Consider the following 55725-nt stretch of genomic DNA (forward strand, 5'->3'; position numbering starts at 1 on the left):
CCGCTCGCGATCCCCGCCGGCTGGACCTTCTGCCCGTCGTGCGTGGACCAGCAGGTCGGCTCCGACCTGCTCAAGAAGCTCAACGAGGGCGACGAGACCCCGGCCGGCCCGGACTACACGGTCGTCACCACCCGCTACGACGAGGTGGTCATCCCCTACACCAGCGCCCTGCTGAGCGGCCCGGCCGAGCACCTCACCAACGTCGTGCTGCAGGACAAGTGCCCGCTCGACCTCTACATGCACGACCAGGCCACCAAGGACCCGGTCGTCGCCCAGTGGGTGCTCAACGCGCTGGGCCGCAAGGGCCCGGCCGACCCGGGCTTCCAGCCCCGCTGCCTCGGCGGGGCGTAGCACCCGGGGGCCGTCAGGCGGCCTTGGCCTCGCGGGCCTTGGTGGCGTACATGTCGACGTACTCCTGGCCCGACAGCTCCATCACCTGGCTCATCACCTCGTCGGTGACGGCGCGCAGAACGTAACGGTCGCGGTCCATGCCCTCGTAGCGGGAGAAGTCCAGCGGCTCGCCGAAGCGCACCGTCACCGGCGCGATGCGGGGCAGGCCCTTGCCGCTCGGCTGGACCTTCTCGGTGCCGATCATGGCGAACGGCACCACCGGCGCGCCCGTCATCAGCGTCAGGCGGGCGATGCCGGTGCGGCCGCGGTAGAGCCGGCCGTCGGGGGAGCGGGTGCCCTCCGGGTAGATGCCGAAGATCTTGCCCTCCTCCAGCACCCGGCGGCCCGTCATCAGCGCGGCCACGCCGCCGTTGCCGCCGTCGCGGTCGACAGGGATCATGCCCGAGGAGCTGAAGAACCACGCCATCAGCCGGCCCTTGACGCCCTTGCCCGTGACGTACTCGTCCTTGCCGATGAAGAACACCTGACGCTTGACGATCAGGGCCAGGAAGAGCGAGTCGATGAACGTGGTGTGGTTCCCGGCGAGGATCACCGGCCCGCTGTCCGCGATGTGCTCGGCCCCCTCCACCTTCGGGCGGTACAGGACGCGCATGAGCAACCCGAGAAACGCCTTGAGCAAGATGCGGGACAACGGACCCTCCGGTCGTGGTGTTCGGACTGGCGCACAGGGCGCGGTCGCTGACGATACTCGTGGGTACCACCCCTGTGCACGCGGGGTTGACCGACTCGAAACAGAGTGTTGACGTGACTTTTCACTCCGTTCCGTTTCCGTTCTTCATCAGGGAAGTCGTACGTGCATACGATCGCCCCGCAGCGCACCACCACGGAACGAGGAGAGTTCATGCAGCATGAGCAGCGGCCCGGCAGGCGTACGGTGCTGGGAGCGGCGGCGGCCCTCGGCGCGGGGGCGGTCGCCCTCGGCGGCGCGGTGACCCCGGCGTCGGCGGCGGAGTCCGCGGCGCGCCGCGGCGGCCACGGCGGTTCCTACAAGGACCTGCCGGTGCCGACCGTCGTCGGACACCGCGGCTGCAGCGGCTCCCGGCCCGAGCACACCCTCGGTTCCTACCAGTTCGCCCTCGACAACGGCGCGGACGTCATCGAGCAGGACCTCGTCCCCACCAAGGACGGCCACCTGGTCTGCCGCCACGAGAACGACATCACCGGCACCACCGACGTCGCCTCGCGCCCGGAGTTCGCCTCCCGCAAGACCACCAAGACCGTCGACGGCGAGGCCCACACCGGCTGGTTCACCGAGGACTTCACCCTCGCCGAGCTGAAGACGCTGCGCGCCAAGGAGCGCATCCCCGCCACCCGCCAGCACAACACCCTCTACGACGGCCGCTGGCAGGTGCCCACCTTCGAAGAGGTCCTCAAGTGGGCCGAGGAGCAGGGCCGCAAGCGCGGGCGCCGGATATGGCTGCACGTCGAGACCAAGCACCCCACGTACTTCCGCAAGGCCGGCCTGGGCCTGGAGGAGCGCCTGGCCAAGCTGCTGCGCCGCTACGGCCGCGCCGGCCGCGACGGCTACACCTTCCTGCAGTCCTTCGAGCCCAGCAGCCTCCAGCGGCTGAACAGGCTGGGCATCGACTGCCCCAAGGTCCTGCTGCTGGACGACCTGCCGACCCGGCCCTGGGACTTCACCGAAGCCAAGGACCCGCGGACGGTCGCCGACCTCATCACGCCCAAGGGCCTGAAGTGGGTCTCGGGCTTCGCCCAGGGCATCGGCCCGTGGCTGAACCTCGTCATCCCGCGCGACAAGGACGACAGGCTCACCAAGCCCACCACGCTGGTGCGCGACGCCCACGCCGCCGGGCTGATCCTGCACCCGTACACGATGCGCAACGAGAACAGCTTCCTGCCGGCCGACTTCCGCCGGGGCACGGACCCGAACGCCTACGGTGACGCGTTCGGGGCGTTCAAGACGTACTTCGCGACGGGCATCGACGGCATCTTCACCGACAACCCCGACACCGGGGCGCTCGCCCGCGCGGACTTCGTCAAGGGCTGACCCGCCGGCATCCCCCGGACGGGTGGTGCCCGGTCGCCGCGGAAACCGCCGGCGGCCGGGCACGCGTCCCGGTTCCCGTGACGCAGAGTGATCTTCTGACCGGACTGGGCCCGCTGCTGAAGGCGGAGTGCGCCGCCGAGGCGGCCGCGGCCGGGGGAGTGGACCCCGCCGACCTCGAACAGGGCGTGTGGGTACGGCTGCTCAGCGACGGCCGCACGGCCGTGTCGGCGGTGCGGTTACGGGCGACCGTACGGGCCGAGGCCCGTGCTGCACGGCGCCGGGCGCGCCGCGAGGTGCCCTACGACCCGACCGCGCAGCCGCCGCCCACCACCTCGCCCGGCGTCGAACAGACGGTGCTGGACGCCGAGGCGGGCCGCGAGCTGCGCGCCGCCGTCCGCAGGCTGCCCGGCCGCTGCCCGCACCTGCTCGGCGCCCTGCTCTCCTCGAGTGACCCGACCTACCGGGAAATCGCAGGGAAGTTGGGAATGTCACAAGGATCTCTGGGACCCGTACGTTCCCGTTGCCTGGGATGCCTGCGCAGAATGCTCATGGCAGAGATTGCGGCTCCTTGACCCGGGGGAAAGGAGCGTTAAGCGACCCACCAGGGGAGGCATGCGCACATGGGCATGAGCGTGACCATCTCGGCCGCGGCCGGGGACGATGCCGAACAGATCCTCAAGCTCCAGTACCTCTGCTACCAGAGCGAGGCCGCACTCTACGGCGACTACTCCATCGAGCCCCTCACCCAGACCCTCGACGACCTGCGCGCCGAACTGGGCCAAGGCTGCGTGCTCGTGGCCCGGCTCGGCGAGGAGGTCGTCGGCTCGGTGCGCGGCACGGTCGACGCCGAGGGCACGGCCGTGATCACCGGCCTCATCGTGCACCCCCGGATGCAGCGGCACGGCCTGGGCGGGCGGCTGCTCGCCGCCCTCGAGGAGCGGCTGGCGGGGGAGTGGGCCGCCAAGCGCTACCGGCTGGCCACCGGCCAGCGCAGCGAGGGCAATCTGCGGCTGTACCGCAAGTGGGGCTACGAGCGCACCGGATCCCAGGTGGTGACCCGCGCCTTCACGCTGGTCACCCTGGAGAAGGAGGCCCGGCCGGCGCTGGCGGCCAGCGCCTAGGAGCGCGGCGCCCGGCGCAGCCAGACCATGGCGGTCACCGGCAGGATGACCGGGATGAAGAGGTAGCCCATGCCGTAGTCCGACCAGACCGTGGCGTCGGGGAAGGCGGACGGCTCGAGCAGCGTCCACGTCCCCACGACCAGGACGCCCGCCAGCTCGGCGGCGCAGCACACCAGCGCCGCCCGGCGGGCCGACTCCCCGCCGCGCACCAGTGAGTACGTGATGAAGGCGTACACCACGGCGGCGCCGGCCGAGAGCACGTACGCGAGCGGCGCCCTGCCGAAGTCCATGAGCATCTGGACGGCCGAGCGGGACGCCGCCGCGACCGTGAACACCCCGTAGAGCCAGACCAGCAGCCGGCCGGGGCCCTGCCCCAGGTCGAAGCCGGACCGCTGCCCCGCATCGGTCGATTCGGTCACGTCAGCCTCCCCAGATGTCGTAGAGCCGCACCTCGAGCACGGCGAGGATCACGGCGCCCGCCGTGACGGTGGCCGAGCCCCAGCGGGTGCGCTCGGCCAGGGACATGAAGCCCGCCGCGGGCACCGCGGCCGCCGCGCCGAGCAGATAGGCGACGAAGATCGCCGTGCCCTGCTCGGGCTTGTCGCCGCCGGCCAGCCGCACCACGCCGATGACGAGCTGCACCACGGCGAGCAGGGAGACCACGGCCATGCCGATGAAGTGCCAGTCCTTGGTGGACTGGTCCCGCGAGAAGGCGAAGCCGCACCAGGCGGCCAGCGCGAGCGCGGCCAGGCCGGCCGCGAGCGTCAGCGCGTGGATCACCGCGGCCCCCGGACGGCGCGGGTGTGCGGATGGGGCGTGACAGGCATGTACCGACTCTAATGGCCCGCGCCCGTACGGCCGTGAGCGACCCCGGAGCGTCCACGGACTGAACCACCCTGTCCGCTATTCGGACAGGCTTGGCTTATTCGCACAGGCTTCTGTTTTACTTGCCCGCATGACCACGACGAGCACCCGCATCCTTGCGACCGAGGCGATGACGACGCCCGGTGCTGCTCGTCGCATGTGTCGAATGTGTGACTGCTGAGGGCCCCCGTCCGTGCCTCGCGCCCCGAAGCGAGACCCCGTAGAGCCCGTACCGGCCACCCCGGCCGGAACGAACAGCTCCCCGCCCCGCGTCACCAGGAACTCCCTCATCCGCGCCCTCCGCGCACCGTGAGGACCCCTATGCCGCGTTCCGCAATGAATTGCCCGTGCCGGCATTCACCGCCGCGCACTCGACAGTGACGGAATCCCCCTGTGATCACCACTACGGGCCTGACAAAGGTCTACCGCTCAGGCGGCCGCGAGGTCACCGCCCTCGACGGCGTCGATCTGCACGTCCGCGAGGGCGAGGTGTACGGCGTCGTCGGCCAGAGCGGCGCCGGCAAGTCGACCCTCATCCGCTGCGTCAACCTCCTGGAGCGCCCCAGCTCCGGCACGGTCACCGTGGCGGGACAGGACCTCACGGCGCTGGCCGGCCGAGGCCCCCGCGCGGGCGCCGAACTGCGCAGGGCGCGCAGCCGCATCGGCATGGTCTTCCAGCACTTCAACCTGCTCTCCTCGCGCACGGTGCAGAGCAACATCGAGCTGCCGCTGGAGATCCTCGGCGTCTCCGGCAAGGAGCGCGAGCGCAAGGCCCTCGAGCTGCTCGACCTCGTCGGCCTCGCCGACAAGGCCAAGGCCTACCCCGCCCAGCTCTCCGGCGGCCAGAAGCAGCGCGTCGGCATCGCCCGCGCCCTGGCCGGCGACCCCAAGGTGCTGCTCTCCGACGAGTCGACCTCCGCGCTCGACCCGGAGACCACCCGCTCCATCCTCCAGCTGCTGCGCGACCTCAACCAGCAGCTGGGCCTGACCGTCCTCCTCATCACCCACGAGATGGAGGTCGTCAAGACCATCTGCGACTCCGCCGCGCTGATGAAGGGCGGCCGGGTCGTGGAGTCCGGCACCGTCTCCGAGATCCTCGCCACCCCCGGCTCCGAGCTCGCCGCCGAGCTCTTCCCCGTCGGCGGCGAGGCCTCCGGCCCCGACCGCACCGTCGTGGACGTCACCTTCCACGGCGAGGCGGCCACCCAGCCGGTCATCTCGCAGCTCTCCCGCACGTACAACATCGACATCTCGATCCTGGGCGCCGCGATGGACACCGTCGCCGGCAAGCAGGTCGGCCGGATGCGCATCGAGCTGCCCGGCCGCTTCGAGGAGAACGTCGTGCCGATCGGCTTCCTGCGCGAGCAGGGCCTCCAGGTCGACGTCGCCGACACCAAGACCCCGGCACCCGCCGACGCGCTCCTGAAGGAAGGTGCCAAGTGACCTGGACCGAGATGCAGCCACTGCTGCGCGACGCCTGTCTCGACACCCTCTTCATGGTGTGGTGGTCCACCGTCTGGGCGGTCGTCGGCGGCATCCCGCTGGGCCTGCTGCTGGTCCTCACCGACCGCGGCGCGCTCCTGCAGAACGTCGTGGTGAACAAGGTCATCGGCGTGATCGTCAACCTCGGCCGCTCGCTGCCCTTCATCATCCTGCTCGTCTGGCTGATCCCCTTCAGCCGGCTGATCGTCGGCACCTCCATCGGCCCCAGCGCCGCCGTGGTGGCCCTGGTCATCGGCGCCGTGCCGTTCTTCGCCCGGCTGGTGGAGACCGCGATCCGCGAGGTCGACCACGGCCTGATCGAGGCGGCCCAGTCGATGGGCGGCGGCACCTTCACCGTGATCTTCAAGGTGCTCCTCCCGCAGGCCCTGCCCTCCCTCATCGCCGGCCTGACCACCACGGTCATCGCCCTCCTGGGCTACTCCGCCATGGCCGGCGCGGTCGGCGGCGGCGGCCTGGGCAACCTCGCCATCACCTACGGCTACATGCGCCACGAGACCGGCCTGATGAACGTCACCATCGTGCTGCTCATCGCCATCGTGACGATCGTCCAGCTCGCCGGCGACCTGGCCGCGCGCCGGCTGACCCGGCGCACCGGCCGCCAGGCCCAGGCCGTGGGCCTGCGCAGGCTCTGGGCCCCCGCCGTCCCCAGGCCCCGCACCGCCCCCGAGGCCGCGGAGCCCACCAAGGCCGCATAGGCCCACGGCCACCGGCCGTACCCCGAGAACCCACGAGCCCGGACCCTTTGCCGGGCAGCAACACCTCGTGAGAACAAGAAAGAGGCACTCTTCGTGCGTACCACCGTCAAGCTCACCGCCGTCGCCGCCGCAGCCGCCGCACTCACCCTCGGCCTGAGCGCCTGCAGCGCCCCCTCCGACACCTCCTCGAGCTCCGGCAAGAAGGGCAAGGACGCCGACCCGGCCGCCAAGCTCGTCGTCGCCGCCAGCCCCACCCCGCACGCGGACATCCTGAACTTCGTCAGGGACAAGCTCGCCAAGGACGCCGGCCTGAACCTGGAGGTCAAGGAGTTCAACGACTACGTCCTGCCGAACACCGCCACCCAGAACGGCGACGTCGACGCGAACTTCTTCCAGCACAAGCCGTACCTCGACGACTTCAACAAGAAGAACAAGACGGACATCGTTCCCGTTGTCAACGTCGAGATCGAGCCGCTGGGCCTGTACTCCAAGAAGGACAAGAAGGTCGGCGACCTCGGCTCCGGCTCCACCATCGCCGTCCCCAACGACGCCACCAACGAGGGCCGCGCCCTGAAGCTGCTCGCCGACAACGGCGTCATCAAGCTCAAGGCGGGCGTGGGCGCCGAGGCCAAGCTCTCCGACATCGAGGACAAGAAGGGCATCGAGTTCACCGAGCTCGAGGCCGCCCAGATCCCCTCCCGCCTGGCCGACGTCGACGCCGCCGTCATCAACGGCAACTTCGCCATCGGCGCCAAGCTCAACCCCGCCAAGGACTCCCTGGCCCTGGAGAAGGCGGACGGCAACCCCTACGCCAACTTCCTCGCCGTCAAGAAGGGCAACGAGGGCGACCCCCGCATCGCCAAGCTCGCCAAGCTCCTCAACTCCGACGAGGTCAAGAAGTTCATCGAGCAGAAGTTCAGCAACGGCGCCGTCATCCCCGCCTTCGGCGCTCCCAAGAGCTGACACCTTGTAATCTCGGCCATTCGTACGGTCGCAGGCCCCGCGCACACGAACCGCCCGTGCGCGGGGCCTGACACTTGGCGTATCCACCTGCCGATGCTGCATGCTGGTGCACCCGAGCCAGACCGGTACCACCCCCGAGCAATCTCGCACCGGCGTTGGAGCAGCACATGACATCCACCTTTCCGGACATCTCCATCAGTACGGACCGGCTGGTGCTGCGCCCGTTCGAGGCGGGAGACGTCTCCCCGCTCGCCGAGATGATGAACGACGAGCTCATCACCGCCTGGACCTCCGCCCCGCACCCCTACACCACCGCCGACGCCCGCGACTGGGCCCTGCGCCGGGCCCCCTCGGAACGCATCTCCGGGCGCGGAATCGTCTTTGCGGTCACCGAATTCCTCACCCAGCGCCTCGTCGGCACCCTCCACCTGCGCAACACCGACTGGCGGACCCTGACCACCGAGGTCTCCTACGTCACCGCGCCCTGGGCCCGCGGCGAGGGCTACGCCTGCGAATCGGTGCTCGCCGTCGCCCAGTGGCTCTTCCGCGACCAGAAGTTCGAACGACTCGAACTGCGCACCGCCGCCGACAACAGCGCCGCCCAGCAGGTCGCCCAGAAGATCGGCTGCGTCAGCGAGGGCGTCCTGCGCAACGCCTGGATAGCGCGCAGCCGCACCGAGGACGCCGGCTGGACCGAGCTCCGCACCGACCTCATCGTCTGGAGCCTGCTGCCCGAGGACCTCGACGAGTTCCGCGAGGCCCCCGGCGGCGGCTACGACTACCCCGACTACGCCGCCACCTTCCCCGAGTGGCGCTGAGCGGGCCACCGCCCGCCCCCGGCCCCGGCCCACCCGACCGGGGTACCCTCACCCTGCCCGCCTCCGCGCGGGCCCGACCCGCGACAAGCCCAGGAGACTGACGACGATGGCCGACCGGGTCACGGTGATCGGATGGGACGGCTCACCGCTGACGGACGCGGCCCGCTCCGCCCTCGGCGCGGCCACCCTGGTGGCCGGCGCCGCGCACCACCTGGCCCTGCCCGAGGTCCCGCCCGCCGCCGAACGCATCCGCCTGGGCAGCATCGACCTCGCCGCCCGGCGCATCGCCCAGCACCGCGGCTCGGCCGTGGTCCTCGCCGACGGCGACCCCGGCTTCTTCGGCGTCGTCCGCACCCTGCGCGGCCCGGAGCACGGCCTCGAGGTCGAGGTCGTCCCCGCCGTCTCCTCCGTCGCCGCCGCCTTCGCCCGGGCCGGCATGCCCTGGGACGACGCCCAGGTCGTCGTCGCCCACAGCCGCGACCTGCGACGCGCCGTCAACGTCTGCCGCGCCCACCCCAAGGTCGCCGTCCTCACCTCGCCCGGCGCCGGCCCCGCCGAACTCGCCCTCCTCCTCGGACCCGTCCACCGCACCTTCGTCATCTGCGAGGAACTGGGCACCGAGCGCGAAGAGGTCACCGTCCTCACCTCCGACCGGGCCGTCGACCACGTCTGGCGCGACCCCAACGTCGTCATCGTCATCGGCGGCTCGGGGGAACCGGTCCTGGGCGGCGGCTGGATCGCCGGCCGCGACGCCGGCTACCCCTCCGGCGTGCGCGGCTGGGCGCTGCCCGCCGACGCCTACGCCGGCCGGCCCGGCGAGGGCGAGTCCACCGAGCTGCGCGCCGCCCAACTGGCACGGCTCGGGCCGCGCGTGGGCGACCTGGTGTGGGACATCGGCTCCGGCAGCGGCGCCGCCGCCGTCGAGGCCGCCCGGTTCGGCGCGGCCGTCATCGCCGTCGACCAGTCCCCCGACGCCTGCCGCCGCACCGCCGCCGCGGCCCGCCACCACGGCGTGCAACTGCAGGTGGTCCAGGGCACCGCCCCCCAGGTCCTGGAGGACCTCCCCGAACCCGACGTCGTCCGCGTCGGCGGCGGGGGCGCACCCGTCGTCGCCGCCTGCGCCGACCGCCGCCCCGAGCGGATCGTCGCCCACGCCGCCACCCGCGACGACGCCGAGGCCATCGGCCGCGCCCTCGCCGAAGGCGGCTACGCGGTGGAGTGCACGTTGCTCCAGGCAGTGGAGTTGGACACAGCCGCCTGGACCGAGCGCGAGCGCGCCGTAGCCTTCCTCCTGAGTGGCCGTCGCACGCACCCCTGAGGCCCGGGGAAGGCGCGGAGGGTAGGCTGGCGGATCGTTGTGCAGCCGCCCGGTGTCCGACACCACAGTCGCCAATGCTCCGAACGCCCCCCTCGATTGGCGCGTACAGGGCAAGGTGACACGGACGGCACACAACGTGCCGCGAGGCATGCACGCTCGTTCTTGTCTATGGGCGTGAGCGGTTGGAAGGAGCACTACCGATGGGCGAGGGGTACGCATGACCGACACCGGCCGGTTCCCGGACGAGGGACAGCCGGAGAACGCAGGCGCACTGCCCGGCCACCCGCATCACGCGGACGCCGCGGCCCCTGCCGACACCGGAGCTCCCGCGACCCACTCGACGTACGCCTTCCTCGAGCAGGACACCGCGGACGAGGACGACCTGCTGCTGATGCCGGGCGCCCAGGGCGCCTGGATGGAGCAGCCGCCCGTCCAGGGCGGTACGCACGAGACGGGCGGCCGCGACACGGGCTCCCTCGACTACACCGGCGTACGCACCCCGCCCCCGGCGGCCGCGCCCGCCGCCACCCCGCCGCGCCGCCCGCTGCACATGGGCCCGCCCGTGCCGGACCCCACCAGCGGCGTCGTCCGCTCCCTCGCCGACCGCGGCCCCGCCACCCAGCAGCAGCCCGTCGGCTCCCCGGTCCACCCGCCGGCCCCGCCGGTGGGCGGCGTCGAGTACCTCGACGCCCCGGCCGAGCCCTTCGTCCCGCCGCAGGGCGAGGCGCAGGCCGTCGCCACCGCCCCGGCGCCCGAGATACTCGCCGAGCCCGCCCCGCAGGCTGACGCGACGTCAACGCCCCCCGCCGCTCCCGCCGCGCCGGCGGAGAGCCTCGACCTGGGCTCCGAGCCCGCCCCGGCGGCGCAGCCGGTGCCGCCCGTGCCGAGCGCGGACGCCGCGCAGGCGGTCATCGCCAGGGCGACCCAGGAGGTCGCCTCGGCGCTGACGCAGCCGGCGCCGGCCGACGTCCCGTCGGAGCAGCCCGCGGCGGAGGCCGTCGCCGAACCGACGCCGGCACCGGCCCCGGTCGCCGAGCCCGAGCCCGCACCGGTTGCCGAGGTGACCGAGGTACCGGTCGAGGCCGCGGCCCCCGAAGCCGCTGCCCCCGCGCCGGAGCAGCCGGTCGTGGAAGAGGCGCCGGCCGAGCCGGTCCAGGCGGAGCCCGTGGTGGCCGAGGTGCCGGTTCCGGCCGTCGTACCCGCCCCGGAGCAGCCCGCCGCTGACGAGGCGCCGGCCGAGCCGGTCCAGGAACCGGCCCAGGAGCAGGAGCCGGTCCAGGCGGAGCCCGTGGCCGAGCCCGTGCAGGCCGCCCCGGAGCCCGTGGCGGTGCCCGCCCAGCCGGAGCCCGAGCCGGCCCCGGTCGCCCTCGCGCCGGAGCCGGTGGCCGAGTCGGCCCCCGTCGCCCCCGCGCCGGAGCCGGTGCAGGCCGAGGCCCCGCAGCCCGCGCCCGTGGAGCAGACGCCGGAAGCGGTGGCGCCCGCGCCGGAGCCGGTGGCTGAGCCGGCCGCGGAGCCGGAGCCCGAGGCGCCGGCCGAGGCCCCCGTGACCCCGGAGGCAGCGGAAGCGCCCGAGCCGCAGGCGCCGGAGCAGGCACAGGTGCCGGCCCCTGAGCAGATCGCACCTGCCTCGGAGCCGGTCCCGGCCCCCGAAGAGGCCCCGGCCCCCGAGGCAGTGCCGGTCCCGGCCCCGGCCCCCGAGCAGACAATCGCCCCGGAGCCGACCCCAGCAGTGGCCCCGGCCCCCGAGCCGCAGCCCGCACCGGTTCCCACGCCGGTTCCGACGCCGGAACCGGAACCGGAACCGGAACCGGAACCGGCGCCGACTCCGGAACCGGCACAGGAGCCCACCCCCGAACCGACCCTCGAGCCGACCCCGGAACCGGCCCTCGAGCCGGCCCCCGAACCGACGCCCGAAGCCGCCCCCGAAGCGACCGCCGAACCGACGCCCGAACCGGAACCCCTCGGCCCCCCGGCAGTCGGCTACGACGAGGCGGAGCGCGCAGCCGTGCACCGCGTGATGCGCGAGCGCCGGGACATCCGCAACGGCTTCCGCCGGGACCCGATCCCGCACGAGGTGCTGCTGCGCGTCCTGGAGGCCGCGCACACGGCGCCCAGCGTGGGCCACTCCCAGCCGTGGGACTTCGTGGTCATCCGCTCGGAGGAGACCCGGCGGACGATGCACGAGCTGGCCACCCGCCAGCGCGAGGCGTACGCCAAGTCGCTTCCGAAGGCGCGGGCGAAGCAGTTCAAGGAACTGAAGATCGAGGCCATCCTCGACACGCCGGTCAACATCGTCGTCACCGCCGACCCCACCCGGGGCGGCCGCCACACCCTGGGCCGGCACACCCAGCCCCAGATGGCGCCGTACTCCTCCGCGCTCGCCGTGGAGAACCTCTGGCTCGCCGCGCGAGCCGAGGGCCTCGGCGTCGGCTGGGTCAGCTTCTTCGACGAGCGCGAGATGGTCCGTACGCTCGGCCTCCCGGAGCACCTGGAGGTCGTCGCCTACCTCTGCGTCGGCTACGTCGACGAGTTCCCGGACGAGCCCGAGCTGATGCAGGCCGGCTGGTCGAAGCGGCGCCCGCTGTCGTGGGTGGTGCACGAGGAGGAGTACGGGCGCAGGGCGCTGCCCGGCGAGGACCCGCACGACCTCCTCGCGGAGACCCTGCGCGGCATCCGCCCGCTGGACGCCAAGGCGCTCGGCGAGGCGTGGGAGCGCCAGAAGCGGATGACCAAGCCGTCCGGCGCGCTCGGCATGCTGGAGATCATCTCCGCGCAGCTGTGCGGCCTGTCGCGCAAGTGCCCGCCGCCGATCCCGGAGCCCGCCGCCGTCGCGATCTTCGCCGGCGACCACGGGGTGCACCACCAGGGCGTCACGGCATGGCCCCAGGAGGTCACTTCGCAGATGGTCGCCAACTTCCTGGGCGGCGGGGCGGTCTGCAACGCCTTCGCCAACCAGGTGGGCGCCGAGGTCGTCGTCGTCGACGTCGGCGTGGCGGGCGAGCTGCCCAGCACGCCGGGCCTGCTGCCGCGCAAGATCCGCCCCGGTACGAGCGACTTCACCAGCGGCCCCGCGATGACCCGCGAGGAGGCGCTGCAGGCCGTCGAGGTGGGCATCGAGACGGCCCGCGACCTGGTCACGGCCGGCAACAAGGCACTGCTCACGGGCGAGATGGGCATCGCCAACACGACCGTGTCGGCCGCCCTGATCGCGGTGTACACGGGCGCGGACCCGGCGGAGATCACCGGCCGCGGCACGGGCATCAACGACGAGATGCACGCCCGGAAGATCGACGTCGTCCGCCGCGCGCTGGAGCTGCACCAGCCGGACCCCCAGGACCCGATCGGTGTCCTGGCCGCGGTCGGCGGCCTGGAGCACGCGGCGCTCGTCGGCCTGATCCTGGGCGGCGCGTCGCTGCGCACACCGGTGATCCTGGACGGCGTCAGCGCCGGGGCCGCGGCGCTGGTCGCCCGCGCGATCGCGCCGGAGGCACTGGCGGCGTGCATCGCCGGCCACCGCAGCGCCGAGCCCGGCCACGTCGCGGCGCTGACCAAGCTGGGCCTGCGCCCGCTGGTCGACCTCGACCTGCGCCTGGGCGAGGGCACCGGGGCGCTGCTGGCGCTTCCGGTGGTGCAGAGTGCGGCGCGTGCGATGCACGAGGTGGCGACGTTCGACACGGCGGGCGTCACCGAGAAGGGCTGACGCCCTTGGGGGTGCCGTAAGGGGTGGGCGCGGCCCGGTAGTCGGGTTTGTGCCCACCCTCCCCCAGCTACCGCTGGGAGGTGCCCCCAGCCCTGCGGAACGACTGCCCACAAACAGGCCGGCGGTAGTCGGCCGTCGACCGGAGGGGCCGGGGTGGGAGGGGCCGGGCCCTGGTAGGGGCGTAGGGGTTATTTGCGGCCCAAGTACGGGGCAACTGTCCCCGTTGAGGGTTCCGGGCCGTAAATAATCCAGCCCCGGAAGGGCCCGGCCCCTCCCGCACCGGCCCCGCCCCACAACGCACCCGCCCCCACGTAAGGTGTCCCCACCAGCGCATTCGCACGAGGAGCCCGCACCATGGCCGAGCTGCACGCACACGTCGCCGCCTACCCCGTCGGACTGCGCCTCGCCGGGCGCCGGGTCGTCGTCCTGGGTGCCGGACAGGTTGCCCAGCGCCGTCTGCCCGCCCTCCTGGCCGCCGGTGCCGACGTCCTGTTGATCTCCCCCTCGGCCACCCCCTCCGTGGAGGCCATGGCCGAGGCCGGTGAACTGCGCTGGGAGCGCCGCCGCTACCGCGACGGCGACCTGGACGGCGCCTGGTACGCCCTGATCTCCACCGACGACCCCGCCGCGAACGAGGCGGCCTCCGCCGAGGCCGAGGCCCGCCGCGTCTGGGCCGTACGCAGCGACGACGCCGACGCCGCCTCCGCCTGGACCCCGGCCACCGGTCGCGCCGCGGGCGTCACGGTCGCCGTGCTCACCGGCCAGGACCCCCGCCGCTCCGCCGCCGTGCGCGACGCGGTGGTCGAGGGCCTGCGCGACGGTTCGCTCGCCGCCCCCCACCACCGCGCCCGCGTCAAGGGCGTCGCCCTCGTCGGCGGCGGGCCCGGCGACCCGGACCTGATCACCGTCCGGGGCCGCCGCCTGCTCGCCGAGGCGGACGTGGTCGTCGCCGACCGCCTGGGCCCGCGTGACCTCCTCGACGAACTTCCCCCGCACGTCGAGGTCATCGACGCGGCCAAGATCCCCTACGGCCGTTTCATGGCCCAGGAGGTCATCAACAACGCCCTGATCGAGCACGCCAAGGCCGGAAAGGCCGTGGTCCGCCTCAAGGGCGGCGACCCCTTCGTCTTCGGCCGCGGCATGGAGGAGGTCCAGGCGCTGGCCGAGCACGGCATCCCGTGCACCGTCGTCCCGGGCATCTCCAGCTCGATCAGCGTCCCGGCGGCCGCCGGAATCCCCGTCACCCACCGTGGGGTGGCACATGAGTTCACGGTGGTCAGCGGCCACGTGGCGCCCGACGACCCGCGCTCGCTGGTCGACTGGGAGGCGCTCGCCCGCCTGCGCGGCACGCTGGTCCTGCTGATGTCGGTGGAGAACATCGCCGCGATCGCGGCGACGCTGATCCGGCACGGCCGCCCCGCCGCCACGCCCGTGGCGGTGGTGCAGGAGGGAACCACCGCCGCCCAGCGCCGCGTGGACGCGACCCTGGAGACCGTGGGGGAGAGGACGGCGGCGGAGGGCATACGCCCGCCGGCGGTCATCGTGATCGGCGAGGTAGTAACGACGGCCCAGACGCTCAACGGCTGACCACCCCCGGCCCCCCGGGACCACCCGCCACACCGAACCAGGACACAAGCATGGCCGACCTCATCACCATCGACGACCCCGACGACCCCCGCCTGCACGACTACACCGGCCTGACGGACGTCGAGCTGCGCCGCCGCCGCGAGCCCGAGGAGGGGCTGTTCATCGCGGAGGGCGAGAAGGTGATCCGCCGCGCCGGGCAGGCCGGCTACGAGATGCGGTCCATGCTGCTGACGGCCAAGTGGGTCGAGGTGATGCGGGACGTCATCGAGGAGAGCACGGCCCCCGTCTACGCCGTGACCCCGGACCTCGCGGAGCGGGTGACGGGCTATCACGTCCACCGCGGCGCGCTCGCCTCCATGCGGCGCAAGCCGCTGCCCGAGGCCGGTGAGCTGCTGCGTTCCGCACGCCGGGTGGCCGTGCTGGAGGGCCTGGTGGACCACACCAACATCGGCGCGATCTTCCGCAGCGCGGCGGCGCTCGGCATGGACGCGGTCCTGCTCTCCCCGGACTGCGCCGACCCGCTCTACCGCCGCTCGGTGAAGGTCTCCATGGGTGCGGTGTTCTCCGTCCCCTACGCCCGCCTGGACAGCTGGCCGGCCGATCTGGAGGCGGTGCGCGAGGCGGGATTCGGCCTGCTCGCCCTCACCCCGCACGAGAAGGCCACGTCCATGGACGAGGCGGCCCCGCACCGCCTGGAGCGGGTGGCGCTCATGCTGGGCGCGGAAGGTGACGGCCTGTCCGACCGCGCGCTGCGCGCGGCCGACCAATGGGTCCGCATCCCGATGGCGCACGGAGTCGACTCGCTCAACGTGGGCGCGGCGGCGGCGGTGGCGTTCTACGCGGTGACAACGGGCCGCCCGACGGCGTAGGGCTGTCCGCCCGCTAGCGGCCGGTCTCCCGGCCCCCGAAACCGCCGGCGCCCGAAACCTCCGGAACCCCCACCGCCTCCGGCGCAAGCGCCGCTTCCGGCACAAGCGGCGCAACAGAAGCCCCCGGCAGCTCCCCAGAACTGCGAGCCGGCCCCTGGCACCCCTGCGCGGCCGCGATCCCGAGCGCGACCAGCAGCGTCACGACGACGAAGACGATGAGCCGCTGCCGCAGCAGCTTCCGGTCCGGCCCCGGGCGCCGCGGCCCGGCCCCCGGGCGCGTACGGGCGCCGGTACGGGCCCCGGTGCGGGAGGTGTTCCGGTCCCGTGCCCCGCCCTGCCGCGCCCCCGCGAGCCCACGCCGGTCGATCGCCGTCGGCCCGGGCGCCGGCACGCCGTGCGGGGCGTGCGAGGCATGCGGGGTGTGCGAGGCGTGCGGGGCATCGATTCCCGCTCCCGCGCGGTGGGGCCGCGGCGTGGGCGCGCTGCCCGGCCGCCGTTCGGTGCGCTGCCGCTCGTACTCCGCGGCACGCCGCGCCGACGGCCGGTCCGGCTCGCGGCGCGGGGACGGCGGACGGCCCTCGGCAAGCCCGTGCGCCTCGCGCGCCGCGATCTCCTTCAGCCGCAGCGAGAGCTGCAGGGTGCTGGGCCGCTCCTCCGGGTCCTTGGCCAGGCAGGCGTGGATGAGCGGGGCCAGCGCGTCCGGCACGCCCATGAGCTGCGGCTCCTCGTGCACGACGCGGTAGAGCATGACCTCCGAACTGCCCTGCCCGAACGGAGAGTCGGCCGTCGAGGCGTAGGCCAGCGTGGCGCCCAGCGCGAAGACGTCCGTCGCGGGGGTCACGGCGGCGCCGCGCACCTGCTCGGGGGCCAGGAAGCCGGGGGAGCCCACGGCCGTGCCCACGTGGGTCAGCGTGCTGGCCCCGGTGGCCCAGGCGATGCCGAAGTCGATGATGCGGGGGCCCTTGGGGGAGAGCAGGATGTTCGACGGCTTGAGGTCCCGGTGCACGACGCCGGCGTCGTGCACCGCCAGCAGTCCTTCCGCCAACGCCGCCCCGATGGAGGCGGTCTGAGCGGCCGACAGGGGCCCTTCCTCGTTCACCTTGTCGTGCAGGGAGGGCCCCGGCACGTACTGTGTGGCGAACCACGGCCGGTCCGCCTCCAGGTCGGCGGCCACCAGCCGCGCCGTACAGCCCCCGCGGATGCGCCGGGCGGCGGAGACCTCGCGGGCGAAGCGGGAGCGGAACTCCTGGTCCTCGGCGAGGTCCGGACGGATGACCTTCAGCGCCACGCGCTGCCCGCGCCGGTCGGAGCCCAGGTAGACCACGCCCATGCCGCCCGCGCCCAGCCTGCGGTGCAGCCGGAAGGAGCCGACGACACGCGGGTCCTCGCGCCGGAGCCGCATCATCGTCATGTTCGTCCCCTACCTCCGGTGGGGCTGCCCCACATCGCTGCCCTTCGGCCGTCCGGCCCCTTGGTCGGCCGTCAGGCCCCGTTGGCCGCCCGGCCTCTGACGTGGCACAGCTTACGGATTGACGGACGGTCGCGCTGCGAGGCCGCGCATGCGTCGGCAAGTGGATTGTCGGTGCCGCGCGGGACGCCCGAAGCGCGGGCGCGGGGCGTCGGAATCCCGCCACCGGCCCCGGACCGGCGGCTCAAGGGGCCGCAGCGAAAGGGGGATTGGCGCCGTGAGGGGGCACCGGGCGGAGAGCGTCGCGGATGCGGGGAGCACGACTCGAACGTATGAAGTGATGGCGGGCCGGGCCGTCCGGAGGGCGGAGGCGGCCGCCCGCCGGGGCGTGGTGGAAGTGAGCGAAGTCACCCGGGGCGGGGCGTCGCGGACGGGCGCGTGGACGGACGGGAGGGGCGTCCCCTCGGGGAGGACCCCAAGGCGCGGGGGTGGGGTCTCCACCCATGGGAGTAGCTCCGGGGGTGGAGCCTCATCCTCGCGGAGAACCGTCAAGCGGTACGAGGGCATGACGCCCGGCGGCGGTCCCGCACCTAGTGTTGAAGGCAAGCGGCGGGCGCGAACACTCGTCCCCCGAGGTCAGGTGCCCGCCGCCCCCAAGCAGGCGACACACCGGGCGAACGTGCAGAGCGGGATCCCGGGACCACGAGCGGGCGGGAAGGAGAGGACCGATGGCGCACTACGCGGAACGCCCCGGCGGCCGGGCGCGGACCCGGCAGCAGGTGGACGTCTTCGGGCAGCGCCCGTCCTCCACTCGCCACCCGCTCGTCGCGGCGGCCATGGTGCTGCCGCTGGCGGCCCTTCTGGCCGTCGTCTTCGGCGGCTGGGATGCCGTCGTCACACAAGCGTCGTCCGTGGCCGGGATGCTGGGGCGCTGAGGCGCCCCGGGCCCGGGAGAGCGGCCCGGGCCGGGAACGGCATGACCCCGTGGGGACGGGGGTGCGGCGGACGGCACGAGGGGCCGGGCACCTGGGGAGGTGCCCGGCCCCTCGCGTTTCCCCGCACTTCGTCCGTACGCAAAAGACCGGTGGCCGGAGCTCTGGGAGCCCCGGCCACCGGCCATGGGATGGTGCGCGATACTGGGATTGAACCAGTGACCTCTTCCGTGTCAGGGAAGCGCTCTCCCGCTGAGCTAATCGCGCGGGAAGATCCGTACGGATCTTGGTGGACGATACTGGGATTGAACCAGTGACCTCTTCCGTGTCAGGGAAGCGCTCTCCCGCTGAGCTAATCGTCCGGGTCGTGCTGCGTGCGCGATACTGGGATTGAACCAGTGACCTCTTCCGTGTCAGGGAAGCGCTCTCCCGCTGAGCTAATCGCGCGGGAAGATCCATGCGGATCTTGGTGGACGATACTGGGATTGAACCAGTGACCTCTTCCGTGTCAGGGAAGCGCTCTCCCGCTGAGCTAATCGTCCTTGGAGGTGGAGACGGGATTTGAACCCGTGTAGACGGCTTTGCAGGCCGTTGCCTCGCCTCTCGGCCACTCCACCAGGAGTGCGGGGGTTCGGGAAGATCCCCCTACTCGAGCGGACAACGAGACTCGAACTCGCGACATCCACCTTGGCAAGGTGGTGCTCTACCAACTGAGCTATGTCCGCAGGTGCCTCCCCCGGATCGCCCGGGAGCTGCTCCGCCGTTTCGCTTCCGCGTCCCGGCGACGTGTTGAACTTTAGCGGATTCCGGCGCCAGCTCAAATTCCGTTTGCCCAGCGTGCTGCGCTGATCCCGCGCGAGGGCCGGTCCAGGACCCCCGCGCCATAGACTCGATGACGTGCAGAGCCTCCCTCCGACGTCCTCCCCGATGGCCCGCTTCGGCGGCCTGATCGCCACTGACCTGCGCGATGTCACCAGTGACCCGGCCGCCCTGGAGTCCGCCGGCTGGTGGGCCGTCGTCGCCGATTTCGAGGGCGGGCTGACGTGCGCGCGCTTCGGCGACGTCCGCCCCGCGCCCGCGCCCGTCCCGGTCCCCGGCCGCTGGCGGGGCCCGGCGCCCGAGGACTGGACCAGCTCCCTGGACCGCGACGCCTATGTCGCGGGGGTGCGGCGCGTACGCGAGCACATAGCCGCCGGCGAGGTCTACCAGGCCAATCTCTGCCGCGTCCTGAGCGCGCCCCTGCCCGACCCGGACGCCGCCGACGTGGACGCCCTGACCGCGCTGCTCGCCCGGGGCAACCCCGCCCCCTATGCCGGAACGGTTCGCCTGCCCGCGCACGGGGTGGAGGTGGCCACCGCCTCGCCCGAGCTCTACCTGCGCCGCTCCGGCCGCACCGTGGAGTCCGGACCCATCAAGGGGACCGGCCGCACCGCCGAGGACCTGCTGGAGAAGGACCACGCCGAGAACGTGATGATCGTGGACCTGGTCCGCAACGACCTCGGCCGCGTCTGCGCCACCGGCTCCGTGACCGTCCCCGCGCTCTGCGCGGTCGAGCCGCACCCCGGCCTGGTCCACCTCGTCTCCACCGTCCGCGGGCAGCTCGCCGCCGACGCCGGCTGGGCCGAGCTGTTCGACGCGACCTTCCCGCCCGGCTCCGTGACCGGCGCCCCCAAGGCCAGCGCCCTGGACATCATCGGCTCCCTGGAGCCCGCCCCGCGCGGCCCCTACTGCGGAGGCATCGGCTGGGTCGACGCCGACCGGGGCACCGGCGAGCTGGCCGTCGGCATCCGCACCTTCTGGATCGACCGCGCCGCCCCCGGCGGACCGGTGCTGCGCTTCGGCACCGGAGCCGGCATCACGTGGGGATCCGACCCGGAGCGCGAGTGGGCCGAGACCGAGCTCAAGGCGTCCCGGCTGCTCGCGATAGCGTCGGGAACACACCGGCCGCTTGAAGGGACGAAACGGTGAGTATCTGGCTCAACGGGGCGCTGCGCGATGCCGACAGCGCCCATGTCTCCGTCTTCGACCACGGCCTGACGGTCGGCGACGGCGTCTTCGAAACGCTCAAGACCACGGCCGGCCGGCCCTTCGCCATGACCCGCCACCTGGCCCGGCTCGCCCGCAGCGCCCAGGGCCTCGGCCTGCCCGAGCCCGACCTGGACGAGGTGCGGCACGCCTGCGCCGCCGTCCTCGAGGCCAACCCCATGCCGCTCGGCCGGCTGCGGATCACCTACACCGGAGGGCTCTCCCCGCTGGGCTCGGACCGCGGCACCGCCGGCCCCACCCTCGCCGTGGCCCTCAGCGAGACCACCCGGCGCGCCGACACCACGGCCGTCGTCACCGTGCCCTGGACCCGCAACGAGCGCGGCGCCCTCGCCGGCCTGAAGTCCACCTCGTACGCCGAGAACGTCGTCGCCCTCGAGCGGGCCCGGCAGCAGGGCGCCACCGAGGCGCTGTTCGCCAACACCGTCGGCGCGCTCTGCGAGGGCACCGGATCCAACGTCTTCGTCGTCCTCGACGGCGAGCTGCACACCCCGCCCGTCGCCTCCGGCTGCCTGCCCGGCATCACCCGCGCCCTCGTCCTGGAATGGACCGGCGCCCACGAGAGCGACCTGCCCCTCGAGGTCCTGGACCGCGCCGAGGAGATCTTCCTGACCTCCAGCCTCCGCGACGTCCAGGCCGTCCACGCCCTCGACGGCCGCCAACTGCCCGGCGCGCCCGGCCCGGTGACCGCCAAGGCGATGCGGGTGTTCGACGAGCGCGCGGCCGCGGACATCGATCCGTAAACCCCGTGACGGGGCGCCGCCGGGCCGGTACAACGTCAAGGGTGACCACCACCCTGCGGCCCACCGCACCCGAGCAGCGCACCGCCGACGGCGGCCGGTCCCGTTCGTACGAGGTGTGCGTCAACAGCCGGCGCGTCGGCACGGTCGACATCTCCACCGAACCCCGCTTCGGGCCGACCGTCGGCAGGATCGCCCACCTCGTCATCAACGAACGCGACCGGCACCGCGGCCGCGCCACGGTCGCCGCGCTCGCCGCCGAGGAGGTGCTGCGCGGCTGGGGCTGCACGCAGATCGTGGTGGGCGTCCCCGCGAGCGCGACGACCGCCCTGGCCCTGGCCGGAGCGCTCGGCTACACCGAGCGCAGCCGCAACATGTCCAAGCCGCTGGCCGCCGCCCCCGCGCTGCCCGCCGGCAGCACCCCCCGCCCCATGGACGAGGCGGAGTTCCGCCGCTGGCTGGCCCGCTCCCGGCAGCGCTACGTCCGCGAGTGGACGGACCGGGGCGTGCCGCCCGCGCTGGCCGAGGCCAAGGCCGAGCGCGACCACGAGGGGGTGCTGGGGCAGGGCCTGGCCACGCCGGGCACCACCCTCGCCGTCCTGGCCCACGACGGCGAGGACGTCGGCACCCTGTGGGTGGGCTCGCACGCCGACGGCGTCTTCGTCTTCGACGTCGAGGTCGGCGAGGCCCACCGGGGCCGCGGGCACGGCCGCACCCTGATGCTCCTCGCCGAGCGCGAGGCCCTGGCGGCGGGCGCGGCCGCGCTCGGGCTCAACGTCTTCGCCGGGAACACCCCGGCCCTGCGGCTGTACGAATCGCTCGGCTACCGGCCGACCGTCTTCCACCTGTACAAACCGCTGCTCTAGGCCGCCGGGCCGCGCCGCCGGCGGGCCGCGCCGCCGCCGGGCCTCGGCCGTCAGCCCGCGAGCAGCCGGTCGGCGATCTCCTCGATCCGCTCCCGCAGGCCCTCCTGGCTCTTGCCGCCGTCCAGCCGCTCGCCGTCGATGACGTACGTGGGCGTCCCCGTCACGCCGATCGCCTTGCCCTCGGCCTGGTCGGCGTCGACGATCAGCATGTGCCGCCCGTCGATCAGCGCGGTGTCCACCTCCTCGGTGTCCAGCCCCAGCTCGCCCGCCGACTCCACGAGCAGCCGCTCGCCCCGGGCGCCGAGGTCCGCGGTGCGCTCCAGCAGGGCCTCGGCGTACGGCCACGCCTTCCCCTGCTCCGCCGCCTCCTCGGCGGCCTGCGCCGCGGCGTAGGCGTGCTTGTGCTTCTCCAGCGGGAAGTGCCGCAGCCGGATCTCCAGCCGGTCGCCGTAGCGGGCGCGCAGGGCGCGCACGTCGTCGAGGGCCTTGTGGCAGTCGGGGCACTGCAGGTCGCACCAGACGTCGAGGGTGGCGCGGACGGTGTCGGTATCGCTCATGGGGCCAGTCTCCCAGCCCCGCCGCATGGGTGTGATCCCCTACCTGGGGAGGAGGCGGGTGGGGGACGGACCCGGAGTTCTCCCCGACAACCGGGCCGGTCGTGGCATGTCCGGCGCCGCGCGGTGCACGATGGAGGCGAGGAGACCGTCACCGGCAGGAGGCCCCGGATGCTGACCTCGACCGTATGCGCCGCCGTGTCCGCGGCCGGCCTGGGCATCGCCCTGCTGACGGCCTACCGCAGGCGCTTCCTGGCCGCGGCCAGGATCGCCGCCTGGTCGCTGGTGCCCCTCGGGCTGGTGATGACGGGGATCGTGGAGTGGCTGACGGACATCGTGTTCAAGCCCACCGTCTGGGCCGGCTTCGGCGTGCTCGCGCTCTCCGCCGTGCTGTTCCTGATCACCCGGACCGTCGAGCGCCGCCGCGCCGGAGGCCGCCGCGGGCGCCGCGAGGCCGCGGCTGCCGGGCGGCCCGGAGCCGTGGCCCCGGCCGCCTCCGCGCCCTCGCTCGGCCCCGCCCGCGCCAAGGGCCCCCGGCACGCCGGGACGAAGCCCCCGGCCGGCGACGCAGAGGACTTCTCGGACATCGAGGCGATCCTCAAGAAGCACGGGATCTGACGAACTCCCCCTGGCGGTTGGCGTGTTGGTGAGCGGGCGGCCCCGCCGCTGCGCCATCATCTGTCGGAGATGAACGACGAACCACCGGCCCAGATCACCGACGAGCCGCGCGGCTGCCTGTTCGCGCTGTCCCAACCGCCGCTGATGTTCTTTCTCGCCTTCGTCGCCACGCTGGTCCTGCTGACCGCCGTGCACGACCTCTACCGCTGGTGACGCCGCCGGCCCGGCGGTCGTCAGTCCGCGGCCCCCCGGCGGCGCGCCCGGTACGCGGCCACGTGCAGCCGGTTCCCGCAGGTGCGCCCGTCGCAGTAGCGGCGCGAGCGGTTGCGCGAGAGGTCGACGAAGGCCCGCCCGCAGTCCGGCGCCGCGCACCGCCGCAGCCGCTCTCGCTCGCCCTCCACGAGCAGGAACGCCAGCGCCATGCCGCCGTCGGCCGCCAGGTGCTCGGCGAGGGAGGCGCCGGGCGCGAAGTAGTGGACGTGCCAGTCGTAGCCGTCGTGGTCGGTCAGCCGGGGGGTGGTGCCCGCCTCGGCGACCAGCGCGTTCAGGAGCGTCGCGGCAGCCTGCGCGTCCGCGGTGTCGAACACCTGGCCGAACCGGTCGCGTATGGACCGGACGGCCGCCAGGTCCGGCTGCCGCAGGACGTCGATGCCGCTGATCTCGTGGCGCTCGACGAATCCCCGTAGCGCCGCCAGGTCGTCGAGCTCCATGTTCAGCAGGTCGACGACGGTGTCGAGCGTGCGGCGGGTGTCGTGGTTGATCAGCACGGAACGTTCGCTCCCTGGCCGGACGGACGGAGGGCGGCAGGTGTTCGACCGCGGGCAGCAGACTCTAGCGGCTCCGCAGCGCGACGGCGCCGTCCTCCGCGGTGGATCCGCGGCGACGGCGCCGTGTCGTGGTGTCCCTGTGCGGTTGTTCCGGATGTGCGGCGCGCGGCCTCCCCGAGTGGGCCGGCGCGCCCTGGTCAGCTACGGCCCGGCATCAGCTCTCGGCCAGGATGTGCGAGAGCTCGGTGTCCAGATCGAAGTGACGGTGTTCGGTGCCTGGCGGCACCGCGGCGTCGGTCCGCTTCAGGAACGACTCCAGTGCCCGCGCCGGCGCCTCCAGCAGGGCTTCGCCCTCGGGAGAGCTCAGCGCGATGCAGACGACGCCCTGGCCATGACTGCGGGACGGCCAGACGCGGACGTCGCCCGTGCCCGTGGGCCGGTGGAGGCCCTCGGCGAGCAGATCACGGGCGAAGACCCACTCGACCGTCTCTTCGGCTCCGGTGTGGAAGGTGGCGTGCACGGCATACGGATCGGCCGTGTCGTACCGCAGGCCCGCTGGTACGGGCAGTGAGGATTCGCTCGACACAACGAGGCGCAGGTGCAGCTCGCAGCTGACCGTGGTGTTCATAAGCGCCAAGGCCTTTCGCTCAGTGTGCGCTCGGGGATTCGCACGTCGGCGAAATCGACATGCCACCTACGGTGCCGTTGTAAACCCCTCTGACCGTTTTGAGGCTCTTCGGATACCTCGGACGGCCCAGCGCCCGCGCCACGCATACCGCCGAACCGGTGATGTCCGGCCCGTCGGGTACGTTGGACCTCATGAACGCGGAGAGTGACGAGCGGAGATCCGCTCCGGCGGACGGTGACGCGGAGCCCGGCGACGGCCTCGGCTCGCGGGCCCCGCACTTCATCAAGAGATCCCGGCCGCTGCACCTGAGCTGGCAGGTCGGCGTCTTCGTGGTCGGCCTCGCGGTCGTCGCCGCGGGCATCGTCATGCTGCCCCTGCCCGGCCCCGGCTGGCTGGTGATCTTCGGCGGCATGGCGATCTGGGCCACCGAGTTCGTCTGGGCCCAGCTGGTCCTGCGCTGGACCAAGCGCAAGGTCACCGAGGCGGCCCAGCGCGCCCTCGACCCCAAGGTCCGGCGGCGCAACATCATCCTCACCGTGACCGGCCTGGTGATCATCGCCGGGCTCGTGGCGCTCTACGTCACCACCCACGGCCTGAGCCTGCCCTGGAAGGCCGGCCACTGACCACCCCGGGCCCCTGACCAGGCACGGGTGGTGCGAAGCACCGTCTGACATGCGGTAATGTTTGCGGTGCGCCCGGGCGATTAGCTCAGCGGGAGAGCGCTTCGTTCACACCGAAGAGGTCACTGGTTCGATCCCAGTATCGCCCACATCCCACCGAGGGTCCGCAAGGTTCACCCCCTTGCGGACCCTCGGTTTTTCGTATGCCCTTGGTCCTCATGGCCCGCCGCCCGCGCTCCCCGCACCACTACCGCTTCCGCGACGCCTGGGTGCTCCCGGCGCCGCCCGACGCCGTCTACGCGGTGCTGGAGGCCGTCGAGGGCTATCCCTCCTGGTGGCCCCAGGTCCGCCGCGTCCACCAGGCCGACGACGTCAGCGGCACCGTCCACATCCGCTCCCTCCTGCCGTACGGGCTCACCCTCGCCGCCCGCGAGAGCCGCCGCGACCCCCGCGCCCGCGTCCTGGAGGTCGTCGTCCACGGCGACCTCGAGGGCTGGGCGCGCTGGACCGTCCTGCCCCACGGCACCGCCGGCAGCCTCGCCCGCTTCGAGCAGGACGTGGACGTGCGCAAACCCCTCATGCGGCGGCTGGCCCTCCCCGGCCGGCCCGTCTTCCGCGCCAACCACGCGTGGATGATGCGCGGCGGACGACGCGGCCTGCGCGCCCTGCTGGAGGGCCGGCCGCGGGGCGGAGCGGACGGGATTTGAAGGAGGGCCGCCGCGACCTGTATTGTTCAGTGCGTTGCCGGGGACGCCCCCGGAAACAGCCCCGGGCGATTAGCTCAGCGGGAGAGCGCTTCGTTCACACCGAAGAGGTCACTGGTTCGATCCCAGTATCGCCCACGCCCGGGAAGGCCGGTCCGTCAACTGACGGACCGGCCTTTCGCTTTGCCGGACCCCTCACGCCGCGGCGGGCATCTCCGGACGCAGCGGCCACGCCGGATCGCACTCCTCGTCCGAACCGTTGCGCGCGAACCACGCCTGCAGCCCCCGCGCCTGCGCCGCGTGCCACACCGCCTGCCGGGTGTGCAGCTCCGCCGGGCTCAGCCGCTCCAGCCGCGACGCGAAGCGCCGCCCCACCGCCCGTACGACCTCCAGCGCCGCCGTGGCGTCGGCGGCCGCGTCGTGCGCCCCCGCCAGCTCCACCCCGTACTGCGCGCACAGGTCCGTCAGCGTCCGGCGGCCCTTGCGGTAACGGTCCAGGTGCTTGTCCAGCACCCACGGATCCAGCACGCACAGCGGCGCACCGCCCAGATAGTCCGCCAGGGACGACGCCCGGTGCCGGCGCAACTCCCGGTCCAGCAGCGTCAGATCGAACGGGGCGTTCATCACCACCAGCGGCACGCCCCGCGCCGCATGGCCCGCCAGGGCCCTCGCCACCTCCTCCATCACCGGGGCCGGCCACCGGCCGTACCGCTGCAGATGGTCCTCGCTCAGACCGTGTATGGCGGTCGCCTCGGCGGGAACGGGAACCCCCGGATTCACCAGCCAACGGGTGGCCACCGGCGCGGCCCCCGCCTGCGACTGCGTCACGAAAGCCGCCGAGACGATCCGGTCCTGCTCCACGTCCACCCCGGTCGTCTCGGTGTCGAAGGCGGCCAGCGGCCCTTCGAGCCAGCACGGCATGACACAACTCCTCGCGCTTGTGCGGCACATGGCGTGTTTCCCCTCCCCGCCAGGTGATACCCGGCCATCCGAGTGCCCGAACCGCCGCCGTTTGCCGGGGAGTTCGCGTGGAGACAACACAGATGTACGACCAAAGAACCGGCGAGCCCGGAAGGTTTTTCGGACATGGCGCTCGCTCAGCCCGATCCGGCCACGCCCCACGGCCGCCGGTCGCCCGGGCACCTCCCGGCGCCCCGCGGCGGCCTCGCCGTCACCGCCTGCATGGAGACCCTCCAGGTCGGCTACCTGCACGCCGTCGCGGCCGCCGCCGGCTGCTCCCTCGCCCAGCCCTTTCCCGACAACGGCATCGACTGGCACGTCAGTCACAGCGCTCCCGGCCACACCACCGACGACGAGGTCACCATCAAGGTGCAGCTCAAGAGCACCTACCAGCTCGGCCCCCGCCCCCCGGGCGTGACCTTCGGCTTCACCCTCGACAACGACCACCTGGTCAAGCTCGCCCGCACCCCCGTCTCGGTCCACAAGATCCTCGTCGTGATGATCGTTCCGCGCACCCAGGACGACTGGCTGCGGGCCGGCCCCGACCGCCTCGAACTGCGGCACTGCTGCTACTGGACCAACCTCGCCGGCCACCCCGTCACCGGCCGGCGCAGGACCACCGTGCGGATCCCGACCTCACGCGTCTTCGACGACCGCGCACTGCGCGAGATCATGACCCGGGTCGGGGCGGGAGGGAGACCCTGATGCACCGGCCGACCGACGACCCCCCGCACCACCACCCGGACCCCGCCGTCCTCGGCGCCCTCCTCGCCCGCCACGGCTGGCGGCGGCGCGGCGGAGCACCCGGCCGCTACAACCGCTGGACACCCCCCGCCGGCCCCGGCAACGGCACCAGCCTCCTCGTACCGGTCGGCAGCGCCTTCCCCGACAGCGCCGACCTGCTCACCGAGGCGCTCGCCGCCCTCGAGCACAGCGCCGCCCCCTCCGCCCGCGAGGTCCTCATCGCGCTGCACACCCCCAGCGACGAGATCCGCTGGCACCGCGAGATCCCCGGGACCCGCGCCCCCGCAGCCGCCTGGGCCGACCAGGAACGCCTGCGCACCGGCGCCCGCGCCATGCTGCTCGCCGGAGCCCTCGCCGCCCGCACCCGGGCCGGCCACCACGGCGCCCGGCGCCGCCGGCAGGCCGAGGCCGCCCTGGCACCCCTGCTGCTCGGCCCCGCCCCCGGCGGGAGCGACCTCGCCGTCTTCCTGCCGCTGGAGGCCCCGGCCGGCACCGGCCGGGCCACGGGAGAGGGGACGGCCGACGGGGGAGACCGCCTCGCCGCCACCCTCCTGCGCGCCCTGCAGACCGCCCGCGACGCCACCGACTACCGGCGTGCCACCGGCCGGGCGGACGCCTTCGACACGGCGGTCGAGGCCGGCGTCTGCCGGGAGCTCACCGACGCAGTCGTCACCCTGACCGGCGGCTCCCAGGGCATCCGGATCACCGTGGAATGGGCCCCCGCCGCCGGCCCGCCCAAGGGGTTCGCCGCCCGCCCCGAACCCGTGGAGTTCTCACCCGGCGACCTCCCGGCCCTGCGCGAGGCCGGAGCCCGGTACGTACGCGACGAGCCCTCCGTCCCCGTCCGGGTCACCGGAGCCGTGGTGCGGCTGCGCCGCGAGACGCCGGGCGGGGCGGGTGTGGTGCGCCTGCGGGTGCTCGAGGGGGCCGACGTCACCCAGGTGCGGGTCGCCCTCGGCGGCGACGACTACCGCGTCGCGGGCCACGCCCACCTGGCAGGGCTCCCGGTCCGGGTGAGCGGGCGCCTGGAGAGCCGCGGCGGCTTCCGCCGCCTGGCCGGCGCCCACAGCGTCACCCCCGTGCCGGTGGACGAGGCGGAACGGGACGGGCTGCTGAAGTCCCTGCTCGAGGCCCCCGACGACTTCGGACCCGCGTGCGGCGGAGAATAGGGGAGGCGCCATAACCGTTTAGCGACCAGGTGGCCGGGCTCGGTACGATTCAGGCGCACAGCGACCGCTGTCGCGCCCCATAAGTCAGGAGAGACCGGTGTCAGACGTCCGTGTGATCATCCAACGCGATTCCGAGCGGGAAGAGCGCGTGGTGACGACGGGCACTACGGCCGCCGACCTCTTCGCCGGAGAGCGCACCGTCATCGCCGCGCGCATCGCGGGCGAGCTGAAGGACCTGGCGTACGCCGTCGCCGACGGCGAGGAGATCGAGCCCGTCGAGATCACCTCCGAGGACGGCCTGAACATCCTGCGCCACTCGACCGCCCACGTCATGGCCCAGGCCGTGCAGGAGCTCTTCCCCGAGGCCAAGCTGGGCATCGGCCCGCCGGTCAAGGACGGCTTCTACTACGACTTCGACGTCGAGAAGCCCTTCACTCCCGATGACCTCAAGCTCATCGAGAAGAAGATGCAGGAGATCCAGAAGCGCGGTCAGCGCTTCTCGCGCCGCGTCGTCACCGACGACGCCGCCCGCGAGGAGCTGGCCGACGAGCCGTACAAGCTCGAGCTGATCGGTCTCAAGGGCTCCGCCTCGCACGACGACGGCGCGGACGTGGAGGTGGGCGCGGGCGAGCTCACCATCTACGACAACCTGGACGCCAAGACCGGCGAGCTGTGCTGGCGCGACCTCTGCCGCGGCCCGCACCTGCCCAGCACCCGCGCCATCCCCGCGTTCAAGCTGATGCGCAACGCGTCGGCGTACTGGCGGGGCAGCGAGAAGAACCCGCAGCTCCAGCGCATCTACGGCACCGCCTGGCCGACCAAGGACGAGCTGAAGGCGCACCTGGAGTTCCTCGCCGAGGCCGAGCGGCGCGACCACCGCAAGCTGGGCGCCGAGCTCGACCTCTTCTCCTTCCCCGACGAGCTGGGCCCCGGCCTCGCGGTGTTCCACCCCAAGGGCGGCATCATCCGCAAGGAGATGGAGAACTACTCGCGCAAGCAGCACGAGGCCTCCGGCTACGAGTTCGTGAACACCCCGCACATCTCGAAGGAGCACCTCTTCGAGACCTCCGGGCACCTTCCGCACTACGCCGAGGGCATGTTCCCGCCCATCGAGTTCGACGGGCAGAACTACCGCCTCAAGGCCATGAACTGCCCGATGCACAACCTGATCTTCAAGTCGCGCGGGCGCTCGTACCGTGAGCTGCCGCTGCGGCTGTTCGAATTCGGCACGGTGTACCGGTACGAGAAGTCCGGCGTCGTCCACGGCCTGACCCGCTCGCGCGGCTTCACCCAGGACGACGCGCACATCTACTCCACCAAGGAGCAGATGCCGGAGGAGCTCGACACCCTCCTCACCTTCGTGCTCGACCTGCTGCGCGACTACGGCCTGAACGACTTCGAGCTGGAGCTCTCCACCCGCGACCCCGAGTCGGACAAGTTCATCGGCTCCGACGAGGACTGGGCGGAGGCCACCGAGGCGCTGCGCCTGGCGGCCGAGAAGCAGGGGCTGCCGCTGGTCCCGGACCCGGGCGGCGCCGCGTACTACGGCCCGAAGATCTCCGTGCAGGCGAAGGACGCGATCGGCAGGTCCTGGCAGATGTCGACCATCCAGGTCGACTTCAACCAGCCCAAGCGGTTCGGTCTCGAGTACACGGCGGCGGACGGCTCGCGCCAGCAGCCGGTCATGATCCACCGTGCGCTCTTCGGCAGCATCGAGCGGTTCTTCGGCGTGCTGCTGGAGCACTACGCGGGCGCGTTCCCGGCGTGGCTGGCCCCGGTCCAGGCGGTCGGCATCCCGATCGGCGACGCCCACGTCGAGTACCTGCAGAAGTTCGCCGAGGAGGCGAAGGAGAAGGGTCTGCGGGTCGAGGTGGACGCCTCGTCGGACCGGATGCAGAAGAAGATCCGTAACCACCAGAAGTCCAAGGTCCCGTTCATGATCATCGTCGGTGACGAGGACATGGCCGCGGGTACGGTCTCGTTCCGCTACCGCGACGGGTCGCAGGAGAACGGCATTCCGAGCGACCAGGCCATCGCGAAGATCGTTGACGTGGTGGAGCGCCGCGTTCAGGTGTGACCGGTCTCCCTGCGCAGGCGGGGGTGAGTCGGTGCCTTGCGTTCCGCTGGAGCGGAGGTAGAGGGGCGGCCCGTACGGGCCGCCCCTCGTCGCATTCGCATCCACCCCAAGGAATATGCTGACTCGCATGACGAGTGAGCCGGAGCAGCAGTTCGGGGTGGGGACGCCAGACGCCTTTCAGCGGCTTTGGACGCCTCACCGGATGGCGTACATCCAGGGTGAGGGCAAGCCCACCGGGCCCGGGGCCGACGACGGCTGTCCGTTCTGCTCGATTCCGGCCAAGAGCGACGAGGACGGGCTGATCATCGCCCGGGGCGAGCTGGTCTACGCCGTCCTGAACCTCTACCCCTACAACGGCGGCCACCTGATGGTGGTCCCGTTCCGGCACGTCGCCGACTACACGGAACTCGACGAGGCCGAGACCGCGGAGCTCGCCGCGTTCACCAAGCGGGCCATGCGTGCCCTTCGCGAGGCCTCGGGCGCGCACGGTTTCAATGTGGGCATGAACCAGGGCGGCGTCGCCGGCGCCGGCATCGCCGCCCATCTGCACCAGCACGTCGTGCCGCGCTGGGGTGGCGACACCAACTTCCTGCCCGTCATCGGTCACACCAAGGTGCTGCCGCAACTTCTCGCGGACACCCGCAAGATGCTGGCGGACGTCTGGGCGGCCGTCTAGGCCGTCGGCCGCAGTGGCAGTTCCGGTCGGATGACGACCGGACAGGACACACCCCGCCCAGAATCGGGCAAATCTCACCAATTCTTCTTAAAGAAGCTCTAATAGGACGGTGACCTTTCTTCACCGTCGTACCGTGCTGCGCGCGGCCGCCGGGAGTGCCCTGGCCGGGGCCGCCGGTGGTGCGGTCGCGGGCTGCGAGGGCGAGCGGTCGGCCGCCGAAGGGGCCCGGCAGCGCACTGCAGCGCCGACGGGCGCGTCCGGCGCGGGGCGGTCGGGGGCGGCGCGGGCGTCGGCGCCGCCCGGGCCGCCCCTGCTGCTGGCCAGGCTGCCCTCGGGGCTGCCGGCGCAGATCGACCACGGTCCCCGGCGGGGCCGTTCGGTGGCGCTCACCTTTCACGGCCGGGGCGATGCGAAGTCGGCGACCGCGTTGCTCAAGGAGGCCGAGCGGGCCGGGGCCCGGGTGACCGTACTCGCCGTCGGGGACTGGCTGGACGCCGAGCCGCGGATGGCCCGCCGGGTGCTCGACGGCGGGCATGAGCTGGGCAATCACACCATGCGGCATCTGAACATCTGCTCGATGCCCGCGAAGGCCGCCTATGCCGAGATCACCGAGTGCGCCGACCGGCTGCGCAGGCTGACGGGCGGCATCGGCCGCTGGTTCAGGCCCTCGCGCGCGCAGCGGGCGACCGATCAGGTGGTGCGGCTGGCGAGAAAGGCCGGTTACCCGCACGTCCTGTCCTACGACGTGGACTCCCTCGACTTCACCGACCCGGGCGCCGAGGTGGTCCGGCGTACCGTGTTGAACGCGGTACGGCCAGGGTCGGTCGTCAGTCTGCACTTCGGGCACGCCGGCACGGTCGCCGCGCTGCCCGCGATCCTCGACGGCCTGCACCGCCGCGGCCTGCGCGCGGTGACGACTACGGAGCTGCTGACCCGATGATCCAGTTCTCGCATCACCGTCCTCGACGTTCTCTCCCCGGTTTCCCCTTCCGTTCGCGCGGGCGACGCGGGGCCGCGTTGTTCGTCGCGGCCTGTGCGCTGCTGGCGTCGGGCTGCGGTGGCGGGGACAAGGAATCGGGCGACCGGCAGCCGGCCCGGGGCGCGCACAGCCAGGGTGCGGCGCGGGGCGTTCCGCAAGGGCTGCCGGGGATGCCGCCGCTGCTGGATCCCAACGACCTCTACGCGGCGGACCGGCCGAACGCGTTGTCGCCGGTGGTGAAGGACTTCCCGTCGCGGGTGTACGTGCCGAACACGGAGTCCGACACGGTCAGTGTCATCGACCCGGCGACGTACAAGGTGATCGAGACGATCCCGGTGGGCGAGCAGCCGCAGCACGTCGTGCCGTCGTGGGACATGAAGACGCTGTGGGTCAACAACGACCGCGGTCATACGCTCACCCCGATCGACCCGGCGACCGGGAAGAAGGGGAAGACGGTCGACGTGCACGACCCGTACAACCTCTACTTCACCCCGGACGGCAAGTACGCGGTGGTGATGGCGTCGATGGACCGGGAGCTGGTGTTCCGGGACGCGCACACGATGAAGCGGATGAAGACGGAGCATGTGAACTGCCTGGGCGTCAATCACGCCGACTTCTCGCCGGACGGGCGGTACTTCATCGTCAGTTGTGAGTTCTCGGGGGAGCTGCTGAAGGTCGACACGGCGCGGATGAAGGTGATCGGTCAGCAGAAGCTGCCGTTCGACGGGGCGATGCCGCAGGACGTGAAGATCTCCTCGGACGGCCGGACCTGGTACGTGGCGGACATGATGGCCGACGGGGTGTGGGTGCTGGACGGGGACAAGTTCACCGAGCCGTGGCTGATGCCGACGGGCAAGGGGGCGCACGGTCTGTACGTCAGCCGGGACTCGAAGTCGCTGTACATCTCCAACCGGGGCGAGGGTTCGATCTCGGTGCTGGACCTGCCGAGCCGCAAGCTGGTGAAGAAGTGGGAGCTGCCGGACGGCGGGAGTCCGGACATGGGCGGCGTGTCGGCGGACGGCAAGGTGCTGTGGCTGTCGGGGCGTTACAACAGTGAGGTGTACGCCATCGACACGACGGACGGGCACCAGATCGCGCGGATCAAGGTGGGTGACGGGCCGCACGGTCTGGCGGTCTATCCGCAGCCGGGGCGGTACTCGCTGGGCCACACCGGCATCTTCCGGTGAGGCCCGGCGCGTAGCCGCCGCCAGGTCCTAGGGCTAGGGCGTGTCCGGTGGGTCGGCACGAGCCCTAGGCGTCGTAGACGTCGACCCTGCCCGGCTTGGCGTCCTGCACGGTGCCGCTGAGGCTGCCCGCGCGGGAGGCGAACTTGGTGGTGTCGACGCCGTTCTCCTTCAGGACGCGCAGCGCCGCTTCGTGGACGACGCGCAGGACGGGCGTGGCGGCGCGCAGTGCGTCGTCGGCCATGAAGCGGTGGCGCCAGGGCTTGTCGGCCCAGGCGTGGCGGAGTCCGAAGGGCTCGGGGAGGACGAGCTTGCCGCCCCAGTACTCGAGGAGGGGCGGGTACCAGGTGAGGGGGGCGCGGGCGGCGAGCCGGACGACCTCCTTGGGTTCGACGATGGGGAGGGTGCGGGTCCAGGTCTCCCAGAACTTGATGCCCTTTTTGAAGGTCTTGGTGCGGTTCTTGGGGCGGCCGTTGAAGACGGAGTGGGTGGGGCCGAGGGCGTAGCCGGTGACCTCGATGCGCAGGGTCTTGTGCAGGACGGTGATGTTGATGAGGAGGTTGATGACGAGCTGGCCGTCCCAGAGGACGAACTGGACGCCGAGGTAGTGGCGGTCGCCGCTGCCGAAGTGCTGTTTGTCGCAGATGTCCTGGAGCTGGGCGCCCCTGACCTGGTACGAGGCGGCGTCGGTGCCGCCGGGGCGGGACACGGCTGAGGCGCCCTCGCCGATGGGGACGACGACCCAGTGCTCGACGTGGGGCGGGGTGAGGCCGCCGGTGTTGATGGGGGTGCGCTCGAGCAGCTTGAGCTGGTCGTGGACGGCGCGGGCGATGTCCCAGCTGCGGAAGGGGTTGATGTCCCGGCCGGGTTCGGTGGGGACGAGGTCCTCGGCGAGCTGCCAGCTGCCCCAGCGGGTGCCCATGCCGAGTATGCCCTTGGGGCCGGCGTAGAAGACGATGTTGCTCTGCTGCTCGGCGGAGAGCTTCTGCAGGCTCTGGCGGAGCTGTTCGGCGGCGCTCTCGCCGGGGTTGCGGGGCACGCTCTCGGGGATCTTGGCGGCGACGGCGCCGCCGTCGAGCAGTCCGGTCCAGCGGTCGCGCAGGTCCTTCGCGGTGCGCTCGCAGGCGGTCTTGGCCCAGAAGCCGCCGATGAGGGGGGCGATGACCATGGCGCGGAGGTAGAGGCCCCAGAAGCCGTGCAGCGGCGCCTTGACCATGGCGACGGTGATCACGACGGCGAGGGCGGCGAGGAGGGTGGTGCCCAGGGCGCCGGCGCGCTTGTTCTGGGCGCCGGCGAGGCTGCGGCGCAGCTGGAAGGCGCCGAGCCAGAGCAGGACGCCGGGCAGGAAGAGCAGCCCGAAGACGGCCATGATGACCGTCAGCTGGGCGTCGCGGATCTTGCGGATGCGGCTGGCGGCGAGGCAGTGCTCGACGATGACCTGGGGTTCGAGGCCGAAGGACTGGATGAGCGGCTTGCGGCCGCTGCCGAGCATGCGGGTCTGCACGGCACGGGCGAAGGCCTCGCCGAGATTGGGCTCGAAGAGTGAGATCCGGGGTTTCTTGACCTCCGAGGTGGCCCAGTCGGAGTTGGCCTTGAGGAGTTCGTCCACGGGGCCGTCGCGGTAGGCCGCCGAGGCCAGGGCCTGTGTCGCCGCGGTGCCTCCGGCACCGCCCGAAACCGGGATCTGCGCACCCGGGCTGAAGTCGTACGCGTCTCCTGCCACTGCTGCCCCCAATGCCGCGTCCGTCCGGACGCGGGCCCGCTCCCGACTGCCGCCCACGGTCTGTGTCATGGGTCGCGTGCTCAGCGTAATGGGGTGGGGTGCCGGCTGTCGTGGGAGATCGGAAAGCCGCCCGCCCCAAGTGAGTTGGGGCGGGCGGCTTGCGAACTATGAGCCGTTCTCGGTCTGTTCGCGAACGCGGTCCGCGACCTGCGGGGGCATGGGCTCGTGCCGCGCGTAGGAACGGCTGAACCGTCCCGTGCCGTGCGACAGGGAGCGCAGGTCCACCGCGTACCGGCCGATCTCGATCTCCGGCACCTCGGCGCGCACCAGCGTCCGGCCGGAGCCGGACTGCTCGGTGCCCACCACCCGGCCGCGCCGCCCGGACAGGTCGCTCATGACCGGGCCGACGTAGTCGTCGGAGACCAGGACCTGGATCTCGGCGACGGGCTCGAGGAGGTGGATGCGGGTCTCGGCGGCGGCCTCGCGCAGGGCGAGGGCGCCGGCGGTCTGGAAGGCCGCGTCCGAGGAGTCCACCGAGTGGGCCTTGCCGTCGAGGAGGGTGACCCGCACGTCGACCAGGGGGTAGCCCGCGGCGACGCCGCGGGCGGCCTGGGCCCGTACGCCCTTCTCGACCGAGGGGATGAACTGGCGGGGGACCGCGCCGCCCACGACCTTGTCGACGAACTCGATGCCGCTGCCGCCGGGCAGCGGCTCGACCTCGATCTCGCAGATGGCGTACTGGCCGTGGCCGCCGGACTGCTTGACGTGCCGGCCGCGGCCGGTGGCGCGGGAGCCGAAGGTCTCGCGGAGCGAGACCTTGTGGGGCACCACGTCGACCTGGACGCCGTAGCGGGTGCGCAGCCGCTCCAGGGCCACGTCGCGGTGGGCCTCGCCCAGGCACCACAGGACGACCTGGTGGGTGTGCGGGTTGTGCTCCAGGCGCATGGTGGGGTCCTCGGCCACCAGGCGCGCCAGGCTGTGGGAGAGCTTGTCCTCGTCCGCCTTGCTGTGGGCCTCGATGGCCACGGGCAGCAGCGGGTCGGGCATGAGCCAGGGTTCCATCAGCAGCGGGTCGTTCTTCGCGGAGAGGGTGTCCCCGGTCTCGGCGCTGGCGAGCTTGGCGACGCAGGCGATGTCGCCGGCGACGGCCTGGGACAGCTGCCGCTGCTGCTTGCCGAAGGGCTGGGACAGGGCGCCGATCCGCTCGTCGACGTCGTGGTCCTCGTGCCCGCGGTCCTCCATGCCGTGCCCGGAGACGTGCACGGTCTCGTCGGGCCGCAGGGTGCCGGAGAAGACCCGGACCAGGGAGACGCGGCCGACGTAGGGGTCCGAGGCGGTCTTGATCACCTCGGCGGCCAGCGGCCCGGCCGGATCGCACGTCAGCGGCGGGCGGGGGCTGCCGTCGGGTGTGGTGACCTCCGGCGGCGTCCGCTCGGGCGGGGTGGGGAAGCCGCCGGTGACCAGCTCCAGCAGCTCCACGGTGCCCAGCCCCTGGCGTGCGCCCTCCTGGGCGGGCGCGGCGGCCAGCACCGGGTGGAAGCTGCCCCGGGCCACGGCCCGCTCGAGATCCTCGATGAGGGTCTTGACGTCGATCTCCTCGCCGCCGAGGTAGCGGTCCATGAGGGTCTCGTCCTCGCTCTCGGCGATGATCCCCTCGATGAGGCGGTTGCGTGCCTCCTCGATCAGCGGGAGCTGGTCGTCGTCGGGCGCGGTCTCGGTCCGCGTGCCGGAGGAGTAGTCGAAGACGCGCCGGGTGAGCAGTCCGACGAGGCCGGCCACCGGCCGGTGGCCGTCGGGGCCCTCCTTTCCGTGCAGCGGGAGGTACAGGGGGAGGACGCCGTCGCCGGAGTCGCCCCCGAAGGCGGCGCGGCAGGTTTCCGTCATCTCCTCGAAGTCCGCCCGGGCCGCCTCCAGGTGGGTGACCACGATGGCGCGCGGCATGCCGACGGCCGCGCACTCCTCCCACAGCACGCGGGTCGCGCCGGCGACCCCTTCGACGCCCTCCGCCGCCGAGACGACGAAGAGGGCCGCGTCCGCCGCGCGCAGACCGGCCCTCAGCTCGCCGACGAAGTCGGCGTAGCCGGGTGTGTCCAGCAGGTTGATCTTGATCCCGGCCCATTCGACGGGCACCAGGGACAGCTGTACGGAGCGTTGCTGGCGGTGCTCGATCTCGTCGTAGTCGGACAGTGCCGCGCCGTCCTCGACCCGGCCCGCCCGGTTCACCGCGCCGGTCGCCAGGGCCAGCGCCTCGACCAGCGTCGTCTTGCCCGAGCCGCTGTGGCCGACCAGCACCACGTTCCGGATGTTGCCCGGCCGGTCGGCCGCCACTGCTCTGCCCGCGGCCCCTGGATGTGCACTCGTCTTCTCGCCCATGTGCCTCGCCTCCCGGTCGACACCTGCGGTCCTTCGAGCTTTCCACCGTGGTCACGCTGCGTCCATACGTCGCACACGGGGACGCAACCGTCCGCCCCCCGCGCGAGCCGCCGACGGCGGGCGGCCGTGGCGGGCGTGACCTGCGCCATGGCCCGGGGGAGCGACGTGTGCGCGGCGGCCCGGGACGGGCTGGCTACGATGGGCCAGCCGGTGGCCTTCCGACCACCCGGCCCGATCACTACCTTCCGGGAAGGCCATGCTGAACAAGTACGCGCGTGCTTTCTTCACGCGTGTTCTCACACCGTTCGCCGCCCTGCTCATCCGCCTGGGGGTCAGCCCCGACGCGGTGACCCTCATCGGTACCGGTGGTGTGGTGGCGGGCGCGCTGGTCTTCTACCCCCAGGGCGAGTTCTTCTGGGGAACGATCGTCATCACGCTGTTCGTCTTCTCCGACCTCGTCGACGGCAACATGGCGCGGCAGCTGGGCCGCTCCAGCCGCTGGGGCGCCTTCCTGGACTCCACCCTCGACCGCGTCGCCGACTCGGCGATCTTCGGCGGGCTCGCGCTCTGGTACGCCGGGCGGGGCGACGACATCGCGCTGTGCGCGGTGGCGATCTTCTGCCTCGCCAGCGGCCAGGTCGTGTCGTACACCAAGGCGCGCGGCGAGAGCATCGGCCTGCCGGTGAACGTCAACGGCCTGGTCGAGCGCGCCGAACGCCTGGTGATCTCGCTGGTGGCGTGCGGCCTCTCGGGCCTGCACACGTTCGGCGTGCCGCACATCGACATCCTGCTGCCCATCGCGCTGTGGATCGTGGCCGCCGGCAGCCTGGTCACCCTGATCCAGCGGGTGATCACCGTCCGCCGTGAGTCCGCCGAGGCGGACGCCGCCGTCGCGGCCGGCGGGGGCGAGGCCGGGTGAGGGAACGCCTGACGGACGCGCTGTACGGACTGGGCTGGGGCACGGTCAAGAAGCTCCCCGAGCCCGTGGCCACGGCCCTGGGCCGGAGCATCGCCGACGCCGCCTGGAAGCGGCGCGGCCAGGGCGTCACGCGCCTGGAGGCCAACCTCGCCCGCGTCGTGCCCGGCGCCGGACCGCAGCGGCTCGCGCAGCTGTCCCGGGCCGGCATGCGCTCGTACATGCGCTACTGGATGGAGTCCTTCCGGCTGCCCGTCTGGAGCGAGGACCGCATCCGCTCCGGCTTCGACCCGGAGGGCGTGGAGCACCTGGAGGAGGCCCTGGCGTCCGGGCGCGGCGTCGTCGCCGCCCTGCCGCACATGGGCAACTACGACCTGGCCGGGGCGTGGGTCACCACGCGCCTGGGGGTGCCCTTCACCACCGTCGCCGAACGGCTCAAGCCGGAGACGCTCTACGACCGCTTCGTCGCCTACCGCGAGGGGCTCGGCATGGAGGTCCTGCCGCACGCCGGCGGCAGCGCCTTCGGCACGCTGGCCCGGCGGCTGCGCGCCGGGGGCCTGGTCTGCCTGGTGGCCGACCGGGACCTGTCGTCCTCCGGGATCGAGGTCGAGTTCTTCGGCGAGGCCGCGAAGATGCCCGCCGGCCCCGCCGCGCTCGCCCTGCAGACCGGCGCCGTGCTGCTGCCGGTCACCCTCTGGTACGACAGCTCCCCGGTGATGCGCGGCCGCGTCCACGCCCCGGTCGAGGTGCCCCGCGAGGGCACCCGGGGGGAGAAGGCCGCGGCCATGACCCAGGCGGTGGCCGACGCCTTCGCCTCCGGCATCGCCGAGCACCCCCAGGACTGGCACATGCTCCAGCGGCTGTGGCTCGCCGACCTCGACCGGCGGCCGCGGCCCGGACGCGACGAGAGCTCCGGAACGGAGAAGCCTTGAGGATCGGGATCGTCTGCCCGTATTCGTGGGACGTCCCCGGGGGCGTGCAGTTCCACATCCGTGACCTCGCCGAGCACCTGATCCGGCAGGGCCACGAGGTGTCGGTCCTGGCGCCCGCGGACGACGAGACGCCGCTGCCGCCGTTCGTCGTCTCCGCCGGGCGGGCCGTGCCCGTCCCCTACAACGGCTCGGTGGCCCGCCTGAACTTCGGCTTCCTGTCCGCCGCGCGGGTGCGCCGCTGGCTGCACGAGGGCGACTTCGACGTCATCCACATCCACGAGCCCACCTCCCCCTCCCTGGGCCTGCTGACCTGCTGGGCCGCGCAGGGCCCCATCGTGGCGACCTTCCACACCTCCAACCCGCGCTCGCGCGCCATGATCGCGGCCTATCCGATCCTGCAGCCCGCCCTGGAGAAGATCAGCGCGCGCATCGCCGTGAGCGAGTACGCCCGCCGCACCCTGGTCGAGCACCTGGGCGGCGACGCGGTCGTCATCCCCAACGGCGTCGACGTGGACTTCTTCGCCCGCGCCGAGCCCCGCCCCGAGTGGCAGGGGGGGACCATCGGCTTCATCGGCCGCATCGACGAGCCCCGCAAGGGCCTGCCCGTCGTGATGCGCGCCCTGCCGGGGATCCTCGCCGAGCGCCCCGGCACCCGGCTGCTGGTGGCCGGGCTGGGCGACGAACGGGAGGCCGTCGCCGCCCTGCCCCCGGAGATGCGCTCCCACGTCGAGTTCCTCGGCATGGTCAGCGACGAGGACAAGGCCCGGCTGCTGCGCAGCGTCGACGTCTACCTCGCGCCCAACACCGGCGGCGAGTCCTTCGGCATCATCCTCGTCGAGGCGATGTCGGCGGGCGCGCCCGTCCTCGCCAGCGACCTCGACGCCTTCGCCCAGGTCCTGGACCAGGGGGCGGCGGGCGAACTGTTCGCCAACGAGGACGCCGACGACCTGGCCGCCGCGGCCGTCCGGCTCCTCGGCGACGCCGGGCGGCGGGCCGAGCTGAGCGAGCGCGGCAGCCGGCACGTGCGGCGCTTCGACTGGGGCACGGTCGGCGCCGACATCCTCGCCGTCTACGAGACGGTCGCGGCCGGCGCGGCGTCGGTCGCCACGGACGAACGCACCGGCTTCCGCGCGCGCTTCGGCCTCGCCCGCGACTGACCGGCACGGGGCGGGGCGGCCGTCGTCCCCGCCGGTGCCCGGCCGGGCGGCCCCCGCCGTGCCGCCGCCCGGCCGGTACTGTGACCTCGCGTGACCACATTGATCTGGATCGCGGCCGCCCTGGTCGTCATCGGCGTCTACCTGAGCTGGACCGCGGGCCGCCTGGACCGGCTGCACAGCCGCATCGACGCGGCGCGCGCTGCGCTGGACGCCCAGCTGCTGCGCCGCGCCTCGGTCGCCCAGGAGCTCGGCACCGCGGGCGTCCTCGACCCCGCCGCCTCGATGGTCCTCTACCAGGCCGCGCACGCCGCGCGGCAGGCGGAGGAGGAGCACCGCGAGGTCGCCGAGAGCGAGCTGAGCCAGGCGCTGCGCGCCGTCTTCGCCGAGGCGCAGCAGGCGGACGTGGTGCGGGAGGCGCCCGGCGGCGAGGAGTCGCTCGAGGAGCTGACCCAGGCCGTGCGGCGGGTGCCCATGGCCCGGAGGTTCCACAACGACGCGGTCCGGGCGGCCCGGGCGCTGCGCAGGCACCGCACGGTGCGCTGGTTCCGCCTCGCGGGCCACGCTCCGTTTCCGATGGCCTTCGAGATGGACGACGAGCCCCCGGCCGTACTCGGCGACCGGACAGGCCACTGACCTCGGATTGGCCCTTTTCCCGGCCCTCGCGCCCTGGGTTTGATGACGCTGCAGCGTTACCGCCCTTGATAGCGAGGTCACATCGTGTCCACCCCCACCCCCGCCCAGACTCCCGAGACCGGCACCGCGCGCGTCAAGCGCGGCATGGCCGAGCAGCTCAAGGGCGGCGTGATCATGGACGTCGTCAACGCCGAGCAGGCGAAGATCGCCGAGGACGCGGGCGCGGTCGCGGTCATGGCCCTCGAGCGGGTGCCGGCCGACATCCGCAAGGACGGCGGCGTGGCCCGGATGTCCGACCCCAACATGATCGAAGAGATCATCGGCGCCGTCTCCATCCCGGTCATGGCCAAGTCCCGCATCGGCCACTTCGTCGAGGCCCAGGTCCTGCAGTCCCTCGGCGTCGACTACATCGACGAGTCCGAGGTCCTCACCCCGGCCGACGAGATCAACCACTCCGACAAGTGGGCGTTCACCACCCCCTTCGTCTGCGGTGCCACCAACCTGGGCGAGGCCCTGCGCCGCATCGCCGAGGGCGCGGCCATGATCCGCTCCAAGGGCGAGGCCGGCACCGGCAACGTCGTGGAGGCCGTGCGCCACCTGCGTCAGATCAAGAACGAGATCGCCAAGCTGCGCGGCTTCGACAACAACGAGCTCTACGCCGCCGCCAAGGAGCTGCGCGCCCCCTACGAGCTGGTCAAGGAGGTCGCCGAGCTCGGCAAGCTGCCGGTCGTGCTGTTCTCCGCCGGTGGTGTGGCCACCCCGGCCGACGCCGCGCTGATGCGCCAGCTCGGTGCCGAGGGCGTCTTCGTCGGCTCCGGCATCTTCAAGTCCGGCGACCCGGCCAAGCGCGCCGCCGCCATCGTGAAGGCCACCACCTTCTACGACGACCCGAAGATCATCGCGGACGCCTCCCGCAACCTGGGCGAGGCCATGGTCGGCATCAACTGCGACACCCTGCCCGAGGACCAGCGCTACGCCAACCGCGGCTGGTAACACCCGTTCTTCCCCAGGTGGGCGGCCCGCGTCAGGTGCGGGCCGCCCACCGGCGGTCGTACATCCGAGAGGTAGTCCCCCCGTGTCCACCCCCACCATCGGCGTCCTCGCCCTCCAGGGCGACGTCCGCGAACACCTCATCGCCCTCGCCGCGGCCGACGCGCTCGCCCGCCCGGTGCGCCGCCCCGAGGAGCTCGCCGAGGTCGACGGCCTGGTCATCCCCGGCGGCGAGTCCACCACCATGTCCAAGCTCGCGGTCGTCTTCGGGATGCTCGAGCCGCTGCGCGAGCGCGTGCGGGCCGGCATGCCCGTCTACGGCACCTGCGCGGGCATGATCATGCTCGCGGACAAGATCCTGGACGGCCGTGAGGACCAGGAGACGCTCGGCGGCATCGACATGATCGTGCGCCGCAACGCCTTCGGCCGGCAGAACGAGTCCTTCGAGGCGAAGGTCGAGGTGGCCGGCATCGACGGCGGCCCCGTCGAGGGCGTCTTCATCCGCGCCCCCTGGGTCGAGTCCGTGGGCGCCGCGGCCGAGATCCTCGCCACCCACGACGGGCACACCGTCGCCGTGCGCCAGGGGAACGTGCTGGCCACGTCCTTCCATCCGGAGCTCACCGGCGACCACCGCGTCCACGGCCTGTTCGTGGACATGGTGCGCGCGGCGCAGTAGCCCGGTCCCGGTAGGATCTCTGTCGTTCGTTACGAATTGGGTTACGCGAAGGAGACAGGCGGATGTCCGGCCACTCTAAATGGGCTACGACGAAGCACAAGAAGGCCGTGATCGACGCCAAGCGCGGCAAGCTCTTCGCGAAGCTCATCAAGAACATCGAGGTCGCGGCCCGCATGGGTGGCGTCGACATCGAGGGCAACCCGACCCTCTATGACGCCATCCAGAAGGCCAAGAAGCAGTCGGTCCCGAACAAGAACATCGACTCCGCGGTCAAGCGCGGCGGCGGTCTCGAGGCGGGTGGCGCCGACTACGAGACGATCATGTACGAGGGCTACGGCCCCAACGGCGTCGCCGTGCTCATCGAGTGCCTCACCGACAACCGCAACCGCGCCGCCTCCGACGTGCGCGTCGCCATGACCCGCAACGGCGGTTCGATGGCCGACCCGGGCTCGGTGTCCTACCTGTTCAACCGCAAGGGCGTCATCATCGTCCCCAAGGGCGAGCTGACCGAGGACGACGTGCTCGGCGCGGTCCTGGACGCCGGTGCCGAGGAGGTCAACGACCTCGGTGAGAGCTTCGAGGTCATGAGCGAGGCCACCGACCTGGTCGCGGTCCGCACCGCGCTCCAGGAGGCGGGCATCGACTACGACTCCGCCGAGGCCAACTTCGTCCCCACCATGCAGGTGGAGCTCGACGAGGACGCCGCGCGCAAGATCTTCAAGCTGATCGACGCCCTCGAGGACAGCGACGACGTGCAGAACGTCTTCGCCAACTTCGACGTCTCCGACGACGTCATGGCGAAGGTCGACGCGTAAGGGTTCCGGCTGCGGTCGGCGGACGGGCCGGTGGGACACGCTGTCCCGCCGGCCCGTCGCGTTGTCAGTGGCAGCGGATAGCCTGCTGCGGCAGGTGGATCCGGCCGATCGAGGGGAGGGGCGCGCTATGCGGGTGCTGGGGGTGGACCCGGGGCTGACCCGGTGCGGCGTCGGGGTGGTGGAAGGCGTCGCGGGCCGCCCGCTGCGCATGGTGGGCGTCGGCGTCGTGCGCACCCCGGCGGACGCCGAGGTTGCCGACCGGCTCGTCCTCATAGAGCGCGGCATCGAGCAGTGGCTCGACGAGCACTCCCCGGAGTACGTCGCCGTCGAGCGCGTCTTCAGCCAGCACAACGTCCGTACGGTCATGGGCACCGCCCAGGCCAGCGCGGTCGCCATGCTCTGTGCCGCCCGCCGTGGCCTGCCCGTCGCCCTGCACACCCCCAGCGAGGTCAAGGCCGCCGTCACCGGCTCCGGCCGGGCCGACAAGGCCCAGGTCGGCTCCATGGTCACCCGGCTGCTGCGGCTCGACGCGCCGCCGAAGCCGGCGGACGCCGCCGACGCCCTGGCGCTGGCGATCTGCCACATCTGGCGGGCCCCGGCGACCAACCGCCTGCAGCAGATCGCGGCCGCCCACCGCCGCGCCACCGCACCCGTACGTCTCCCGAAGGGCACCCGATGATCGCCTTCGTCTCCGGGCCGGTCGCGGCCCTCGCCCCGGACACCGCCGTCGTCGAGGTCGGCGGGATCGGCATGGCCGTCCAGTGCACGCCCGGCACGCTCTCCGGGCTGCGCGTCGGGCAGCAGGCCCGGCTCGCCACGTCCCTCGTCGTCCGCGAGGACTCCCTGACGCTCTACGGCTTCGCCGACGACGACGAGCGGCAGACCTTCGAGCTGCTGCAGACCGCCAGCGGCGTCGGCCCGCGCCTGGCGCAGGCCATGCTCGCCGTGCACAGCCCCGACGCGCTGCGGCGCGCGTTCGCCTCCGGCGACGAGAAGGCGCTCACGGCCGTGCCGGGCATCGGCAAGAAGGGCGCGCAGAAGCTGCTGCTGGAGCTCAAGGACCGGCTGGGCGCACCGGTGGGTTCCGCCGCCGCGGCGGTGGGCGCCCCGGTCACGCAGGGCTGGCGCGACCAGCTGCACGCCGCCCTCGTCGGCCTCGGTTACGCCACGCGCGAGGCGGACGAGGCCGTCGCGGCGGTCACGCCCCGGGCCGAGGCCGCCCTCGCCGAGGGCGCCCAGCCGCAGGTCGGCTCGCTGCTGCGGGCCGCGCTGCAGACCCTGAACCGGGCCCGCTGAGAACGCCGACAAGCACCCCGCCGAGCACTTCCGACCGTGAGGTTTCCACCGTGAACTGGGACGACGAGTCCGCACCCGTCACCACCACTGGTGACGGCGACCGCCTGGTCAAGGCCGCCGCCGACGGCGACGACCGGGCCGTCGAGGCCGCACTGCGGCCCAAGGACCTGGGCGAGTTCGTCGGCCAGGAGCGGGTCCGCGAGCAGCTGGACCTCGTGCTGAAGGCCGCCCGCGCCCGGGGCGCGACCGCCGACCACGTCCTGCTGTCCGGGGCCCCCGGACTCGGCAAGACCACCCTCTCGATGATCATCGCGGCCGAGATGGGCGCCCCCATCCGCATCACCTCGGGCCCCGCCATCCAGCACGCCGGCGACCTGGCCGCGATCCTGTCCTCCCTCACCGAGGGCGAGGTGCTCTTCCTCGACGAGATCCACCGCATGTCCCGCCCCGCCGAGGAGATGCTCTACATGGCGATGGAGGACTTCCGGGTCGACGTCATCGTCGGCAAGGGCCCCGGCGCCACCGCCATCCCCCTCGAGCTCCCGCCGTTCACCCTGGTCGGCGCGACCACCCGGGCCGGGCTGCTGCCGCCCCCGCTGCGCGACCGCTTCGGCTTCACCGGCCACATGGAGTTCTACGCCCCCGTCGAGCTGCAGCGCGTCATCCACCGCTCGGCCCGGCTGCTGGACGTGGAGATAGAGGAGGCGGGCGCCGCCGAGATCGCCGGCCGCTCCCGGGGCACGCCCCGCATCGCCAACCGCCTGCTGCGCCGCGTCCGCGACTACGCCCAGGTCAAGGCCGACGGGGTGGTGACGCAGGAGATCGCCGCCCAGGCCCTGCAGGTGTACGAGGTCGACGCCCGGGGCCTGGACCGGCTGGACCGTGCCGTGCTCGGCGCGCTGCTCAAGCTCTTCGGCGGCGGCCCGGTGGGGCTGTCCACCCTGGCCGTGGCCGTGGGCGAGGAGCGCGAGACCGTCGAGGAGGTGGCGGAGCCCTTCCTGGTGCGGGAGGGACTGCTGGCGCGTACGCCCAGGGGCCGGGTGGCAACGCCGGCGGCCTGGGCCCACCTCGGGCTGACGCCCCCCGGGCAGGGCCCCACGGGCCCCGGCCAGCAGGGACTCTTCGATCGGTGACGGTGTGGGGGCTGGTCCGCTCAGGAACCGCGGTGCCATGCTGGGCGTTGTTCCATAGGTGCGGGCTCGCTTAGACTCCGCCGATGCCGTCCGTACCGGTGCGGCATACCACCCCCGTAGACCAGGCCGCGTCCCCAAGCGGTCGTGTGAAGGAAACCCCGTCCCGTGAATATCGTGACTCTCCTGCCGTTCATCGTGCTTATCGGGGCCATGTTCCTGATGACCCGGTCGGCGAAGAACAAGCAGCGCCAGGCGATGCAGATGCGCGACCAGATGCAGCCGGGTACCGGTGTCCGGACGATCGGCGGCATGTACGCCACCGTCAAGGAGATCCACGAGGACACCGTTCTCCTCGAGGTCGCCCCGAGCGTGCACGCGATCTTTGCCAAGAACGCCATCGGCGCCGTGCTGGAGGACGCGGAGTACAACCGCATCGTCCACGGCCTGGAGCCGGAGGAGACCCCGGTGGTCCCGGACGACGCCTCCGCGCTGACCGAGGCCGTCGAGACCGGTGAGCCCCCGGCCGAGCAGAAGATCGACCTGGGCAAGGGCGCGGCCGCCGGCGACGAGGCGAAGAAGGCCGAGGAGCCGAAGAAGGCCGACGACCCGGCCGAGGCGGAGACCAAGGACGCCAAGCGGGACGGCGACACCGACGCGAAGTAGCCCCTTTCCGGAACCGCGGAGCACCCACTGAGCGGTGCGCCGCGGTTCCGTTACGGTCTAGGCTCCGGCGGGGGGCAGGTCCCCACAACACATCGTGGCCGTCCGGCGAACACCCGACGCCCGGCGGTTGGACAGGGAGAAACGACAAGGTGGCAGCACCGAAGAAGGGCCGCAGGTCCCCGGGCGGCCAGGGGAGGCCGGGCCGTGTCCTGGCCCTGATCCTGATCGCCATGGTGGCGCTCACCGGGGGGATGTTCGCCTCCGGGCACACCACGCCACGGTTGGGCATCGACCTCGCGGGCGGCACGAGCTTCACGCTCGAGGCCAAGAACCAGCCCGGCAGGCCCAACGCGATCAACGCGACCAACATGAACACGGCCGTCGGCATCATCGAGCGGCGTGTCAACGGTCTCGGTGTCACCGAGTCCGAGGTCCAGACGCAGGGCGACAACCACATCATCGTGAACATCCCCAAGGGGACGGACGCGAAGCAGGCCCGTCAGCAGGTCGGCACCACCGCCCAGCTCGGCTTCCGGCCCGTTCTGACCGCCACTGCCGGTGTCAAGACCCCTGAGCCCGCGCCCGGCGCGACGGGCGACAAGGACAAGGGCGACAAGGCCAAGCAGGACGAGAAGACCGGCGAGAAGAACAAGGGCGACAAGAGCACCGGGGCCACGACCAAGCCCTCCGGCTCGCCGTCCCCGACCGCCAGCGCCAGCCCCCAGGGCCGGCCGGTCACCGACGCCCTGAAGGCCGACAAGGACGACGCCACCCCGGGTGCGTCCGCCTCCGCGTCCGCCAAGGCGGACGGGAAGAAGGACGAGAAGAAGGCGCCGACGCCCACCCCGGCGCCGGGCGACGCGGCCGCGCTGCAGAAGAAGCTCGACGCCCTGGACTGCTCCACCAAGGAGGGTCGCGCCAAGGCCAACGAGGCCGCCGCCGGCGCCGCGCCGACCGACATGATCGTCGCGTGCCGCAAGGACGGCCAGGTCAAGGAGATCCTGGGCCCGGTGGCCGTCGAGGGCACCAACGTCAGCGACGCCAGCGCCGTCTTCGACACCCAGCAGGGCAAGGGCTGGCTCGTCCAGCTCAAGTTCGACTCCACCGGCGCCAAGAAGTTCGCCCAGGTCACCGGCCAGCTGGCCACCAAGCAGTCCCCGCAGAACCAGTTCGCGATCGTCCTGGACGGCGAGGTCGTCTCCGACCCGTCCGTGACCAGCTCGATCGGCGGCGGCCAGGCGGAGATCTCCGGCGGCTTCACCCAGCAGAGCGCCTCGGAACTGGCCAACGTGCTGTCCTACGGCGCCCTGCCGCTGTCGTTCGACGTGGTCACCGAGACCACCGTGACCGCCGCGCTCGGCGGCGAGCAGCTGCGCGCCGGCCTGATCGCCGGTGCCATCGGCCTCGCCCTGGTCATCGTCTACCTGGTGGCGTACTACCGCGGTCTCGCGCTCGTCGCCCTCGCCAGCCTCGCGGTCTCCGCGATCCTCACCTACACGATCATGGTGCTCCTCGGCCCGGCCATCGGCTTCGCGCTGAACCTGCCGGCCGTCTGCGGTGCCATCGTGGCGATCGGCATCACCGCCGACTCCTTCATCGTGTACTTCGAGCGCATCCGCGACGAGATCCGCGAGGGCCGCACGCTGCGCCCGGCCGTGGAGCGCGGCTGGCCGCGCGCCCGCCGCACCATCCTGGTGTCCGACTTCGTGTCCTTCCTCGCCGCCGCGGTGCTCTTCATCGTCACCGTCGGCAAGGTGCAGGGCTTCGCGTTCACCCTCGGCCTGACCACGCTCCTCGACGTCGTCGTGGTCTTCCTCTTCACCAAGCCGCTGATGACGGTCCTGGCCCGCCGGAAGTTCTTCGCCAGCGGCCACCCCTGGTCCGGCCTGGACCCCGCCCGGCTGGGCGTCAGGCCGCCGCTGCGGGCCTCCCGCCGCCGTTCCGCCCCCGTCGACCCGAAGGAGGCGTGAGATGTCGCGACTCGGCAACCTCGGTGCCAGGCTCTACCGCGGTGAGGTCGGCTACGACTTCGTCGGCAAGCGGAAGATCTGGTACGGCATCTCGATCCTCATCACCATCACGGCCATCGTCGGCCTGGCGGTGCGCGGCCTGAACATGGGCATCGAGTTCTCCGGCGGCGCGGTCTTCAACTCGCCCCCGACCTCGGTCTCGGCCACCCAGGCCCAGCAGACGGCCGAGGACGCCTCCGGCCACCCCGCCGTCGTCCAGAAGTTGGGCAACAAGACCCTCCGGGTCCAGGTCAGCGAGCTCACCACCGAGCAGTCGCGCAAGACCCAGGAGGCGCTGGCCAAGAAGCTCGCCGTCCCGGTCGACAAGATCAACACCGACATCGTCGGCCCGAGCTGGGGCGACCAGATCGCCAACAAGGCCTGGACCGGCCTGGCGGTCTTCATGATCCTCGTGGTGATCTACCTGGCCATCGCCTTCGAATGGCGGATGGCCGTGGCCGCCCTGATCGCGCTGATCCACGACCTCACCATCACCGTCGGCGTCTACGCGCTGGTGGGCTTCGAGGTCACCCCGGGCACCGTGATCGGTCTGCTGACCATCCTCGGTTACTCCCTCTACGACACCGTCGTCGTCTTCGACGGTCTCAAGGAGAGCGCCAAGGACATCACCAAGCAGACCCGCTTCACCTACAGCGAGATCGCCAACCGCAGCCTCAACGGCACGCTGGTCCGCTCGATCAACACCACCGTCGTGGCGCTGCTGCCGGTCGCCGGCCTGCTGTTCATCGGCGGCGGCTTCCTCGGCGCGGGCATGCTCAACGACATCTCGCTCGCCCTGTTCGTCGGCCTCGCGGCCGGCGCCTACTCCTCGATCTTCATCGCCACCCCGCTGGTCGCCGACCTCAAGGAGCGCGACCCGCAGATGAAGGCCCTGGCCAAGCGCGTGCGCGCCCGGCGCGCCGCCGACGCGGCCAAGGACGGGTCGGGGGACGCGGCCGGATCCGCCGACGCGGCGGGCGAGGACGAGGACGAGGACGTGCAGGACGCGGCGGCGGGCGTCGTCGGCCAGCGCGGCCAGGGTGCCGGCCGCAGCCGCGGCCGCGGCGGCCGTCCCTCGGGGAAGCGCCGATGAGCGCCACCCGCGCCTCCGGCGCCGACCAGGACCTGCGGGAGCTGCTGCTCAGCCGGATCCACGACGTCCCGGACTACCCCAAGCCGGGCGTGACGTTCAAGGACATCACCCCGCTGCTCGCCGACGCCACCGCGTTCGCCGCGCTGACGGACGCCTTCGCCGAGCTGTGCCGGCGCCACGACGCCACCAAGGTCATCGGCCTGGAGGCGCGCGGCTTCATCCTCGCCGCCCCCGTCGCCGTGCGCGCCGGGCTCGGCTTCGTGCCCGTGCGCAAGGCCGGCAAGCTGCCCGGCGCCACGCTCGCCCAGGCCTACGAGCTGGAGTACGGCACCGCCGAGATCGAGCTGCACGCCGACGCGCTCGTCCCCGGCGACCGGGTCCTCGTCATCGACGACGTCCTGGCCACCGGCGGCACCGCCGAGGCCTCGCTCAAGCTGATCCGCCGGGCGGGCGCCGAGGTGGCGGGCGTCGCCGTGCTGATGGAGCTCGGCTTCCTGCCGGGCCGCGAGCGCCTGGCCGGCGAGCTCGGCGGGGCGCCGCTGGAGGCGCTGATCACCGTCTGACCGCGACGGCGCGCCGCACGGCGCGCGAAACGCCCCGAGGCGGGCACCGGGAAGCTCCCGGTGCCCGCCTCGCGTTATCCCTGACGTCCCTTGTTGCGTCAGCAGCCGCACGGCGGTCCGGCGGCCGGGATCGATACCATGGCAGTCCGGACCTGATCGGGGGGCCGGAACGCATGAGGAGTGCTCTTGCCAGACGAGGTTCAGCCGCTCTCTCCCAGACTCCGTCCGGGGGGATCCCCAGCCGCCCAAGAAGACAAGACGTCTCCCGAGGCCGCGGCGGGCAAGGGCACGCCCGCCGGCCCCGCCGGGGGCACGAGCGGTCCCGCGCCCGCGACCGACGCGCGCAAGGCGGCCGAACCGCCCCACAAGACCGCCCCGCAGGGCCCCGCCCCGGCCGCCCCGGCCCGCGCGGCCGCGCCCCAGGGCGCCGTCTCCCGCACCGGCTCCTCCAGCCGGGTCCGCGCCCGCCTCGCCCGTCTGGGCGTACAGCGCTCCAGCCCGTACAACCCGGTGCTCGAGCCGCTGCTGCGCATCGTGCGCGGGAACGACCCGAAGGCCGACACCACCACGCTCCGCCAGATCGAGCGCGCCTACCAGGTCGCCGAGCGCTGGCACCGCGGCCAGAAGCGCAAGAGCGGCGACCCGTACATCACCCACCCCCTCGCCGTCACCACGATCCTCGCCGAGCTGGGCATGGACCCCGCCACCCTGATGGCCGGCCTGCTGCACGACACCGTCGAGGACACCGAGTACGGCCTGGAGGACCTGCGCCGGGACTTCGGTGACCAGGTCGCCCTCCTCGTGGACGGCGTCACCAAGCTCGACCGCGTGCAGTTCGGCGAGGCCGCGCAGGCCGAGACCGTGCGCAAGATGGTCGTCGCCATGGCCAAGGACCCGCGCGTCCTGGTCATCAAGCTCGCCGACCGCCTGCACAACATGCGCACCATGCGCTACCTCAAGCGGGAGAAGCAGGAGAAGAAGGCCCGCGAGACCCTCGAGATCTACGCCCCGCTGGCGCACCGGCTGGGCATGAACACCATCAAGTGGGAGCTCGAGGACCTCGCCTTCGCGATCCTCTACCCCAAGATGTACGACGAGATCGTCCGTCTCGTCGCCGAGCGCGCCCCCAAGCGCGACGAGTACCTGGCCATCGTCACCGACGAGGTCCAGGCCGACCTGCGCGCCGCCCGCATCAAGGCGACCGTCACCGGCCGCCCGAAGCACTACTACAGCGTCTACCAGAAGATGATCGTGCGGGGCCGCGACTTCGCCGAGATCTACGACCTGGTGGGCATCCGCGTCCTCGTCGACACCGTCCGCGACTGCTACGCGGCGCTCGGCACCGTCCACGCCCGGTGGAACCCGGTCCCGGGGCGGTTCAAGGACTACATCGCGATGCCCAAGTTCAACATGTACCAGTCGTTGCACACGACGGTCATAGGGCCCAGCGGCAAGCCCGTCGAGCTGCAGATCCGCACCTTCGACATGCACCGCCGCGCCGAGTACGGCATCGCCGCGCACTGGAAGTACAAGCAGGAGGCCGTCGCCGGCGCCTCCAAGATCCGCACGGACGTGCCGAAGAACGCCGGCAAGAACCAGGACACCGTCAATGACATGGCCTGGCTGCGGCAGCTGCTCGACTGGCAGAAGGAGACCGAGGACCCGGGCGAGTTCCTGGAGTCCCTGCGCTTCGACCTCTCGCGCAACGAGGTCTTCGTCTTCACGCCCAAGGGCGACGTCATAGCCCTCCCGGCCGGCGCCACCCCCGTCGACTTCGCCTACGCCGTCCACACCGAGGTCGGCCACCGCACCATAGGGGCGAGGGTCAACGGGCGGCTGGTGCCGCTGGAGTCGACCCTCGACAACGGCGACCTGGTCGAGGTCTTCACCTCCAAGGCGCCCGGCGCCGCCCCCTCCCGGGACTGGCTGGGCTTCGTCAAGTCCCCCCGCGCCCGCAACAAGATCCGTGCCTGGTTCTCCAAGGAGCGCCGCGACGAGGCCATCGAGCAGGGCAAGGACGCCATCGCGCGGGCCATGCGCAAGCAGAACCTGCCGATCCAGCGCATCCTCACCGGCGACTCGCTGGTCACCCTCGCCCACGAGATGCGCTATCCCGACATCTCCTCCCTCTACGCCGCCATCGGCGAGGGCCACGTCGCGGCCCAGGGCGTGGTGCAGAAGCTCGTCCAGGCCCTGGGCGGCGAGGACGCGGCCACCGAGGACATCGAGGAAGAGGCGGCGCCGATCCGCGGCCGCTCCAAGCGGCGCTCCAGCGCCGACCCGGGCGTGGTCGTCAAGGGCGTCGACGACGTCTGGGTCAAGCTGGCCCGCTGCTGCACGCCCGTCCCCGGCGACCCGATCATCGGCTTCGTCACCCGGGGCAACGGCATCTCGGTCCACCGCGCCGACTGCGTGAACGTCGACTCGCTCTCGCAGCAGCCCGAGCGGATCATCGACGTCGAGTGGGCGCCCACCCAGTCCTCGGTCTTCCTCGTCGCCATCCAGGTGGAGGCGCTGGACCGCTCCCGGCTGCTGTCGGACGTCACCCGCGTGCTGTCCGACCAGCACGTCAACATCCTCTCCGCCGCCGTGCAGACCTCCCGCGACCGGGTGGCCACCTCGCGCTTCACCTTCGAGATGGGCGACCCCAAGCACCTCGGGCACGTGCTCAAGGCGGTGCGGGGCGTGGAGGGCGTCTACGACGTCTACCGCGTGACGTCGGCCCGCCGGCCGTAGCCCGCGCATACGTAAGGGCTCCGGCAATAGCCGGAGCCCCTTACGTCATGCCTTGCGGCGTCAGCCGCCGAACTCCTCCAGGCCCTTCAGGGCCTGGTCCAGCAGTGCCTTGCGGCCCTCGAGCTCCTTGGCGAGCTTGTCGGCCTTGGCGTCATTGCCGGCCGCACGCGCCTTGTCGACCTGCTCCTGCAGCTTGTCGACCGCCGACTGCAGCTGCCCGGTCAGACCGGCCGCACGCGCCCGCGCCTCGGGGTTCGTGCGCCGCCACTCGGCCTCCTCGGCCTCCTGGATGGCGCGCTCGACCGCGTGCATCCGGCCCTCGATCTTCGGCCGGGCGTCGCGCGGCACGTGGCCGATGGCCTCCCAGCGCTCGTTGATCGAACGGAACGCCGCCCGCGCCGACTTCAGGTCCGTCACCGGGAGCAGCTTCTCGGCCTCGACGACCAGCTCCTCCTTGAGCGTGAGGTTGCCCTGCTGCTCGGCGTCGCGCTCGGCGAACACCTCGCTGCGCGCCTGGAAGAAGACGTCCTGCGCGCCGCGGAAGCGGGCCCACAGCTCGTCCTCCGCCTCGCGCTGCGCGCGCCCGGCGGCCTTCCACTCCGACATCAGGTCGCGGTAGCGCGCGGCCGTGGGGCCCCAGTCCGCCGACCCGGAGAGCGCCTCGGCCTCGGCGACCAGCTTCTCCTTGACCTTGCGGGCGTCCTCGCGCTGCGCGTCCAGCGAGGCGAAGTGCGCCTTGCGCCGCTTGGAGAACGCCGAGCGGGCGTGCGAGAAGCGGTGCCACAGCTCGTCGTCGGTCTTGCGGTCCAGCCGGGGCAGGCCCTTCCAGGTGTCGACCAGGGCGCGCAGCCGCTCGCCCGCCGAGCGCCACTGCTCGCTGGCCGCCAGCTCCTCGGCCTCGGCGACCAGCGCCTCCTTGGCCGTACGGGCCTCCTCGGACTGCTTGGCCTTGGCCGCCTTGCGCTCCTCGCGGCGCGACTCGACGTCGGACACCAGCTTGTCGAGCCGGGTCCGCAGCGCGTCGAGGTCGCCCACCGCGTGGTGCTCGTCGACCTGGGTCCGCAGGTGGTCGATCGCGACCGTCGCGTCCTTGGCCGACAGGTCGGTGGTCCTCACCCGGCGCTCGAGGAGGCCGATCTCGACGACCAAGCCCTCGTACTTGCGCTCGAAGTAAGCCAGAGCCTCCTCCGGAGACCCCGCTTGCCACGATCCGACGACCTGCTCGCCGTCGGCGGTACGCACGTACACGGTCCCCGTCTCATCGACGCGGCCCCACGGGTCGCTGCTCACAGCGCCTCCTCCACATGATGCCGGGGCCGGTGTACGGCCCGCGTGCATCGTCCACAGTTGATCCGGACAGGGCCGCGCCCCGACCGGTCCGGCAGCTTGATCATCCGGGTGCGTACAGCCGCCGGATCAGGCACCCTACACAACGCCAACATAGGCGAACGGCGGCCCGGCTGTCCGTATCCCGCGCGACCGAAATTTCGCCGCGGGGGCGTCAGGATCGCGTCAGGACTTCGCCACGGTCGCCTTGTCGATCACCACGGTCGCGTTCGGGGCGCCGTCGCCGGCTCCGGTCTGCTCGCCCGCGTCGGCGATCTTCTTCAGCGTCTTCATGCCGTCGGCGCCGATGGTGCCGAACGGGGTGTACTGCGGGGGCAGCTGGCTGTCCTGGTAGACGAGGAAGAACTGGCTGCCGCCGGTGTGCGGCTGGCCGGTGTTGGCCATCGCGATGGTGCCGGCGGGGTAGACGTTCCCCTTGAGCCGGGAGTCCTTGAGGTTCTCGTCCGGGAGCGTGTAGCCGGGGCCGCCCTGGCCGGTGCCCTTGGGGTCGCCGCACTGCAGGACGTAGATCCCGCCGGTGGTCAGGCGGTGGCACTTGGTGTGGTCGAGGAACCCTTCCTTCGCCAGGAACTCGAAGGAGTTGACCGTGTGCGGGGCGTTCGCGGCGTCCAGCTTGACGTCGATCGCACCACAGGTGGTCGTCAGGTTCATCGCGTACGACGCCGACTTGTCGACGCTCATCTCCGGCTCCGCCTTCCACGTCTTGGAGGCGGGGGAGCCGGGGGCCGGCTTGGCGCAGGGGTCCGGACCCTTCTTCGGGGTCGGCAGCGCGTCGGCGGCGTCGGCCTTGTCCTTCTTGCCGTCGTCGCCCGACAGCGCGCCCGTGGCGTACGCCGTCGCGCCGGCGGCCAGGACCACGGCGAGGCCGGCGGCGATCACCGCGTTGCGGCGCTGGGCCTTGCGCCGCGCCGCCTCGCGACGCTGCTGCTGCCGTTCGAACTTCTCGCGGGCCAGCTGTCGCCGCCGCTGCTCGTTACTGACCACCGGGTCCTCTCCTCGTGCCGTTTCGTGCATGTCCTGAGCCGCGAATCGCGAGTGTGCCCGTACCGTATACGGGTTCGCGGCGGCGGGAGTGCCGCCGGTAGGCTCTGATCGGGTCGGGTGTCTCCGCCGGGGACTCCGGACGGGGCCACCGCCCCGGCCG

General features: G+C 72.5%; 53 protein-coding genes, 8 tRNA genes and 1 pseudogene (1 of these 62 only partly in view). 44 read left to right on the plus strand and 18 right to left on the minus strand.

Annotated features, from left to right (window positions below; translation table 11 throughout):
• Positions 1 to 351, plus strand: the final stretch of a protein-coding gene (locus IE295_RS19745; protein ID WP_190065022.1) for an alpha/beta fold hydrolase. 480 nt of this gene lie to the left of the window's left edge; only the last 351 of its 831 coding nucleotides appear in the window; its start codon lies beyond the left edge, outside the window; its stop codon occupies positions 349 to 351.
• A gap of 13 nt (positions 352 to 364) precedes the next feature.
• Here IE295_RS19745 and IE295_RS19750 read toward each other — a convergent pair whose 3' ends face one another.
• Positions 365 to 1042, minus strand: a complete 678-nt coding sequence (locus IE295_RS19750; protein ID WP_190065023.1) for a lysophospholipid acyltransferase family protein — start codon at positions 1040 to 1042, stop codon at positions 365 to 367.
• 210 nt (positions 1043 to 1252) lie between these two features.
• On the opposite strand from IE295_RS19750, the gene IE295_RS19755 reads away from it, so the two are divergent.
• The 3 genes from IE295_RS19755 (at position 1253) to IE295_RS19765 (ending at position 3540) form a co-directional block, all read left to right on the plus strand.
• The gene (locus tag IE295_RS19755) at positions 1253 to 2419 is read left to right on the plus strand and encodes a glycerophosphodiester phosphodiesterase (RefSeq protein WP_190065024.1); all 1167 of its coding nucleotides are present in this window, start codon (positions 1253 to 1255) and stop codon (positions 2417 to 2419) included.
• Between the two features lie 77 nt (positions 2420 to 2496).
• On the plus strand, positions 2497 to 2991 hold the full coding sequence (locus tag IE295_RS19760; RefSeq protein WP_190065025.1) for an RNA polymerase sigma factor: 495 nt from the start codon (positions 2497 to 2499) through the stop codon (positions 2989 to 2991).
• Between the two features lie 48 nt (positions 2992 to 3039).
• Positions 3040 to 3540, plus strand: coding sequence for a GNAT family N-acetyltransferase (locus IE295_RS19765; protein ID WP_190065026.1), 501 nt, complete (start codon positions 3040 to 3042; stop codon positions 3538 to 3540).
• Here the strand turns inward: IE295_RS19765 and IE295_RS19770 are convergent.
• Positions 3537 to 3959: a hypothetical protein gene (locus IE295_RS19770; protein ID WP_190065027.1), complete on the minus strand. Its 423-nt coding sequence runs from the start codon at positions 3957 to 3959 to the stop codon at positions 3537 to 3539. The genes IE295_RS19765 and IE295_RS19770 overlap by 4 nt on opposite strands.
• Position 3960: 1 nt before the next feature.
• The gene (locus tag IE295_RS19775; protein WP_190065028.1) at positions 3961 to 4320 is read right to left on the minus strand and encodes a hypothetical protein; all 360 of its coding nucleotides are present in this window, start codon (positions 4318 to 4320) and stop codon (positions 3961 to 3963) included.
• 477 nt (positions 4321 to 4797) lie between these two features.
• On the opposite strand from IE295_RS19775, the gene IE295_RS19780 reads away from it, so the two are divergent.
• The 8 genes from IE295_RS19780 to IE295_RS19815 all read left to right on the plus strand — a co-directional run bounded on the left by IE295_RS19780 (position 4798) and on the right by IE295_RS19815 (position 15857).
• Positions 4798 to 5847 (plus strand): methionine ABC transporter ATP-binding protein, encoded by a 1050-nt coding sequence (locus IE295_RS19780; protein ID WP_190065029.1) that lies wholly within the window; start codon positions 4798 to 4800, stop codon positions 5845 to 5847.
• Complete coding sequence (locus IE295_RS19785) at positions 5844 to 6602, plus strand: methionine ABC transporter permease (RefSeq protein WP_308013120.1); 759 nt, start codon at positions 5844 to 5846, stop codon at positions 6600 to 6602. The genes IE295_RS19780 and IE295_RS19785 overlap by 4 nt, the downstream gene beginning before the upstream one ends.
• 93 nt (positions 6603 to 6695) lie before the next feature.
• Positions 6696 to 7565, plus strand: a complete 870-nt coding sequence (locus IE295_RS19790; protein ID WP_190065030.1) for a MetQ/NlpA family ABC transporter substrate-binding protein — start codon at positions 6696 to 6698, stop codon at positions 7563 to 7565.
• Positions 7566 to 7732: 167 nt separating this feature from the next.
• Entirely contained in the window at positions 7733 to 8383 is a 651-nt protein-coding gene (locus IE295_RS19795) for a GNAT family N-acetyltransferase (RefSeq protein WP_190065031.1), read from the plus strand.
• 106 nt (positions 8384 to 8489) lie between these two features.
• Complete coding sequence (gene cbiE / locus IE295_RS19800; RefSeq protein WP_190065032.1) at positions 8490 to 9701, plus strand: precorrin-6y C5,15-methyltransferase (decarboxylating) subunit CbiE; 1212 nt, start codon at positions 8490 to 8492, stop codon at positions 9699 to 9701.
• Between the two features lie 217 nt (positions 9702 to 9918).
• Positions 9919 to 13401, plus strand: coding sequence for a nicotinate-nucleotide--dimethylbenzimidazole phosphoribosyltransferase (gene cobT / locus IE295_RS19805; protein ID WP_190065033.1), 3483 nt, complete (start codon positions 9919 to 9921; stop codon positions 13399 to 13401).
• Between the two features lie 354 nt (positions 13402 to 13755).
• Positions 13756 to 14988, plus strand: a complete 1233-nt coding sequence (gene cobA / locus IE295_RS19810; RefSeq protein ID WP_190065034.1) for a uroporphyrinogen-III C-methyltransferase — start codon at positions 13756 to 13758, stop codon at positions 14986 to 14988.
• A gap of 50 nt (positions 14989 to 15038) precedes the next feature.
• Complete coding sequence (locus IE295_RS19815; RefSeq protein ID WP_190065035.1) at positions 15039 to 15857, plus strand: TrmH family RNA methyltransferase; 819 nt, start codon at positions 15039 to 15041, stop codon at positions 15855 to 15857.
• 13 nt (positions 15858 to 15870) lie between these two features.
• Here the strand turns inward: IE295_RS19815 and IE295_RS19820 are convergent, their stop codons facing one another.
• Positions 15871 to 17268: a serine/threonine-protein kinase gene (locus IE295_RS19820; protein ID WP_190065036.1), complete on the minus strand. Its 1398-nt coding sequence runs from the start codon at positions 17266 to 17268 to the stop codon at positions 15871 to 15873.
• Between the two features lie 274 nt (positions 17269 to 17542).
• Here IE295_RS19820 and IE295_RS34680 point away from each other — a divergent pair.
• Both IE295_RS34680 and IE295_RS19825 read left to right on the plus strand, forming a co-directional pair.
• Positions 17543 to 17689, plus strand: a pseudogene (locus IE295_RS34680) (DUF8836 family protein); the annotation flags it as partial.
• A gap of 304 nt (positions 17690 to 17993) precedes the next feature.
• Positions 17994 to 18200: a hypothetical protein gene (locus IE295_RS19825; protein WP_190065037.1), complete on the plus strand. Its 207-nt coding sequence runs from the start codon at positions 17994 to 17996 to the stop codon at positions 18198 to 18200.
• 189 nt (positions 18201 to 18389) lie between these two features.
• Here IE295_RS19825 and IE295_RS19830 read toward each other — a convergent pair.
• From IE295_RS19830 to IE295_RS19855, 6 genes are all read right to left on the minus strand, one after another.
• Positions 18390 to 18464 (minus strand) — tRNA-Val (locus tag IE295_RS19830).
• Positions 18465 to 18484: 20 nt separating this feature from the next.
• Positions 18485 to 18559, minus strand: a tRNA-Val gene (locus IE295_RS19835).
• Positions 18560 to 18572: 13 nt separating this feature from the next.
• Positions 18573 to 18644, minus strand: a tRNA-Val gene (locus tag IE295_RS19840).
• A gap of 20 nt (positions 18645 to 18664) precedes the next feature.
• Positions 18665 to 18739: transfer RNA gene (locus IE295_RS19845), tRNA-Val, on the minus strand.
• Between the two features lies 1 nt (position 18740).
• Positions 18741 to 18814 (minus strand) — tRNA-Cys (locus IE295_RS19850).
• 35 nt (positions 18815 to 18849) lie between these two features.
• Positions 18850 to 18922 (minus strand) — tRNA-Gly (locus IE295_RS19855).
• Positions 18923 to 19124: 202 nt separating this feature from the next.
• Here IE295_RS19855 and IE295_RS19860 point away from each other — a divergent pair.
• The 3 genes from IE295_RS19860 to IE295_RS19870 are packed head-to-tail and all read left to right on the plus strand — an operon-like array spanning position 19125 to position 21846.
• Positions 19125 to 20165 (plus strand): chorismate-binding protein, encoded by a 1041-nt coding sequence (locus tag IE295_RS19860; RefSeq protein ID WP_190065154.1) that lies wholly within the window; start codon positions 19125 to 19127, stop codon positions 20163 to 20165.
• On the plus strand, positions 20162 to 20983 hold the full coding sequence (locus IE295_RS19865; protein ID WP_190065038.1) for an aminotransferase class IV: 822 nt from the start codon (positions 20162 to 20164) through the stop codon (positions 20981 to 20983). Before IE295_RS19860 ends, IE295_RS19865 begins: the two co-directional genes overlap by 4 nt.
• Positions 20984 to 21024: 41 nt before the next feature.
• Positions 21025 to 21846: a GNAT family N-acetyltransferase gene (locus IE295_RS19870; RefSeq protein WP_190065039.1), complete on the plus strand. Its 822-nt coding sequence runs from the start codon at positions 21025 to 21027 to the stop codon at positions 21844 to 21846.
• Between the two features lie 50 nt (positions 21847 to 21896).
• Here IE295_RS19870 and IE295_RS19875 read toward each other — a convergent pair whose 3' ends face one another.
• Entirely contained in the window at positions 21897 to 22403 is a 507-nt protein-coding gene (locus IE295_RS19875; protein ID WP_190065040.1) for a DsbA family protein, read from the minus strand.
• A 168-nt stretch (positions 22404 to 22571) separates the two neighbouring features.
• On the opposite strand from IE295_RS19875, the gene IE295_RS19880 reads away from it, so the two are divergent.
• Both IE295_RS19880 and IE295_RS19885 read left to right on the plus strand, forming a co-directional pair.
• Positions 22572 to 23018, plus strand: coding sequence for a hypothetical protein (locus IE295_RS19880; protein ID WP_190065041.1), 447 nt, complete (start codon positions 22572 to 22574; stop codon positions 23016 to 23018).
• A 69-nt stretch (positions 23019 to 23087) separates the two neighbouring features.
• Entirely contained in the window at positions 23088 to 23231 is a 144-nt protein-coding gene (locus tag IE295_RS19885) for a hypothetical protein (protein ID WP_179199106.1), read from the plus strand.
• A gap of 20 nt (positions 23232 to 23251) precedes the next feature.
• Here IE295_RS19885 and IE295_RS19890 read toward each other — a convergent pair whose 3' ends face one another.
• Together IE295_RS19890 and IE295_RS19895 are read right to left on the minus strand one after the other, a co-directional pair.
• The gene (locus IE295_RS19890; RefSeq protein ID WP_190065042.1) at positions 23252 to 23785 is read right to left on the minus strand and encodes a CGNR zinc finger domain-containing protein; all 534 of its coding nucleotides are present in this window, start codon (positions 23783 to 23785) and stop codon (positions 23252 to 23254) included.
• Between the two features lie 214 nt (positions 23786 to 23999).
• Positions 24000 to 24413, minus strand: a complete 414-nt coding sequence (locus IE295_RS19895; protein WP_003959770.1) for an SsgA family sporulation/cell division regulator — start codon at positions 24411 to 24413, stop codon at positions 24000 to 24002.
• 191 nt (positions 24414 to 24604) lie between these two features.
• On the opposite strand from IE295_RS19895, the gene IE295_RS19900 reads away from it, so the two are divergent.
• From IE295_RS19900 to IE295_RS19915, 4 genes are all read left to right on the plus strand, one after another.
• Positions 24605 to 25036, plus strand: a complete 432-nt coding sequence (locus IE295_RS19900; RefSeq protein ID WP_190065043.1) for a TIGR02611 family protein — start codon at positions 24605 to 24607, stop codon at positions 25034 to 25036.
• Positions 25037 to 25110: 74 nt separating this feature from the next.
• A tRNA-Val gene (locus IE295_RS19905) sits at positions 25111 to 25182 on the plus strand.
• A 54-nt stretch (positions 25183 to 25236) separates the two neighbouring features.
• Entirely contained in the window at positions 25237 to 25740 is a 504-nt protein-coding gene (locus IE295_RS19910; RefSeq protein ID WP_224323183.1) for an SRPBCC family protein, read from the plus strand.
• Positions 25741 to 25803: 63 nt separating this feature from the next.
• Positions 25804 to 25875 (plus strand) — tRNA-Val (locus IE295_RS19915).
• Between the two features lie 57 nt (positions 25876 to 25932).
• On the opposite strand, the gene IE295_RS19920 is transcribed toward IE295_RS19915, so the two are convergent.
• On the minus strand, positions 25933 to 26658 hold the full coding sequence (locus tag IE295_RS19920; protein WP_190065044.1) for a 3'-5' exonuclease: 726 nt from the start codon (positions 26656 to 26658) through the stop codon (positions 25933 to 25935).
• A gap of 165 nt (positions 26659 to 26823) precedes the next feature.
• Between IE295_RS19920 and IE295_RS19925 the strand changes: the two genes are divergently transcribed.
• From IE295_RS19925 to IE295_RS19950, 6 genes are all read left to right on the plus strand, one after another.
• Positions 26824 to 27402 carry a DUF4365 domain-containing protein gene (locus tag IE295_RS19925; protein WP_190065045.1) on the plus strand — a complete coding sequence of 193 codons (579 nt, stop codon included), beginning with the start codon at positions 26824 to 26826 and terminating at the stop codon, positions 27400 to 27402.
• The gene (locus IE295_RS19930; RefSeq protein WP_190065046.1) at positions 27402 to 28610 is read left to right on the plus strand and encodes a hypothetical protein; all 1209 of its coding nucleotides are present in this window, start codon (positions 27402 to 27404) and stop codon (positions 28608 to 28610) included. Before IE295_RS19925 ends, IE295_RS19930 begins: the two co-directional genes overlap by 1 nt.
• Before the next feature lie 112 nt (positions 28611 to 28722).
• The gene (gene thrS, locus IE295_RS19935) at positions 28723 to 30687 is read left to right on the plus strand and encodes a threonine--tRNA ligase (protein ID WP_190065156.1); all 1965 of its coding nucleotides are present in this window, start codon (positions 28723 to 28725) and stop codon (positions 30685 to 30687) included.
• A gap of 115 nt (positions 30688 to 30802) precedes the next feature.
• Positions 30803 to 31363 (plus strand): HIT family protein, encoded by a 561-nt coding sequence (locus IE295_RS19940; RefSeq protein ID WP_190065047.1) that lies wholly within the window; start codon positions 30803 to 30805, stop codon positions 31361 to 31363.
• Positions 31364 to 31472: 109 nt separating this feature from the next.
• Complete coding sequence (locus IE295_RS19945; RefSeq protein WP_224323182.1) at positions 31473 to 32303, plus strand: polysaccharide deacetylase family protein; 831 nt, start codon at positions 31473 to 31475, stop codon at positions 32301 to 32303.
• On the plus strand, positions 32300 to 33529 hold the full coding sequence (locus IE295_RS19950) for a YVTN family beta-propeller repeat protein (RefSeq protein WP_224323181.1): 1230 nt from the start codon (positions 32300 to 32302) through the stop codon (positions 33527 to 33529). The genes IE295_RS19945 and IE295_RS19950 overlap by 4 nt, the downstream gene beginning before the upstream one ends.
• Positions 33530 to 33593: 64 nt before the next feature.
• On the opposite strand, the gene IE295_RS19955 is transcribed toward IE295_RS19950, so the two are convergent.
• Positions 33594 to 35318: an AbeC-like domain-containing protein gene (locus IE295_RS19955; RefSeq protein WP_224323180.1), complete on the minus strand. Its 1725-nt coding sequence runs from the start codon at positions 35316 to 35318 to the stop codon at positions 33594 to 33596.
• A gap of 96 nt (positions 35319 to 35414) precedes the next feature.
• Positions 35415 to 37622, minus strand: a complete 2208-nt coding sequence (locus tag IE295_RS19960; protein WP_190065049.1) for an elongation factor G-like protein EF-G2 — start codon at positions 37620 to 37622, stop codon at positions 35415 to 35417.
• A gap of 256 nt (positions 37623 to 37878) precedes the next feature.
• Between IE295_RS19960 and pgsA the strand changes: the two genes are divergently transcribed.
• The 15 genes from pgsA (at position 37879) to IE295_RS20035 (ending at position 53234) form a co-directional block, all read left to right on the plus strand.
• Positions 37879 to 38541 carry a phosphatidylinositol phosphate synthase gene (pgsA, locus tag IE295_RS19965; protein ID WP_190065050.1) on the plus strand — a complete coding sequence of 221 codons (663 nt, stop codon included), beginning with the start codon at positions 37879 to 37881 and terminating at the stop codon, positions 38539 to 38541.
• Positions 38538 to 39470, plus strand: a complete 933-nt coding sequence (locus tag IE295_RS19970) for a phosphatidylinositol mannoside acyltransferase (RefSeq protein ID WP_190065051.1) — start codon at positions 38538 to 38540, stop codon at positions 39468 to 39470. Before pgsA ends, IE295_RS19970 begins: the two co-directional genes overlap by 4 nt.
• A complete protein-coding gene (locus IE295_RS19975; RefSeq protein ID WP_190065052.1) occupies positions 39467 to 40627 on the plus strand; it encodes a glycosyltransferase family 4 protein in 1161 nt (386 codons plus the stop codon). The genes IE295_RS19970 and IE295_RS19975 overlap by 4 nt, the downstream gene beginning before the upstream one ends.
• A 90-nt stretch (positions 40628 to 40717) precedes the next feature.
• Positions 40718 to 41260, plus strand: a complete 543-nt coding sequence (locus tag IE295_RS19980) for a LemA family protein (protein ID WP_190065053.1) — start codon at positions 40718 to 40720, stop codon at positions 41258 to 41260.
• An 81-nt stretch (positions 41261 to 41341) separates the two neighbouring features.
• Positions 41342 to 42253: a pyridoxal 5'-phosphate synthase lyase subunit PdxS gene (gene pdxS / locus IE295_RS19985; RefSeq protein WP_190065159.1), complete on the plus strand. Its 912-nt coding sequence runs from the start codon at positions 41342 to 41344 to the stop codon at positions 42251 to 42253.
• Positions 42254 to 42335: 82 nt separating this feature from the next.
• Positions 42336 to 42926: a pyridoxal 5'-phosphate synthase glutaminase subunit PdxT gene (gene pdxT / locus IE295_RS19990; RefSeq protein ID WP_190065054.1), complete on the plus strand. Its 591-nt coding sequence runs from the start codon at positions 42336 to 42338 to the stop codon at positions 42924 to 42926.
• Between the two features lie 62 nt (positions 42927 to 42988).
• Positions 42989 to 43741, plus strand: a complete 753-nt coding sequence (locus IE295_RS19995; RefSeq protein ID WP_190065055.1) for a YebC/PmpR family DNA-binding transcriptional regulator — start codon at positions 42989 to 42991, stop codon at positions 43739 to 43741.
• Positions 43742 to 43868: 127 nt separating this feature from the next.
• Positions 43869 to 44420 carry a crossover junction endodeoxyribonuclease RuvC gene (ruvC, locus tag IE295_RS20000; RefSeq protein WP_190065056.1) on the plus strand — a complete coding sequence of 184 codons (552 nt, stop codon included), beginning with the start codon at positions 43869 to 43871 and terminating at the stop codon, positions 44418 to 44420.
• Positions 44417 to 45037 (plus strand): Holliday junction branch migration protein RuvA, encoded by a 621-nt coding sequence (gene ruvA / locus IE295_RS20005; RefSeq protein ID WP_190065057.1) that lies wholly within the window; start codon positions 44417 to 44419, stop codon positions 45035 to 45037. The genes ruvC and ruvA overlap by 4 nt, the downstream gene beginning before the upstream one ends.
• 50 nt (positions 45038 to 45087) lie before the next feature.
• Positions 45088 to 46170 (plus strand): Holliday junction branch migration DNA helicase RuvB, encoded by a 1083-nt coding sequence (ruvB, locus tag IE295_RS20010; RefSeq protein WP_190065058.1) that lies wholly within the window; start codon positions 45088 to 45090, stop codon positions 46168 to 46170.
• 165 nt (positions 46171 to 46335) lie between these two features.
• Positions 46336 to 46833: a preprotein translocase subunit YajC gene (yajC, locus tag IE295_RS20015; RefSeq protein ID WP_190065059.1), complete on the plus strand. Its 498-nt coding sequence runs from the start codon at positions 46336 to 46338 to the stop codon at positions 46831 to 46833.
• A 149-nt stretch (positions 46834 to 46982) separates the two neighbouring features.
• Entirely contained in the window at positions 46983 to 48803 is a 1821-nt protein-coding gene (gene secD / locus IE295_RS20020) for a protein translocase subunit SecD (RefSeq protein WP_190065060.1), read from the plus strand.
• A 1-nt stretch (position 48804) separates the two neighbouring features.
• Complete coding sequence (gene secF, locus IE295_RS20025; protein WP_190065061.1) at positions 48805 to 49935, plus strand: protein translocase subunit SecF; 1131 nt, start codon at positions 48805 to 48807, stop codon at positions 49933 to 49935.
• A complete protein-coding gene (locus IE295_RS20030) occupies positions 49932 to 50498 on the plus strand; it encodes an adenine phosphoribosyltransferase (protein WP_190065062.1) in 567 nt (188 codons plus the stop codon). The genes secF and IE295_RS20030 overlap by 4 nt, the downstream gene beginning before the upstream one ends.
• Positions 50499 to 50684: 186 nt before the next feature.
• Entirely contained in the window at positions 50685 to 53234 is a 2550-nt protein-coding gene (locus tag IE295_RS20035; RefSeq protein ID WP_190065063.1) for a RelA/SpoT family protein, read from the plus strand.
• Positions 53235 to 53294: 60 nt separating this feature from the next.
• Here the strand turns inward: IE295_RS20035 and IE295_RS20040 are convergent, their stop codons facing one another.
• A complete protein-coding gene (locus IE295_RS20040; protein ID WP_190065064.1) occupies positions 53295 to 54524 on the minus strand; it encodes a DUF349 domain-containing protein in 1230 nt (409 codons plus the stop codon).
• Positions 54525 to 54746: 222 nt separating this feature from the next.
• Entirely contained in the window at positions 54747 to 55565 is an 819-nt protein-coding gene (locus IE295_RS20045; protein ID WP_190065065.1) for a peptidylprolyl isomerase, read from the minus strand.
• Positions 55566 to 55725 lie beyond the last annotated feature (160 nt).

It is taken from the genome of Streptomyces griseocarneus, assembly GCF_014655595.1.
GTDB lineage: Bacteria > Actinomycetota > Actinomycetes > Streptomycetales > Streptomycetaceae > Streptomyces > Streptomyces griseocarneus.

Bases quoted from the DNA above. Each gene is read 5' to 3' on its own strand.
- IE295_RS19755 (WP_190065024.1), top strand. From the start codon at position 1,253: ATGCAGCATGAGCAGCGGCCCGGCAGGCGTACGGTGCTGGGAGCGGCG.
- IE295_RS19765 (WP_190065026.1), top strand. From the start codon at position 3,040: ATGGGCATGAGCGTGACCATCTCGGCCGCGGCCGGGGACGATGCCGAA.
- IE295_RS19795 (WP_190065031.1), top strand. From the start codon at position 7,733: ATGACATCCACCTTTCCGGACATCTCCATCAGTACGGACCGGCTGGTG.
- cbiE (WP_190065032.1), top strand. From the start codon at position 8,490: ATGGCCGACCGGGTCACGGTGATCGGATGGGACGGCTCACCGCTGACG.
- cobT (WP_190065033.1), top strand. From the start codon at position 9,919: ATGACCGACACCGGCCGGTTCCCGGACGAGGGACAGCCGGAGAACGCA.
- cobA (WP_190065034.1), top strand. From the start codon at position 13,756: ATGGCCGAGCTGCACGCACACGTCGCCGCCTACCCCGTCGGACTGCGC.
- IE295_RS19815 (WP_190065035.1), top strand. From the start codon at position 15,039: ATGGCCGACCTCATCACCATCGACGACCCCGACGACCCCCGCCTGCAC.
- IE295_RS19820 (WP_190065036.1), bottom strand. From the start codon at position 17,268: ATGACGATGATGCGGCTCCGGCGCGAGGACCCGCGTGTCGTCGGCTCC.
- IE295_RS19825 (WP_190065037.1), top strand. From the start codon at position 17,994: ATGGCGCACTACGCGGAACGCCCCGGCGGCCGGGCGCGGACCCGGCAG.
- IE295_RS19860 (WP_190065154.1), top strand. From the start codon at position 19,125: ATGGCCCGCTTCGGCGGCCTGATCGCCACTGACCTGCGCGATGTCACC.
- IE295_RS19875 (WP_190065040.1), bottom strand. From the start codon at position 22,403: ATGAGCGATACCGACACCGTCCGCGCCACCCTCGACGTCTGGTGCGAC.
- IE295_RS19880 (WP_190065041.1), top strand. From the start codon at position 22,572: ATGCTGACCTCGACCGTATGCGCCGCCGTGTCCGCGGCCGGCCTGGGC.
- IE295_RS19885 (WP_179199106.1), top strand. From the start codon at position 23,088: ATGAACGACGAACCACCGGCCCAGATCACCGACGAGCCGCGCGGCTGC.
- IE295_RS19895 (WP_003959770.1), bottom strand. From the start codon at position 24,413: ATGAACACCACGGTCAGCTGCGAGCTGCACCTGCGCCTCGTTGTGTCG.
- IE295_RS19900 (WP_190065043.1), top strand. From the start codon at position 24,605: ATGAACGCGGAGAGTGACGAGCGGAGATCCGCTCCGGCGGACGGTGAC.
- IE295_RS19910 (WP_224323183.1), top strand. From the start codon at position 25,237: ATGCCCTTGGTCCTCATGGCCCGCCGCCCGCGCTCCCCGCACCACTAC.
- IE295_RS19920 (WP_190065044.1), bottom strand. From the start codon at position 26,658: ATGCCGTGCTGGCTCGAAGGGCCGCTGGCCGCCTTCGACACCGAGACG.
- IE295_RS19925 (WP_190065045.1), top strand. From the start codon at position 26,824: ATGGCGCTCGCTCAGCCCGATCCGGCCACGCCCCACGGCCGCCGGTCG.
- IE295_RS19930 (WP_190065046.1), top strand. From the start codon at position 27,402: ATGCACCGGCCGACCGACGACCCCCCGCACCACCACCCGGACCCCGCC.
- IE295_RS19940 (WP_190065047.1), top strand. From the start codon at position 30,803: ATGCTGACTCGCATGACGAGTGAGCCGGAGCAGCAGTTCGGGGTGGGG.
- IE295_RS19950 (WP_224323181.1), top strand. From the start codon at position 32,300: ATGATCCAGTTCTCGCATCACCGTCCTCGACGTTCTCTCCCCGGTTTC.
- IE295_RS19955 (WP_224323180.1), bottom strand. From the start codon at position 35,318: ATGACACAGACCGTGGGCGGCAGTCGGGAGCGGGCCCGCGTCCGGACG.
- IE295_RS19960 (WP_190065049.1), bottom strand. From the start codon at position 37,622: ATGGGCGAGAAGACGAGTGCACATCCAGGGGCCGCGGGCAGAGCAGTG.
- pgsA (WP_190065050.1), top strand. From the start codon at position 37,879: ATGCTGAACAAGTACGCGCGTGCTTTCTTCACGCGTGTTCTCACACCG.
- IE295_RS19995 (WP_190065055.1), top strand. From the start codon at position 42,989: ATGTCCGGCCACTCTAAATGGGCTACGACGAAGCACAAGAAGGCCGTG.
- ruvC (WP_190065056.1), top strand. From the start codon at position 43,869: ATGCGGGTGCTGGGGGTGGACCCGGGGCTGACCCGGTGCGGCGTCGGG.
- ruvA (WP_190065057.1), top strand. From the start codon at position 44,417: ATGATCGCCTTCGTCTCCGGGCCGGTCGCGGCCCTCGCCCCGGACACC.
- secF (WP_190065061.1), top strand. From the start codon at position 48,805: ATGTCGCGACTCGGCAACCTCGGTGCCAGGCTCTACCGCGGTGAGGTC.
- IE295_RS20030 (WP_190065062.1), top strand. From the start codon at position 49,932: ATGAGCGCCACCCGCGCCTCCGGCGCCGACCAGGACCTGCGGGAGCTG.